Genomic DNA, 57,671 nt, shown 5'->3' with positions numbered 1-57,671 from the left:
TAAAAGAGATTGAAATGCAGGCTAAAATGGATGCAGATAAGAAAGCTAGAAACATTATTACCCTAGCTATCCAACGCTGTGCGGCAGACCATGTTGCTGAAACCACAGTATCCGTTGTGAACTTGCCGAATGATGAAATGAAAGGCAGAATCATCGGACGCGAGGGCAGAAACATACGGGCCTTAGAGACCTTAACTGGTATTGATTTAATAATCGATGATACACCGGAAGCAGTTGTGCTTTCTGGCTTTGATCCCGTGAGAAGGGAAACTGCTCGATTAACCTTGGAAAAATTGATTGCAGATGGAAGGATTCATCCCGGACGGATTGAAGAAATGTATGAGAAAGCCAAAAAAGAAGTGGAAGACGGCATCCGTGAAGAGGGTGAACAAGCAACCTTCGATACGGGCGTTACTGGAATTCATCCAGAATTGATTCGTTTGCTGGGCCGCCTCAAGTATCGTACAAGCTATGGCCAGAATGTTTTGAAACACTCGGTTGAGGTAGCACTCGTAGCGGCAAATATGGCTTTGGAGCTGGGGGTAGACCCCCAATTGGCCAAGCGAGCTGGCTTGCTACATGATATCGGTAAAGCTGTTGACCATGAGATCGAAGGTACTCATGTGGCGATTGGGGTGGACTTAGCTAGAAAATACAAGGAATCACCGGAAGTAATCCACTGCATTGCTGCTCACCATGGAGATACAGATCCTCAGACGGTTGAAGCGTTTCTTGTACAAGCTGCTGATTCGATTTCAGCTGCTAGGCCAGGCGCTCGTCGCGAGACCTTGGAGACATATATTAAACGTCTTAAAAAATTGGAAGAAATTGCAGAAGCCAATGAGGGCGTTGAAAAGTCCTTTGCCATTCAGGCAGGTAGAGAAGTTCGAATTATGGTCAAACCGGATAAGATAGATGATGATGAAGCAGTTCGGTTATCTAGAAATATTGTTAAACAAATTGAGTCAGAAATGGATTATCCAGGTCAAATAAAAGTAGTTGTGATTAGAGAAACTCGTGCAATAGATTATGCAAAATAGAAATAGGCGGGCAACCGCCTTTTTTCTTATATGGAGGGAATCATGGAAGTTTTATTTATCGGGGATATTGTAGGTCGTGTTGGACGTACCGCTGTAAGAGATTATTTAGCACGATACAAGGATAAATACGATTTCATCATTGCCAATGGCGAAAATGCAGCCGGTGGCAGAGGGATAACGAAAGATACAGCGGCAGAATTGTTTTATTCTGGTATAGATGCTATGACAATGGGAAACCATGTCTGGGATAAGATGGAAGCAAAAGCGCTGATTAAGGTAGAAGGAAGGATCGTAAGACCCGCCAATTATCCAGAAGGCCTTCCGGGTAAAGGCTTAGCATTCTTTCCAACTAGATTGGGTAAGGAAATTGCAGTGGTCAATCTATCTGGTCGAGCATTTCTAGATAGTTTAGATGATCCATTTCGTATTGGAAAACAGCTACTTAAAAAAGCACAAGAACGTACACCGTATGTATTTGTGGATTTTCATGCAGAAGCAACTTCAGAAAAGTTGGCTTTCAAGTTCTATGTTGACGGCATGGCGAGCCTTATTGCTGGAACCCATACCCATGTGCAGACCAACGATGATGAAATTACGGAAAGCGGCATGGGCTACATCAGCGATGTGGGAATGACTGGTCCGGTTGATTCTATACTAGGAATGAGGAAAGAAGAATGTATTGAGAGATTTCTCTATGGTATTCCAGTTAGGTTACAAACAGCAACTGGGCGCGCTTGGATAAGTGGAATCCATTTTTCCCTTGATTCTAAGGGCCGTTGCACTAAGATTGAAAAAATACGGGAAATAATTTAAAATAATGAATGCATAAATATGGCGTAAGTTAAGCATAATATTTTGTTTTTGTTTTTATGCATGGTATCATATGTTATATAAGAGATAACCATTTCCTGCTAGAGATGGTGCTGTGATATTTAAACCGACACTATTACCTTGGGAATTCGGAGTTTTGCTATGTATGTGCAGCCGGTTAAATCGGAATACAGAAATAGCAAACAGGATACCCACCTGCTGCGCAGGGTTTAAACAAGCAGTAACCACTAGTGGGATTTTTTTGTTTGTTTACACGTGGATATGAATAGGCTAGAATGAATTAGATATTATTTATGTATGGAGGAACGTATGCTGAGCGGAGATCAAATCAGAGAAAAGTTTTTAAAATATTTTGAGCAAAAGGGACATACTATTGTTGAATCCTCATCACTGGTACCACATGACGACCCGACCTTACTGTTTACCAATGCTGGTATGAATCAGTTTAAGGATGTCTTCTTAGGATTGGATGAACGACCATATACTCGGGCTACTAGCTCGCAAAAATGCGTAAGAGCCGGTGGTAAGCATAACGATTTGGATACTGTAGGAAAAACAGCACGTCATCATACTTTTTTTGAAATGTTGGGTAATTTTTCCTTTGGTGACTATTTTAAGAAGGAAGCCATCGAATATGCTTGGGAATTTTTGACTGTCGTGCTGGAAATTCCGAAGGACCGATTGTGGGTTACTGTATTCAGGGATGATGATGAGGCTGAAAGACTATGGCTGGAATATACTGATGTTGATCCTCAAAAAATTGTCAGACTAGGAGAAAAAGACAATTTTTGGTCCATGGGAGAAGTGGGACCTTGCGGACCGTGTAGTGAGATTATATACGACCGTGGTGAATCCTATGCCTGTACGGAGGAACCATGTGCCATTGGTGGATGTGACTGTGATCGCTGGTTGGAAATTTGGAATTTAGTATTCATGGAATTTGATCGTGATTCAGAAGGAAAAATGACTTCCCTACCCAAACCAAGCATTGATACTGGCATGGGCTTAGAGCGTATAACTAGTGTCCTACAACACAAGGATACCAACTACGAGGTGGATTTGATTTGGCCCTTAATAGCCAAAGTCGAAGAAATCGCAGCAAAGACATATATCCCAGGTGAAAAAGGCTTTCCAATGCGCGTTATAGCTGATCATGCTAGAAGCTGCACATTCCTTATTGGCGATGGAATTATGCCTAGCAACGAAGGTAGAGGCTATGTGTTGCGTCGAATTATTAGGCGGGCTGTTCGTTTTGGCAAAGTACTGAATATTGAAGGTCTATTTCTAAACGATATGGTAGATACCGTTATTTCATTGATGGGTGAAACGTATCCGCAAATCGTACAAGATCGGGACTTTATAAAAAAAATTATTCGCTTGGAGGAAGAAAGATTCCAAGAAACAATTGATAGTGGAATGAAGATGGCCTCTGATATGGTAGATCAAATTAAGGAAGAAGGGCGTACTGTTTTAGATGGTTCTTTGGCCTTCCAACTATATGATACCTATGGATTTCCATTTGACCTGGCTGAGGATATTGCTTTAGAAAATGGTCTTGAAGTAGATAAGGATGGATTTGAAGCAGCTATGGCCGCACAGAAAGAACGGGCAAGAAAGTCTAGTGGTACAGAGGATGCCTTTGCGACAGCAACGAAATTGGCAAATCTTTTCCAAAACCTACCTAAGACTGAATTTGTTGGATACGATAACGGAATTTTCGAGTCCAAAATACTCTTGCTTGCAGATGAAAAGGCTGTTAAAGTTGAAGCCCTGAAATCCGGGGAACAAGGATATGTAGTATTGGATAATTCTCCCTTTTACGGAGAAGCTGGTGGCCAAATTGGAGATACAGGATATCTGAAAATGCAAGATGAGATTCTAGCAGAAGTATTAGATACCAAAAAAGCTGTGGATGGTCGGATATATTGTCGTGTAGAAGTTAATAAAGATTTGAACACGAATCAGAAGGTTTCTGCTGAGGTGTCTACAACACGTAGAAATCGGATTGCGAGAAACCACTCAGCCACCCATCTTTTACATAGTGCACTCAAAAAGGTGCTTGGAACGCATGCTAATCAGAAGGGTTCCTTGGTGACAGAAGAAAAATTACGTTTTGATTTTAACCACTTTGCACCAATGACGCAAAAAGAGTTGGATATGGTGGAGACACTGGTAAATAGAGCTATTATGCAAAATGATGTTGTGGATACACGTGTTATGCCAATTGATGAAGCAAAAAATATTGGGGCAACAGCTCTTTTCGGAGAGAAATATGGTGATAAGGTACGCGTCGTTCGCATGGGCGAGGAAAGTATGGAGTTTTGCGGAGGCACACACGTAAGCCGTACTGGCAACATAGGGCCTTTGAAAATTCTATCTGAAACAGGTATTGGAGCAGGGCTCAGACGGATTGAAGCATTGACAGGTGAGGAAACACTGAAGGAATACAAAAACACCGAGAATCGGCTGATGAGTGTGGCTGGCATACTGAAAGCATCGCCACAAGATACGGAAATAAGAGCTAGAGCAATACTAGATGAATTAAGGACAAAAGAGAACGAATTGGCCAACCTTAGAGCAAAATTTAACGAGATTCAGTCTGGACAGCTACTTAAAGATGCTCAGAATATTGATGGAATCGTTTTATTGGCCTCAGAAGTAGAAACTACAGACATGGATGGCCTACGTAAAAAAGGCGATGCATTAAAACAAGAAATGAAAAATGGTGTACTGGTCTTAGGAACCAAGAATGGTGATAAAGTTAACTTTTTAGTCATGGTCTTTGGCGAGGCACTTAAGCGAGGTATACATGCTGGTAAACTAGTAAAAGAAATTGCTGGTTTAGCTGGTGGCGGTGGTGGCGGAAAGCCAAGTATGGCACAAGCGGGAGGTAAAAAACCGGATAAATTGTCTTATGCCATAGGAAAAAGTAGTGAGATACTGGAAAAACAAATCAAATCCAAATAAAATATGTTAAAATATAATGACAGATGGAGGTGTTTCTTATGCCTGAAGAATTTGAAAGCACGATGCAGTTTTCGAGTGAAGAGCTACAAGAAGAAAAGGTAAGAGAAGTCATCAAACAGGTGTTTGAAGCTTTGGAAGAAAAAGGGTATTCTCCAGCGAATCAATTGGTTGGATATCTTTTATCAGGTGATCCTGCTTATATTACCAGCTACAACAATGCTAGAACTATTATCTCCACGCTGGAAAGAGATGAAATTGTCAAGGTGTTGCTGAACAGCTATTTAAGAACCAAGACAGCCTCTGAGTAAGAGGCTGTTTTTTTGGAGGAATACATGAAAGCGATTGGATTAGACGTTGGCGACAGGCGTATTGGGGTTGCCAAAACAGATGCACTAAACATTACAGCGCAGGGAGTCTGTGTGGTATATGTAAAATCAAAGATAGAGAAAACCTATGAACAGATCTCCCAGATTATTAAGGAAGAAAATGCGGACACACTGGTTGTGGGCCTACCACGCAACATGAATGGTACATTTGGACCACAAGCTGAAAAGGTCCAGAATTTTGTGGGAAATCTGCAAGAATATACTACCGTAGAGGTCGAATATTTTGATGAACGCTTAACTACCGTATCAGCACAAAGGGCTTTGCTTGAAGGCGATGTATCTAGAAAAAAACGCAAAACAGTGGTGGATGAACTTGCTGCCGTCATTATTTTGCAGAGCTGGATGGATTGGAAGAAGAATTGCGGCCGCTAAAAAACTAGAATTATAGCTAGGGTTGTGGAATAATGGTACTAAGAACTGGAGGAAGAAAGATGGAAGAAAGATTGAATGGAGAAGCGGAAATTACAGATTTGGTGGTTCTGCTGGATGAAGAGGATAATGAACATCAGTTCATCATTGTGGAAGTGGTGGAAATAGAAGGTAATAAGTATGCTGTTTTAGAGCCCACAGAAGGCGAAGAAGATGAGGCTGTGATTCTGAAATTTGACAAAGATGACGAAGCGAATGATATACTTATTACCATTGATAATGAAGATGAATGGGATCTAGTCGTAAATTCTATTGGAGACATACTGGATTCTTAGAGTTCTTAAGTTGAGGTGCAGCCATTGAAGATATTGAAATTATTATTACTATTTATTTTAATTGGAGTCCTAGCAGTAGCGGGGCTGTTTTTCTATGTGAGTCAACAGCTGTCTGCACCTACTATGGAAGGTCTGGTAAGTTTGACTGTGGATGCAGGAGAAACACCAAGACAGGTAGCAGAAAATCTTGAAGAGCTTCAAGTTATTCGAAATGCCGATATATTCTACTACTGGATGCGTTACTTTGAGAATCCAGCTGACATTAAGGCTGGCGAATATCAGATTAATCGCCCTATGGAAAAGGAAGAAATATTTGACTTATTAAAAAGAGGAAAAGTGAAGGAAGATAGTATCAGGGTGACCATACCGGAAGGTCTGAAAGTGGATGAAATTATAGAAATCTTGGTTGAAAAAGGTCTTGGGTCTACAGAGGTTTATCGAGAATTATGCATGGAAAATTTCGGAGATTATGATTTTCTTCCGGAGAAAGTTTCACCAGGAGCAGTCTATTTATTAGAAGGATATCTTTTCCCTGACACCTATGATTTTTTCACGGATGCTACGGAAGAGGATGTTCTAAATAAGCTATTGATGCGCTTTAAAGAAATATATTCAGAGGATTTTCAGGCGCGGGCAATCGAACTAGGATATTCAGATTACCAAATTGTGACCATGGCCTCTATCGTAGAGAAAGAAGCCAAATTGGATTCTGAACGAGCAACCATAGCTGGAGTATTCTATAACCGCTTAGCAATGGGGATGGCTCTCCAATCTTGCGCGACGATTCAGTTCTTATTTGAAGAGCCCAAGGAGCGTTTATTTAACAGTGATTTAGAAATAGAGTCTCCATATAATACATATCAAATCGTAGGATTGCCACCAGGCCCTATAGCTAGTCCTGGTCGCAAATCTATAGAAGCAGCATTGTGGCCAGAGAAACACAATTATCTGTATTTCGTTGCGAATGATGATGGAAGTCATGATTTTAACAAAACTTTCTCTGAGCATGTGGAGGACAAGAATGACGAATAAGAGAGTAGAATTACTTTTGCCAGCAGGTAATATGGAGAAGATGAAAACAGCCTTCCTTTATGGAGCTGATGCAGTCTATCTCGGGGGTCCATTACTGGGACTTAGGGCAAAAGCTGGTAATTTCACTTTAGAGGAATTGTCAGAAGCAATTCGCTATGCCCACGACATAGGCAAAAAGGTATATATTACGACAAATATCTATGCGCAAAATAGGGACTTGGATGATGCGAGGAGCTATTTTCGCACTTTAGCAACGATGAATCCTGATGCCTTGCTAATATCCGATTTTGGGTTAATGCGTATCGCAAAACAAGAAGCACCTTTGATACCGATTCATGTTTCCACTCAAGCCAATGTGACCAACTATGAGAGTTGCCTAATGTATGAGGAATTGGGTGCAAGCTGTGTGGTCCTAGCCAGAGAATTGAATATTGAAGAAATTCAGGATACAGTTCGACAAAGCAATTTGGATATTGAAATATTTGCACATGGTGCCATGTGTATGTCGTATTCTGGCCGGTGTATGCTGTCCATGTTTATGACAAATCGTAGTGCCAATAGAGGAGAGTGTACGCATCCTTGCCGTTGGCAGTATCACGTTGTGGAAGAACAAAGACCAGGAGAATATTTACCCGTAGAGGAAGATGAGCGGGGCACCTATATATTTAATTCCAAGGATTTGTGTACAATCAATGATGTTGACCGATTGATTGAGGCTGGTGTTAGTAGTTTGAAGATTGAAGGTAGGATGAAGAGCGTACATTATGTGGCGACGGTGTGCAAAGCGTACCGTCAGGCTATTGATGCTTATTACCAAAACCCGGAATCCTACCAGGCGGACGAACAGTGGATTCGAGAATTGAAAATTGTGAGTGACCGTGATTATTGCACAGGATTCTTGTTTGGTAGCCCTACAGGAGAAGACCATAACTATGGGGATTACGATATTGATCGCAAAGTAAGATTTTGTGCCAAAGTGATTGGATATGATGAACAGATTAAGGCCTTGATTTTGGAACAAAGAAACAGATTTTTCGTTGGAGACAATTTGGAAATAGTACAGATTAGCGGGCCTAATAGTGTTTTGAAAGTGGATAAAATAATTGACGACCAAAACCAAGAAGTTACCTGTTGCCCGCACCCTAGACAGATTATTCGCGTGCCCTACGAAAAGCCATTGCCAGAAGGCACGTTGATACGAGTGTGCAAGGAGGATTGAATGCTGAAACGATTGACGCCGGATCTTTACGTGAAAAGAATATACAATATTCCATTTTCGTATTTGGAGAAGAACAAAATTAAAGGAGTCGTTATTGATCTTGACAATACCATCGCACCATGGAACTCCAATGTAATCGAGAAACCTTTTTCAGATTGGTTGAACATGGTACAGGCAAATGGTATTCAGATTGTATTGGTTTCGAATAATAAAGAAGAACGGGTCAAAGTTTTTTCTAAGCTGATAGATGTGCCGTTTATAGCTGGAGCTACTAAACCGCTGAGAACTGCCTTTATCCGGGCTATGGATATGATGGGAAGCAAGAAGAATGAGACGGTTGTGATTGGTGACCAAATATTTACCGATATACTGGGTGGAAATATGGTCGGCTTGCACACCATTCTGGTGGAGCCTATGGCTTCAAAAGAATTTATTGGGACCAAAGTGCTACGCGCTTTGGAACGACTTGTCCTATCACATCTAAGTATGACGGAGGAAAAATATGAGGAATAAATTGGGAGTGTTGGGATATCCTTTAGGACACACCTTATCACCAGCCATGCAAAATGCTGCGCTCAGAGCACTAGGACGAGATGACTTGGAATATGTGATCCTAGAAAAAGATTACCATGAACTTCAAAAGGCGATTGAAGACATAAAGCAGGATTATTTAGGAATCAATGTTACGATACCTTACAAAGAAAAAATTATGCCTTGGATTCAAGAAGTATCTCATGAGGCACGGCTTGCAGGTGCCATCAACACCATCCTCGTCAAAGATGATAAACTAGTCGGTACGAATACAGACGGTGTTGGATATTTAAGGAGCTTGCGCGAGCATGATATCGACCTCAAGGGGAAGGATATCCTGATTTTGGGAGCAGGTGGTGCATCACGAGGCGTTGCGACGGCACTGGCCGGTGCTGGAGTAAGTCGTATTGATATTTGTTGCCGGAAAAAAAATCGTGGTCGGGCATTGCTAGATATACTTACCTCAGTATGCAAGATTGAAGCATCCTGGATTGACTTTAAAACTTTGAATAAAGCAGATATATCGCGCTATGCACTTATTATCAACACGACGCCGGTAGGTATGTATCCAAATGAGTCAGAGACCATTCCCTTCCCATATGAAAAGCTTGAAAAACACCAGATTTTATCCGATCTAATATATCGTCCCAGCATGACAAAATTTTTGCTTGAAGGCAGTAAACGAGGCCTTACAGTTGTGGGTGGACTGGAAATGTTGCTCTATCAAGGGGCAGAAAGTCTGGCTTTTTGGTTGGATTGTGATCCACCCATTGAAGTGATGCGGGAAAGTTTGCTGGAGGCATTAAGTAAGGAATGAAGAAAAGCAATATTGTGCTGATTGGATTTATGGGAACGGGTAAAAGTGTAATCGGCCGAAAAATAGCCAAAGAGTTGAATATGGATTTTCTAGATACCGACCATGAGATTGAAGAATTGGTAGGGATGAAAATTAGGGATATCTTTCGATGCTATGGTGAAAAACGATTTCGTAGTGAAGAAACTCTAGTAATAAAAAGAGTATCCTTGTGTGAAAATACAGTAATCAGTTGCGGTGGTGGTGTTGTTCTTTCGGCAGAAAATGTGGCAGCTCTTCGACGGTGTGGGCTTATGGTTGAGCTTTACGCCGATGCGCAAGTTATTTTTGAACGAGTTAAGAACAACCGGAATCGTCCCTTACTTAAGGGCGCTTCGGTAGAAGACATTGAAGCAAGATATGAGTCGAGAAGAAAGTTTTATGAGGTAGCAGATATACGGATAGATACTGGATTGCAGAATATTGAAGAAACGGTGAAAACCCTAAAACAGGCAGTATCAGATCTGGAAGGAAGGTAAGAGATGACGTTTAACAAAAAGCAATTAGAAAGACTCCTAGAAATCACCTTGGAAAGAGGTGGTGACTTTGCAGAGATCTATGAGGAGAAAAAGTCTGTAAATCTCTGTTCTATGGAGGAAAAAAAGATTGAGGATGTATCGTCAGGAACTGTGGGTGGCGTAGGTGTTCGGCTAATAGCCAATGACCAAACATACTATGCATATACTAGTGAATTTTCCTATGAGGCTGTGGAAAACTGTGCAAAAGCAGTGGCCCAGACTCAGAAAGGGAAAGGTCCCGTCAACAAAATAAAATTAGACGAAATAAATGTTATACAGAAAAAGGATACTTTAATTGATCCTGAAGATGTAGAGATGGATGAAAAAATTGAGCTTATCAGGAAAGCAGATTCCTATTGTTGGAGTCGAGATGAGCGAATCATTCAAGTAAAAGTAGTCTATGGTGATGTGACTCAAAATGTAGTAATTGCCAACAGTGAAGGAGTATATGTACAGGATAAGCGTGTTCGCACGAAGTTGATTGTACAGATTGTTGCCCAAGACGAAGATGGGAATATCCAGTCAGGGTATGATGCCATTGGGGCCTCGACAGGATTCGAATTCATGCGTTCCAATAATCCGGAGAAAGTTGCGGAGCAAGCCTTGCGACGGGTTCAACTCCTACTAAGTGCTTCACCAGCGCCTGCAGGCAAGATGACGGTGGTGATGTCTTCGGAAGCAGGTGGAACGATGGTACATGAAGCTTGTGGTCATGGCTTAGAGGCAGACCTAGTGGAAAAAGGACTAAGCGTTTACGGGGGCAAAATTGGAGAATTGGTAGCGAGTCCCTTGGTAACGGTTATCGATGATGGAACGATGGAAAATCGGTACGGAAGCGCGACCTATGATGATGAAGGGGCTCCTTGCCAAAAAAATATATTGATAGAAAATGGTATCTTGAAAAAATATATGACGGACCGATTGAGTGCTAAAAAAATGGGAGCAGAACCAAGCGGAAATGGTCGGCGTGAATCCTATAAGCACAAACCAGTAACCCGGATGACCAATACATATATCGCTCCTGGTCCGCATGATCCAGAAGAAATAGTGAAAGAGGTAGAATATGGATTCTTTGCCCGAAAAATGGGTGGAGGACAGGTGAATACTGCTACCGGTGATTTCGTATTTGAAGTCTCTGAAGGATATATGATTGAAAATGGGAAAATTGGTAGACCGGTTAAAGGGGCAACACTGACCGGGAACGGTCCCGAAGTTCTAATGAAAATAGACCGGGTTGGCAATGACTTAGGTTATTCTATTGGCACCTGTGGCAAAGACGGACAAGGAGTATCTGTTGCTGATGCCCAGCCTACCATACGAATTCCAGAATTGATTGTTGGTGGTGTTGTGGAAGAGGAGGAATAATGCTAGAACAGGGCAAAAAAGCTTTGGAGCTGGCCATTAGCCAGTCTGATGAAGCAGAAATATATATTAGTAGTAGCAGGGAACTGAGTATTGAAGTTCATGATGCTAAGGTGGAAACTTTAAAGCAAGCCGAATCCAAGGGACTGGGAATTCGCGTATTTTTAAATTCAAATATGGGATTTGCATTTACCTCAGATTTAAGTGAAGACTCGATTCAGCGAACCGTGGAAAAAGCTGTTAAAAATGCACACTATACCCAGGGCGATGAATTTAGTGGACTACCGAGTAAGTCCCATAAAGACTATCCCGTCATCCATTATGATGAAACCATTGAAAACACCACGGTGGAAGATAAGATTGCCTTAGCCTTAGCGGGAGAAAAAGCGGCCAAAGAGAAGGATAAACGAATTGATAAAATCGAAGCCTGTGGCTATGAGGATGTGATTTCAACAGAAATCATACTGAGTAGCAAAGGCGTTGAAATTGTTAACAAAGCTTGTTATTGTGGTCTGTATGTATCGTTAATTGCACAGGAAAATGAAGATGTACAGACAGGGTTTGCTATGGATTTCAAACGCAACTATAATGAACTTGATGCTGTAGCATGTGGGCATAGAGCAGCCGAAAAGGCCCTCGAAATGTTGGGTGCCAAAACCATAACGACGGAGAAGATTCCACTTCTATTTGACCCCTATACAACGACCAATTTACTAGGTGTATTGGCTTCGTCCTTTTCTGGAGAAAATGTGATGAAGGGAAAATCGATGCTAAAGGGAAAACTGGGTGACATGGTCATGGCAGATTGCATCCAGATCGTCGATGATGCAACTTTAAAAAATGGGGTAATGAGTTCACCGTCAGATGGTGAGGGAATGCCTAGCCAAAGAACGGTCTTGGTTCATCAAGGCAAGTTAGAGACTTTTTTGCATAATACCTATACCGCGAGAAGAATGGATACGGTTTCTACTGGTAATGCTGCACGAGGCGGCTATTCTACTGGCATTGGCGTAGGAAGTACGAATCTCTATATTGAAGCGGGTAAAGCATCTCCAGAAGAACTCATCGCTTCTGTAAAACGAGGGCTGCTGGTAACTGGTTTACTGGGCGTACATACGGCCAATCCCATTAGTGGCGACTTCTCTATTGGGGCTGCGGGCATGTTGATTGAAGATGGTAAAAAAACCAATCCAGTCCGGGGTGTTGTGATTTCAGGAAATCTTCTTAGCTTGTTTAAAAACGTAGAGGCACTGGGCAACGACCTAACCTTTTTTGCAGGAAAAGGTGCTCCGAGCATGTTAACTGGTAAAATTACAGTAAGCGGAAATTGAGGTATCGTATGAAAATCTTAGTCGTGAACGGTCCTAATCTGAATTGGCTAGGCAAAAGAGAACCGAATATTTATGGTAGCAAGACGTTGGAGGATTTGGAAAAGTATCTATCGGGCATCTTAGAAAATAAAAAGATTGAGTTATGCTTTTTCCAATCTAATGGAGAAGGGGATATTATTGATTTCATCCAACATGAAAGTGATGCACAAGGCATGATCATTAATCCTGGTGCGTTAACACATTATTCTTTAGCCATTAGAGATTGTATATCATCCATGGAATTTCCTGCTATCGAGGTACATATTTCCAATGTGTATGCGAGAGAAGAATTTAGACACGAATCAGTGATTGCCCCTGTTTGCCGTGGTCAGATTAGCGGTTTGGGATTTATGGGTTATCGACTGGCTATGGAGGCGTTGATTGAAAATGAGATCTAATCGACTGGCACATTTTCGACGATTGTTGAAAGGCCATGGCCTGGATGCTGCGGTGGTCTCTACTAAGTCAAATAGATACTATTTAAGTGGGTTCACTGGAACGGCGGCCTTGTTATATATCGATCAAGAAAAAGCTGTTCTGTTGACAGATTTTCGCTATATTGAACAGGCTACTGAACAGGCAAAGGATTTTACGATTGTAAAGTATGATCGAGATATATACGGAGAGATAGTTTCTTTGCTTGGAAGGCAATCAAACGTAAGAATCGGTTTTGAGGAAGAAGACACCTATAAACGTTATCGACTTTTATCGCAGGTTTTCAAAGATCAGAAGGTAGAACTGGTTGCGATTGACCATATATTGGCTGATATTCGTCGGGTTAAGAACGATGAAGAAATTAAAGCAATTAAATCTGCGGCAGCCATTGGGGACAAGGGATTTCAGTTTGTTCTTGATTTTATCAAACCTGGCGTGACAGAACGCCAGATTGCTGTGGAATTGGAATGTTTTATGAAAAAAGAAGGAGCGCAGGACGTTTCTTTTGAAACTATTATTGCTTCAGGCGAACGTTCCTCTTTACCTCATGGCGTTGCATCTGATAGAATATTACATGTTGGTGACTTGGTGGTAATGGATTTTGGATGTATTTACGATTACTATTGCTCAGACATGACCAGAACCATCGGGATTGGACCTTTAAGTGAAAAGCAGCAGGAAATTTACGGAATTGTGAAAGATGCGCAGCAGAAAGCTCTGGAAGCTGTAAGAGCCGGCGTGATGGCGTCGACATTGGATGAGATAGCTAGAGAACAGATTCAAGAGGCAGGTTACGGAAAAGCGTTCGGTCATGCATTAGGTCATAGCGTGGGGCTGGAGATTCATGAAGCGCCCAGTATTTCCGGTACTGATAGGACCATACTAACCCCAAACATGATTATCACCATAGAGCCTGGAATATATTTAGACGGCCAGTTTGGTGTTCGAATCGAAGACTTGGTTTGTGTTAAGAACCAGGGTTATGAGCTGATGAATCATGCTACTAAGGAATTACAAATAATACATTTCTAGGAGGAACTATGATAACAACGAGCGATTTTAAGACAGGCCTGACCATAGAGTGGGATGGTGGATTATACCAAATTATTGAATTTCAACACGTTAAGCCGGGAAAAGGTGCTGCTTTTGTACGAACTAAACTGAGAAATAAGAGAACCGGGGCAGTCGTTGAAAGAACCTTCCGTACCACAGAAAAAGTGGAAAAGGCACATATCGAACGTTTAGAAATGCAATATCTATATATGGATGGTGAGTTTTATGTATTCATGAATACTGAAACTTACGACCAGGTTCATTTGACAGCGGCAAATCTGGGAGATGGTTTGAAGTTTATTAAGGACAATATGAACATTCATGTGCAGTTCTACAAGGATGAACCAATCGGTGTAGAATTGCCCACAACAGTAATACTGACAGTAGCTGAAACTGAGCCTGGTGTGAAGGGCGATACAGCGAACAATGTGACCAAAGCAGCAACATTGGAGACCGGTGCATTGGTTCAAGTGCCTTTGTTTGTCAACGAAGGTGATGAACTAGTAATTGATACCAGAACTGGGGAATATGTTTCTAGAGCTTAGTGCTTGTTTATCAGTAAAGGAGTGAAAGAAATGGCAGACAAAGTCAAAGAAATTAACAATGATGTGCACGATGTGGGTACTGTGAAAATTTCGGAAGAGGTTTTAGCAGCCATTGCAAGCTTGGCTACTAAAGAAGTTGACGGTGTGGCTGAAATTATCGGGGCAAAACAGAACTCCTTTTTAGGCGGAAAGAAATCACTAGGTAAAGGCATAAAGATTACGCTAGATAATGAAGAAGCTGTAATCGAAATGTCCATTTCTGTTCGCTATGGAGAAGTATTGGTTGATGTTGCTAAGAAGATTCAAGAAAGTGTAAAAAAATCCGTCGAGAATATGACAGATATCCCTGTTCGAGAAGTCAACGTCAACATTGCTGGAATAGACTTTCCAAGCAAGAAGGAATTGACTCAGATCGAAGAGGCAGAATAGCATGCACCGAGCGGAAAAATTGATGATCTTGGCCGGGGCCCTTATATCTGTTGCCGTTGCTACATTTATGATTTTTTTCACGCTTAATGAATCGCTTTTACGATTCATGACAGATGTATTCTTTGGTAGCATTGGCAATAAAATGGTAACAGTAGCCTTATCCTTGGTCGTAATTATCATTGCGATTAAGATTGTTTTGGACACAACACAAAAGGTTACTCCCTACATGGCCGTTGCTAGTGTAAATGATGGGCTAGGCCAGGTGAACATTAATATTTCAGCGTTAGAAAAGACCGCATTGATGCTGGCAGAAGAAGCTGAGGGTATTGATGATGCTCGGGTTTTTGTGGAACCGAGAAAAAAGGGCGTCAAAATTATTGTTGAGATTGAGACTCCCACAGGGGCAAACATTCAGATGGCCACTAGAAATCTGCAGACACGCATAAAGGAACGTTTTGAAAAAGGAATCGGCGTTTCGGTTATTGAGATTCAGATTTTGGTCAAATCATTGGGTATCGTGGATACTGCGAACCTTTATAGAGAGAGGATTAATAATTGAGAAAAGATGCAAGAGTGGGTGCTTTTCAAGTGCTTTTCGGTTTGGACCAAGGAAATAATGAGAATGATGAAACATTGTCCATGATCGTGGAAGAGAACGATTTGCACGACAAGGATGTAGAATATGTGGAACATATTCTCAAACTGTTCGCAGAACATAAGCTGGAGATAGACCAACAGATTTCGGATCATTTGAATAAGCAGTGGACGATAAGCCGCCTCGGTAGTGTTGAAAGAACTATTTTGCGCTTAGGGGTGTTGGAAATACTCTATCAAGAGGATGTTCCGAAAAATGTGGCGATAAACGAAGCTGTAGAACTTACGAAGTGTTTTGCAGACGAGCAATCAAAGCGTTTAATTAATGGCATATTGGATAAAATTGGATAACCAGCAATGTGAAAGGGACCGGGTGCCGGTCTCTTTCACATTGCTGGGTGAGTGTGTACTTGTGATATTGTTGGTTCAAAAAAAAGTCCTTTTCTGATATACTATGACGTGGTGGATTAAATTGGACTTTTATCACGAGTATTAAGAGGTCCTTGAAAAAGTGTTTGAATATAATTGAGGAGGTTGCAATGTATAAGATTGTCGAAAAAAAAGAATTAGCACCGACTGTAACGCTAATGAAAATTCTGGCTCCTGAAATAGCTAAAAAAGTTCTAGCGGGTCAGTTCATCATAATTCGCACAGACAATAAGGGAGAAAGAATTCCGTTGACTGTTGCAGATTATGACAGAGAAGAAGGAACCATTACTATCATATTCCAAGAGGTAGGCTACTCGACCAAAGTGTTGGCTTCGTATAATGTGGGGGATGAAGTATTGGACTTTGTTGGGCCACTAGGAAAACCAACTGAAATAGAAAACTATGGAACCGTTCTTTGTGTGGGTGGTGGAGTAGGCGTAGCGCCAGTTCTCCCCATTGCCAAAGCACTTAAAGAAGCTGGAAATAATGTAATATCAATTATTGGTGCAAGATGTCAAGATCTTCTCATTTTGGAAGAAGAAATGAGGGAAGCAAGCACTGAACTACATATTACTACAGATGATGGCTCCTGCAGCTATGGTGTTAAAGGATTTGTTACAGATAAGATTAAAGAGATCTTAGAAGATCCAAGTAATGATGTAAAACACGTATGGGCAATTGGACCAGTCATAATGATGAAATTCTGTGCTAGTCTGACCAAGAATTACGATGTCCCTACTACTGTATCTATGAATCCAATCATGGTTGATGGCACAGGTATGTGCGGTGCTTGTCGCGTAGCGGTAGGCGATAAAACCAAATTTGCTTGTGTAGATGGTCCAGAGTTTGATGGACACCTAATAGACTGGGATTTGGCTATGCGTAGAATGAAGATATTTGTAGAAAAAGAAAGAATAATAACGGAGAAATACGAGAAGGAGGGGAACCGATAATGGGATTGAATTTGAATCGTGTTCCGATGCCTGCTCAAGATGCGGACGTCAGAAACAAAAATTTTAAAGAGGTAGCCACTGGATATACAGCTGCTATGGCTAAAGAAGAAGCGGAACGTTGTCTTAATTGTAAAAAACCATTATGTGTTCCAGCGTGTCCAGTAAATATTAATATTCCAAAATTTATTGCTGAAATTGCAAGTGGAGATGTGGCGGAAGCTGGAGTAACATTGAAAGATACCAATGCTTTACCAGCTGTTTGTGGACGTGTTTGCCCTCAAGAAAGCCAATGTGAAGGTTCCTGCATATTAAATAAAAAAGGTGCACCAATTGCCATTGGACGCTTAGAAAGATACGCTGCTGATTGTCAGATTGAGCGAGGCGATTTCAAAATGGCTACTAAACCTAGTACAGGCAAGAAGGTTGCTGTTCTTGGTGGTGGCCCAGCAGGCCTGACCTGTGCTTCCGAGTTGGCAAAGGAAGGCCATGCAGTTACTGTGTTTGAAGCGCTACACTGTGCTGGTGGTGTCTTAATGTATGGTATTCCAGAATTTCGTCTTCCAAAATCAGTCGTTCAAACTGAAGTGGAAGCAATTAAAGATTTGGGTGTAGAAATCCGGGTCAATTCTATTGCTGGTAAGATTAATACTGTTGAGGAACTTATGAAGGAACAAGGATTCGATGCCGTATTTATTGGCACCGGTGCTGGACTTCCTTATTTCCTAAATATTCCAGGTGAGAACTTTAACGGTGTATATTCTGCCAATGAGTTCTTAACACGTACCAACCTAATGAAAGCATATGATTTTCCAAACAATGCGACACCAATTATGGTGGGTGAAAAGGTTGCTGTAGTAGGCGCTGGTAACGTTGCAATGGATGCTGCACGTACGGCATTACGTCTTGGAGCTAAAAAATCCTACATTGTGTATAGAAGAGCAATTGAACAGGTTCCAGCAAGAAAAGAAGAATTGGAGCATGCAATTGAAGAAGGCGTTGAGCTGAAACTCTTAACTTCACCAACCGAGATTATCGGTAATGAGGATGGCTGGGTAACTGGCATGACTTGTCTCAGCTACGAACTGGGAGAACCTGATGATTCAGGCAGAAGACGTCCAGTTGCAATTGAAGGCAGTGAACATTTAGTTGAAGTTGATACAGTAGTTATGGCTATTGGACAAGGACCAAATCCTGTACTACTTGATACCATAGACGGCTTAGAGCTTAATAAATGGGGTAACGTAGTTGCAGATGAAACCGGAAAAACTTCCATCGAGGGAGTATATGCTGGTGGTGACATCGTCACAGGTGCAGCGACTGTAATTTTGGCTATGGGTGCAGGGAAAGATGCAGCTAAGTCAATAAATGAATACTTGGCAAGTAAGTAACAATTTGGCCGGCAGTTTCTGCCGGCCATTTTTTAATGTGCATAATTTCACCAAGAGAACACTACTAGCCTATTGACGAACATGGAAATATTAAATAATATTTAAACGAATGGAAGTATATTTAATGTAAATAATCAATGGAGGTTCAAATGGCAAATATTATTGATGGTAAACTTATTGCAAAAGAGATTCGAGAAAAAGTTGCGCAAGATGTTAAGGCCTACAAGGAAAAAGGTATCGAAGCCAAATTGGCAGTAATATTGGTTGGTGATGATCCGGCTTCAGTTTGGTATGCTAAATCAAAGAAAAAAGCCGCTGAAAAAGTAGGCATTCTATATGATTTTTATGAGCTGCCAAAAGAAACCAAACAAGAAGAAGTTGAGACTCTGATTACTAAATTGAATCAAGATGAGACCGTTCACGGAATCATGGTTGAGCTTCCGCTGCCTGCACAAATCGATAAAGACAAGATTATGGGTATGGTAGATCCCAAAAAAGACGTAGACGGTGTGAACCCCATCAACCGTGGCTATATTCTGCAAGGTGCAGAAGGACTTTTTCCAGCAACACCAGAGTCATGCATTGAATGTGTATTAAGTACGGGTGTTGAATTGTCTGGTAAGAAAGCCGTAATTGTTGGCCGTGGAGAAACGGTAGGAAAACCTTTGGTGTTTATGCTTCTTAAATATAATCCTACAATCACCATATGCCACTCAAGAACGAAAAATTTAGCACAAGAAGTAAAATCTGCTGATGTAGTTATTGCTGCGGTAGGAAAAGCAGGATTGATTACAGGAGATATGCTTAAAGAAGGTGCCATTGTGGTCGATGCCGGTGTCAATGAAATTGAAGGCGGCGGTGGTTATGTCGGTGATGTAGACTATCAGAGTGCGGAGAAAGTTGCAAGTTATATCTCTCCTGTACCTGGTGGTGTTGGTTCATTAACCACGGTGCTATTGTTTAGAAACCTGATTAAAGGCATGGGCCTGCAGGGTAGATAGTCAAAGGAGGATATGATGTCTAGATATTTTGATAAATCATTTGCACAAATTTTAGAAGAATCAGCTTCCAACGCACCAACTCCAGGTGGTGGTAGTGTTGCGGCTATGGCAGGAACCTTTGGTGCAGCTATGGTGTCTATGGTAGCAAACTTGACTAAGGGCGAAAAATTCGCTGATGTACATGATGAAATTGATGCAATCCTTGCTGAAATTTCACAAGTCATGGTTGAACTCGAAAAACAAGTTGATGACGATATGTCTGTTTTTGGAGCCTTCATGGATGCATTGAAAATGCCTAAGAGTAATGATGAAGAAAAAGTGAAGCGCACCAAGGCATTGCAGGATGCTTACAAAAAAGCGACCCTGTCTCCTTTGGAAATCGCAGATACCTGCATTAAAGCGAATGAGTTGGCTCTTAGATTAGCGCCCATCGGTAACAAGTCTGCAATTTCAGATGTAGGCGTTGGAGCAATCATAGCGGACGCTTCATTAAAGGGCGTGCTATTGGCAGTAGACATAAACTTGCCAGGTATTAAGGACAGCGATTTTGTTGAAAAAGCGGCAGCACGACGTGATGCACAGATTGAAAAATCTGAAAAGCTAATGAACGAAGCTGTCAAAATTGTAAAAGGAAGATTATAGAAATGTTGCCCAAAAGTTATTTGGAAGTCAGCCAAGTTCTACGTTTGATAAAGAGTGACTTGGAAGAGGATCCCAAATTGGCCCGTGTATGGGTCAAGGGTGAGATATCGAACGCCAAAAAAGCTTATTCCGGGCATATCTATTTCACCATAAAAGACGATAAAGCAAGCCTTAAAAGTGTTATGTTTGCTAGCAATAGCAGCAAGCTGGCCTTTGAACTTGAGGATGGTATGGAAGTTTTGGTCCAGGGCCGAATCTCCGTCTTTGAAGCACAAGGAAGTGTCCAGCTTTATGTCAACTCAATTCTTCCACTGGGACAAGGTGTCTTGTTTATGGCCTACACCCAGCTTAAGGATCAGTTAGAACAAGAAGGTTTGTTTGCTAGAAAAAGACCAATACCGATGCTGCCTAGCAGGATCGGTATCGTCACGTCTGCGACCGGGTCCGTTTTGCATGATATCCAGCATGTGGTGACTCGCCGCAATCCATCTGTGAAACTAGTATTGGCTAAGGCCGCGGTTCAGGGTAAGGATGCCCCCGACCAAATTGTTGAAGCAATTGATTTGTTAAACAGATATGGGAAAGTAGATTTGATTATAGTAGGAAGAGGTGGCGGGTCATTAGAGGAGCTTTGGGCTTTTAATACTGAAAGCGTGGCAAGAGCGATATATAACTCGGCGCTACCAGTTATTTCTGCGGTCGGACATGAGACGGATTTCACGATTTCAGATTTCGTTGCAGACTTGAGAGCACCTACACCATCGGCTGCTGCAGAAGTAGCTGTGCCTGATGCACTACTTCAGATTGCGAACATTAAAGAACGACTTGAGAGTCAAGAAAAAAGCATTCGAAAAGGAATCGAGGAAGCAAAGCAACGCTTACGAAGAATAAGTAGGGATGGAATTCTCAACGAGCCGGAGACGTTGGTAGCGAAAGAGCATGAAAGGTTGGATGCAATTCAAGAAAGAATTGTAAGAAGCATGCAGGCACTAAGTAGTGCGCATATGCAAAAGCTGGCTATGCTACAAGGACGAATTGATGGACTTAATCCTCTTGCAACCTTAAAGAGAGGATATACCGTAATCGAACAGGATGGAAAGATGGTATATAAAGCTACTGAGCTTAAAAAGGATAGATGTTTTACAATCCGCTTCCAAGATGGTGTGGTAAGAGCAATGCTCAAGGAGGAAGAAGCGTGAAAAAAGAAAAAATAGCGTTTGAAGAAATGTTGGAAGAACTAGAAGATAAGACCAAAAGTTTGGAGCAGGGCGCACTTACTCTAGAGGCTGCTATTTCCACTTATGAAAAAGCAGTAGAATTGCTTGCAGCTTGCCGAGAACGCCTGGATGGTGCTGAAGAACAGTTGGTTTTGCTAAAGGAAAAGAATGGGACAATATCGACGGAGACTATCGGAGGAGAAGAAGTCTAAAATGGATATAAACGGGCTTATAACGGAAAGAAAAGAGTTATTTGATTCTTGGCTTAAGGCTGCTATACCGGAGGTGGACCCCAAAGTGGAGATCCTAGGCTCTGCTATGGAACATAGCCTTTTGGCTGGCGGGAAACGCCTGAGACCGATTTTACTCTTGGAAACGATGAAAATGCTGGGTGCTGATTTGCACCAAGGACGCAATGTTGCTTTGGCCATTGAGATGATTCATACTTTCACCCTCATCCATGACGATCTTCCTTGCATGGATGATGATGATTTTAGACGAGGCATCCCTACCTGTCACAAAGTTTTTGGTGAAGATATTGCAGTGCTGGCTGGCGATGCACTGGTATTTGCAGCATTTTCTTTAATTTGCAGAGACGATGATGGGATACCTGCAGCTACCAAAATTGCCGTGATGCAAGATATTGCCGAAGCTGTAGGGCCAAAAGGAGTTATAGGCGGTCAGGTATTGGATATTCTTTCTGAGGAAAAACAGCCCAGTGAAGATGTTTTATCGTATATTCACACCCATAAAACGGCTGATTTAATTCGGGTAGCTGTGCTGTGCGGAGCTAGATTAGCTGGTGCCAATATCCGAACAATGGAATATTTAGAGCGGTATGCGATACATTTGGGACTATCATTCCAAATCACGGATGATATATTGGACGTAGAAGGCGTAGAAGAAATACTGGGTAAACCTGTTGGTTCCGATCTAGCCTTAGGAAAGATGACTTACCCAGCCTTACTAGGCTTAGAAGCGGCCAAGGAACGAGCAAAGCACGAAATGGACATGGCAAGAGCGGAACTTGAAAATCTAGACGGTTGCGATACCAGCTTTTTTATTGGATTATGTGATTTCATACTACACAGACTCTATTAGTATTTGCTAACAATAAGGTCGGTGCTGTATAATGTGATTTGGTGGCGCAGTATTCTAGTCAGGCATATTGATTTTGAAGGCGGGCCTAAAAATCCGTCACGGGCACAGCGATGAAGTCTCTGGCACTTGCTTTCGATGCACCGCGAGGGCATATGGTGGAGGTTAAGAAGGCTGGGGCGATCCGCAAGGGCATGCGGGCGATGACCCTACCTTCGTGGAGGCCCATTTTTGTGACCTGGTTTAAGAGCCAGGATATGACTTGGGGGAGAAACCTGCAGTTGGTAGCATAAAGCTTGCTGCAGAGTAGCCTGCCTTGAGTGGCTGGAGAGGGGTCTAGTAAGGTTTGTAGCTGTCTACGGCCGTAGGCGTTGCAAATACGATGAAACTTCAGTTGCAAAAGAGGCTAGGAATTAGTATGACTGTCAAGGAAAACTTCTAGACTGACTGTTGACGTAGGATTAAAGTACGAGCTAAGTGGCGATCTAGTGATGATGCCGGCGACGCATCAGATTGTTCTTTAATGGGAAACCACAGCCACGGTGACGGGCTGTAGGACAAGGGGAAATCCAACTGGACCTAAGCCGTAAAGTTTACTGCGTCGACAGCCACCAATTTTATTATTGCTTTATCCTTGCTATGTAAGAAAGAGTGATGAGTAGAGTGCGTCGATTCTTCTTACGATGGCATAGACTGATATATATGTATTTATTTCAAGATAACATAAAGACATATTTTGATAGCGCATATCGTAATCTTTCGAAGAAAAGTATATTGACAACATAATCAGGAACAGAATTAACCATCCATATTGCTAGGGTAGCAGTCTGCTTGCCTAATTTGTTGTGACCATGCCTAAGGATAGGCTTCCGGCCTTTGTCGGTTTACGGGTATTTGAAATGACTCTGCCTTTCACCAACTGAAAATTCTTCGAAACGATACGAAGGAATGTCAATTAAAGGAAATAGTATGGCGAGAGAACCGAGAACAAAAATAATTAGAAGAGCAATCATAGTGGGCGTAGGAGCTTTTTTTCTTGCGCTTACAGTTAGTATAATCAGCAAGGGCGTCATGGATAAGCTGTCATCTGTTTTGGCAGCGACCGTGATTCTACTGCTGATTGTTATTTCTGGAATTATTTTCGACCTAGTAGGCACAGCCGTCACGGCTGCCGATGAAGATGTTTTCCATGCTATGGCTGCTAAACGGGTTCCTGGGGGGGCACAAGGTGCCTATTTGGTCCGTAATGCAGACAGGGTAGCCAATATATGTAATGATGTGGTTGGAGATGTGAGCTCAGCAATAAGTGGAGCTCTGGGTGCAGGGCTTGCTTTGCTAATTGCTAAGTCCAACACAGATGATATTTTTGTGGAGATTATTATCACCAGTTGCATAGCGGGACTTACTGTAGGTGGAAAAGCTTTGGGTAAGAACTATGCGATTAACCAAGCCAATAAAATTATACATATTGTGGCGCGTATCATGGCTAAATTTAAAGTTGATGTGACGATTAAGAGGAAACGATAAATGAGCATCCTAGAAACGATAGATGGACCTGAACAGTTACGAAAATTAAATATTACGCAACTGGAACAATTGGCGGAGGAAATCAGGCAAGAAATCATTTTTTCTGTTTCTAAGACGGGCGGACACTTAGCATCTAGTTTAGGGACAGTGGAGATAACCCTTGCGTGGCATTATGTTTTCTCCTCTCCGAAGGATCAAGTGATTTGGGACGTTGGTCATCAGAGCTATGCCCATAAGCTGATTACGGGTAGAAAAGATCAATTTTGCACTTTGCGACAGTTGGGAGGTCTTTCGGGATTTCCAAAGCGTTGCGAGTCTGAGCACGATATATTCGAGACTGGACATAGTGCGACCTCTATATCTGCAGCGATGGGGATTGCTGAAGCGAATCGAATTAAAGGGATAGACCAAAACGTAACAGCGGTAATCGGAGATGGTGCTCTGACGGGTGGTATGGCATTTGAGGCTATCAACCATGCAGGCCATAAGAATACTAACTTTTTGGTGATTTTGAATGACAATGAGATGTCGATTGACAATAATGTTGGTGCACTTTCCAATTATTTAGTCCGCGCTAGAACTGGCTCTATGTATTTATCTACAAAGCGAGGGGTTGCTAGTTGGATTGAAAAAATTCCTGTTATTGGAAAGCCTGTGAGACATGGAATCGAGCGCCTAAAGGATGGACTTAAGTATTTTTTCATATCTGGAATCTTGTTTGAGGAACTCGGTTTTACGTATCTAGGACCTATTGATGGACATGATATCAGAGCGTTAATAGATCATTTGGAACGCATTAAATCCCTCGAGGGACCGGTATTGCTACACGTAGTCACCCAAAAAGGGCGTGGCTATACTCCGGCCGTGAAAAATCCTGAGAAATTCCATGGGGTAGGGGCCTTTCATATCGAAGATGGTAAGATGGAACCCAAAAACCGGAAAACATTTACCCAAAGCTTTTCAGAGCAGTTGCTAAAACAGGCAGAACATAATCAGGAAATTGTTGCTATAACAGCAGCAATGGCAAAAGGCACAGGAATGAGTGCTTTTCAAAAAAAATATCCTGAACGTTTTTTTGATACTGCAATTGCAGAACAGCATGCTGTGACATTTGCAGCTGGACTTGCCACGGCAGGCTTGAAGCCGGTTGTTGCCATCTATGCTACATTTATGCAACGGGCAGTCGATCAGGTGATTCATGATGTATGCATGCAGAAACTTCCGGTTGTTTTCTGTGTCGATAGGTCAGGTTTGGTAGGACAAGATGGCGAAACGCATCAAGGCATCATGGATTTTGGTATATTCAAGTCAGTGCCAAATCTAGAGATTCTTATGCCATGTGATGAAGAAGATATGGAACTTATGATGGCAGAGGCATTAAATAATGGTGGCCCAGTTATGATTCGTTACCCAAGGGATGTTGTGCTGCCGAAGATTAGCGAGCATAAAATCATCGAGGATGAATTTACATGGATTGGAAAAGAAGGAGATATATTGATTGTCTCGGCTAGTAATTCGATGATGACATGCATTAAAGCTAAACAGGAGCTAAAAAATCAAGGAATAGAAGTAGCCTTGATGGGAGTCAGAAGGGCTAAGCCATTTCCGGAAATCGCCTTTGCTAGAATCTTAAAAAATTACAAAGCAATCTTAGTAGTTGAGGAAAATTGTAGGGAAAATGGTTTGGGTGCAAGCATATTGCAAATCGTGAATTGTGTCTTGCCGGTCCAAATTTTAGCCCTGCCAGATGAATTCATTGAACATGGTTTAACCGAAGATCTTAGAAAAAAATTTGGTATAGACGATGCAAATGTTGTCAAAACCTGTAGAAAGATGCAAAAAGGCCTCACAATGTGAGACCTTTTTTTGAAGTTATTTAGTCGTGAGTTGCGAGTCCTGAACCATGTATACTTATGGGTTCGCCGAGATATTGGGGTTCAGGTTGAAATATTTCTGCTTGCAGCCAATCCTTGACACGAGCGAGAATTTCTCTAGCCTTGTTCCTGCCCAAGAAAAAGTAATCATGCTGGTCACAGATTACCCCATTTGCTTTAAGTCCAAGACGGTTTGCCAGATATACAGCGCGTGGAAGATGAAATTCCTGTGTTGAGATGATGGCGGATTTCACTAAGAAAACATCTTTTGCCCTGTACATGCTGCTGTATGTATTAAAACCAGCGTGGTCCATAAAGATGTCCTCATCTGCTATCCCGGCATTTAGTAGATATTCACGCATACCCTGTACTTCATTGTAACTGGTTTTCCCGTGGTCACCACTGACGAGTATGCGCTCGGAGACTCCGGCCTCATAGAGTACGATGGCTGCATCGAGTCGGTCTCGTAGCATCAAGGAAGGACCGCTCTTATACATAGCAGCGCCTAGTACAATGATGGCGTCTACAGAGTTTTCTGCGCTATAGTATTGTGGGACATGATTTAAATTATTTGTTGATTTAAGTATATAGAGGTTTATTGTTAGTGAAAAAAATGCAATCAATAGGCTAAACAAGATCAGTAGCTTAAGAATTTTTTTCAAGGGTATGTTTGATGTTTTCATAGCACCATCATAGAGGATGTGTAGCTATGTTTCAAGACGATTTCTGATATTGGTCTAGTATGATGCATCTGCTATACTATATAGATAAGGATAGGAATGGGAGTGTCAAATGGAAAAAAGTAGAATAGATCAATTGTTAGTAGAACGAGGTTTATTTTCATCGAGACAGCGCGCCAAAGCAGAAATCATGGCTGGTAATGTGTTGGTGAATGACCAGGTTGTGGATAAAGCGGGAACGCTAGTTGCTGTGAATGCCGAGATTCGCATCAGTGGCAATTCCGTCCCCTTTGTAAGTCGTGGTGGATTGAAATTAGACAAAGCAAGGACAGAATTTAATTTGGATTTGCAAGATAAGGTTGTTGCCGATATTGGTGCTTCCACTGGGGGCTTTACAGATGTTTCATTAATCAATGGTGCTGCGAAGGTATATGCTGTTGATGTAGGCTATGGGCAATTGGCATGGAGCCTTAGAAAAGATAGCCGGGTAGTTGTTATGGAACGTACGAATGCCCGGTATTTAGAATTAAAGGATATCGGAGAACCGGTGGACCTAGTAGTAACAGATGTTTCCTTTATTTCGTTAGCCAAAATATTTCCAGCTGCTGCGAGGATTCTAAAGGATGATGGAGAAATGGTTGCACTTATAAAACCTCAGTTTGAAGCTGGTAAGGAAAATGTTGGCAAGAAGGGCGTTGTATCTGATTTTGATATTCACAAGCTAGTAATCGAACGAGTACTATATTTTTCCAAAGAAGAGGGCTTTCAATTTCAGAATTTGAGTTTTTCACCTATAACAGGACCTAAGGGAAATATTGAATATTTATTGTATTTGGTGAAGAACCATCAAAATAATGAAAAACTGGATCTGGATTCTAAAATTCAAAGCGTTATAAATGAGGCTAAGAAGTTAAGGAAGTGATACAATGAGAGCAACGGATGGCATAATTATACTTGTAATTATGACAGTTACTTTATTAGGCTATATAATTTCAAAAATGCTAGGAGTCAGACGTAGTGCCTTTATTAAGACTTCATCACGTAAAAGCCTTAAGGCCCTGGCAATTCTAGAAGAGGCAGGATATCACTACCTTGGTGGAGCAGGCCAAAAAAGTGTGATTCAGACAATCAATCAAAAACAGTATTCTAGAGATGTTTGTTTTGATTTCTTAGTTGGTAAAGGTCTTAAAAGATTTGTAGTATTAATTGCTAAATCCGAAAAGGAAAAATTGCATATTGTAGAAACTAGAGAAAAACTAATGCTCATAGCGGAGACTTTTCCAGCTGATGGAATATTATATGTATCCGTTAATAGCGCAAAGATTATCCCTATTGGACATAAGTGGACAAAACATAGGGATTATCGTTTGCTGGGGAAAGAAAAAGCGTACCGCTTATTGGTATTTGCAGCAGGATTCGGCATAGCAATTCTTTGGTGGAGGATTAGGGGGATATAATGGAAAAGCATGAATGTGTCTTACTGGAAACTTATGTGGAAGCAGAATTGATTGTAGTGAAGCCCTTGCTTGAGGAAGCAGGCATTGAATATCTTGAGAAGACTTGCCAGGAAGGTGAAATCTTAGAACTATATACCTCATCACCGGGTACAATGGGCGTGGAACTTTGGGTACGGGCCGAAGATGAAGAAAAAGCAAGAAAATTGGTTCAGGCAATAGAATAATCCTTTTAACCTCGGGCTTTCTCGATTATAATATTCGATGAGAGGGAGGCAGGAGTATGATAGTAGAAGATTTGATAGAATATAATCGCGTCGGTAAAGCACTGACGAAGGCTGTATTCTGGGGACTTGTTATCTCCACATTGTGCTAAATGAAGGTCCGGCTTGAGCCGGACCTTCTTCATATTGTAAAGTGTATAATTATTCAGACAACAGACAGGCTTTCTGATATAATTGAAATATAAATATGCGAGAGGTGCATCATGAAATTTGCGATTATTGCTAATGAAACGAAAGAAAATGCTACTCGGCTAACTAATGAGACTATGAGCTGGCTGCAAGCCAGAGGGATGGAAGCTCGTTTCCTCAAAAATGATTCAATGATTGAGGGTAATATAGATTCAGAACTAAATGCTTATCTGCAAGAAGTAGATATAATTATTGTGCTTGGTGGAGATGGAACACTACTTAATGCAGGATATCTTTTCCGAGATTACAATGCACCACTTTTAGGTATTAACATCGGTCATTTGGGCTTTTTGACCAGTTTTGAACATACGAATCTCCATGAAGGCCTTGAAAAGATTGCTAGCGGAGATTACCTAATTGAAGAACGAATGACCATCGATGTATTTCATGAGCGAAAAGGAAAGACGATTGGTGCTTATACGGCGATTAATGATGCTGTTGTTAGTAAAAATTCCCTAGCTCGTATGTTTACCATGGAAATTTCTGTGAACGATAGAGTGATCGACCGGTATGCAGCAGATGGACTAATTCTGTCTACTCCAACCGGTTCTACCGCATACTCACTTTCTGCTGGTGGTCCAATTGTCGAACCTAGTCTGAAGGCATTGCTGTTAACGCCTATCTGCGCTCATAACTTGTATTCAAGACCTATGGTAGTGAATACAGAGGAAGTTATTTCTGTTAGGGTACTGCAGTCAACTTCGGACGTAACACTGACGATTGATGGTCAAATTGGAGTGGAAATTCATGATGAAGATATTGTGAAGGTCGCCAAGGGAAAGAAGAATGTAAGATTTGCTAGGTTGGAGCAAAGAAATTTCTATCAGATTTTACGTGAGAAATTTAGTAAGGGAAAATAATGGAACGTTTGGTTAAAAATACATTGGAGTTGTTTCATAGTATGATTCAAGCTTACGTCTTGCCAGGTGATACGGTGCTAGATGCAACAGCCGGGAATGGACACGATACGTTACTTTTAGCAAAATGTATTGGTCAAAAAGGAAAGGTTCATGCAATTGACATTCAACCAGTCGCTCTCGAGAATACGAGCAAACGCCTCTTGGAAGCAGGGTTGATGGAACGTGTAGAATTATATTGTATGGATCATGCAAACATTGCTGACTTGGGATTAAGTAAGCTCTCACTAGCAATTTTTAATTTGGGATATTTACCTGGTTCTTCGAAAGAAATTGCGACAAGTGGTGAAAGTACAACAAAGGCACTGACAGCAGTTCTTGACCTGTTAAAGCCTATGGGGATTATTTTGATTACGGTATATCCTGGAAGTGAGCTGGGTTGGCAGGAACATTCTGAGTTGGATATGTACTGGAAAACATTGGATCAACGTATTTACGATGTCGTGGAACTGAAATTTCCTAATAGAAAGAACGTAAGTCCTTATGGAATTATGATACAAAAATTGAGGTGAAAGGGTCTTTATATGAAAAATAGAAGGCATAAAGAGATTTTGGAGATTATCACACAATATGATATCGGTACCCAGACGGAATTGGCAAATTTGTTGCGCAAGCGTGATTTCCAGATAACACAGGCAACGGTGAGCCGAGATATCAAGGAATTAGGACTGATCAAGTCAAACGATGCACACGGTAACCACAAGTATGTGTTACCTATGGAGAGCAGTAGCGTGCGCAAACTAAATCGGCTTGAACGTGTAATTCTTGAAACAGTGATGGAAGTCGATTCAACGGAAAATCTAGTCTTGATAAAGACCTTGCCTGGTTCAGCAAACCTATTGGCTTCCCTGTTAGATAATTCTGATTGGATAGAAATGATGGGGACGATAGCAGGAGATGATACGGTGCTCATCATTTTAAAGAATAAGGCAGATGCGCCACTAGTATGTGGACGCATTCAAAAGAAGATGGGGTAGAGACATGTTACAACAACTCATCATTACTAATTTTGCGTTAATCGAAAATATCAGCATTGAACCTGAGCCTGGCCTCAATGTATTAACAGGAGAGACAGGAGCAGGGAAGACAATTCTAGTCGGTGCATTGGGCGTTTTAAGAGGCAATAGGGCACAGGCAGAGTATATTCGAAAAGGTGAAGAATCTGCTAGTGTTGAAGGATTCTTTCTCGCTGAGGAAAAAAAGGAGACTTGTCTTGATCTAGGATTTGAAATTGATTATGGTGAAGGCATACTTTTAAGAAGAGAGATTTCAATAAAAGGGAAGAATAAATGCTATATAAATGGGAGAATGGTCCCTTTAAATCTATATGCAGAGATGGCCAAAGCCTTATTGGATATTCATGGTCAAAATCAGGAACAGTCTTTTTTGAAGTCAGAACGCCAACTTCAATTGGTGGACAGATATGGCAAACAGGACACCAAACCGCTATTGCTGAAAGTATCGGATGCTTTTAAAGAAAGAAAAGAGATACAAGAGCAAATGCAGAACTTAGAGTTTGAATCGGCTGAAGCTGCTAGAGAAATTGATTTTCTTACTTTCCAAATTGAGGAAATAAAACAGAAAAATTTGGTTTTAGGAGAAGAAGAAAGTTTACGAGCGGAGAGCCGCTATCTAACAAATCTTGATGAAATTAATAATCGGGCAAGGGAAGCGTATGATTTGCTGCAGAATCAAGAACAGGCCTTAGACAAGATTGATGGCGCGATACGCGCCACTCAGAAAATAAAAGAATATGATACCGTATTTTCGGGTGCAGTTGAAACCTTGCAAAATGCCTACTATAGCATAGAGGAGACGGCGAGGGATATCAATGGTTACCTGCATAATATGGAATATGAAGATACCCGATTGGATGAGGTAGAACAGAGATTAGGAGAAATAAATTTTCTTAAGAAAAAATACGGCACTACAATCGAAGAGATTCTTTGCTATATGGAAAAAGCGGAAGAACGTTTAGACCAATTTAGCAATAAGGATGAAACCTTGTTACGTCTTAAGAGTAGCTATAAGAATGTGAACGACGAGTATCAGAAGTTGTGTCAAGAATTACGTAAAGCTAGAATGAAAGCAGCCAAAGGGCTAGGCCTTAAGATTACGGACCTTCTTCATGAACTAAGCATGAAGAATGCCACGCTGATTGTTGAAACAAAACGAGCCCAGGAAACAGCTTTTGGGTCAGATAAAATTGAATTTTCATTTTCACCAAATATGGGAGAGGGCATAAGACCCTTAGCCAAGATTGCTTCTGGTGGTGAAATTGCTAGAATAATGTTGGCGATAAAGACTATTTTATCAGAAGAGGATGATATCGATATTTTGGTCTTCGATGAGGTGGATACTGGCGTTGGGGGAGAGTCACTGCTGGCGGTGGCCAAAAATTTAAGTGCATTGGGGAGAAACAAGCAGGTTTTTTGTGTAACCCATGCACCTCAACTGGCTGCTTTTGCAGATTGCCATTTCCGAATTTCTAAGGAAATTGAAAAAGGCCGCACCAAAACATTAGTGGAAAAATTAGATACCGAGCATAAACAATTGGAACTACTAAGGATGTTAGGTGGAACACAGATTGCGGGTACTGCTGAACAGGCACGTTTGTTGATGAATTCAGCAATGAAAATGAAAAAAACAGGTGATGCTTGAAATTTTCAATCACAAGGTTATAATAATGGTAAGTGAACATCGTTAGGTGAGGTTACTACATAAACAGAGGCTACTGCCCTGAAACATCGAGAGATGCCAAAGGGTCAGCAGGCAATATCGGATTAAGGTATTGCTTAATGTAGCTGGGCATTGCCCTACGTTATGTTGAGCCAAAACTGATCGAGGATAGTTTCGGTATAGAGCACGGGGACCGTTTCTATTTTGAAGCGGTTTTTTTTATGGGAGGTGAGATAATGGACGACCCGCGATTATGCATGGATTACAAAAAATATGACAAGAATACACGACGGTATTGCTATCGGCGGGGGTCGTTGAGGCCCTAGAAAGGAGGCCAAATATGATTACTGCCTATATTGCCAAAGAGGGACAAGATGTTCAAGAAGTAGAGATTAGCGAACCAAAAAGCTGGATTAAAATGGTGAGTCCCACGAAAGAGGAAATTTTGACTGTGCATAAGGAAACGGGAGCACTTACAGAATTTTTGGAATCACCGATGGATGATGAGGAACGCCCACGAATTGATATAGAGGACGACCAAACATTAATTTTGATTAATGTACCCGTGGTTGAGGAAGAAGAATCTCCGGAAAACGTTCGGTACGACACTATACCTCTTGGCATAATCTATCTAGAGGATCGAGTTATTACAATCTGTCTAGAAGATGTTGATATCATTACGGACTTTGTGAACAAGAGGATGAAATCTTTTTCTACAGGGAAAAAGACTAGATTTACACTACAAATCATGTATAAAACAGCGATATACTTTTTGAAGTATCTTAAAAAAATTGACCGCCGTTCCTTGGAATTGGAAAATTCCTTGCATGGTGCTCTAAAGAACGAACAATTAATTAAACTGCTCAGCATGGAAAAATCTTTGGTCTATTTTACAACTTCGCTTAGAAGCAATGAATTGGTTATGAAAAAAATACTTCGAACCAAGTGTATTCCCCTATACGAGGAAGATGAAGACTTGTTAGAAGATGTACTGACCGAGAACAAACAGGCCATTGATATGAGTGAAATCAATTCGAATATTTTAAGTGGTATGATGGACGCTTTTGCTTCTATCATATCTAACAATTTAAATATAGTAATGAAAGTTTTAACGAGTATTACCATCATACTGACAATCCCGACCATGATTGCAAGCTTCTATGGCATGAATGTGGCCTTGCCCATGCAGGGAAATCCCTACGGTTTCTTTTTTATCGTGGCATTATCCCTGTTGGTGACAACAGCTACCGTGTTTGGAATGATGAAAAAAGGTCTCTTTTAAGAGCTTTGGAATGAGTATTTACTTCTTAGGTCTGATGATTTATAATACACGTATATACAACTTAATAGGAGGCAAGTAATGTTAGATATTCTGATTAAAAACACGACAATCGTGACAGTCAACCAGAAACGGGAAATATTGTATAATGCTGCTTTGGCTATTTCAAACGATAAAATTGTCGATATTGGTGACAGCAAGGCACTAGAAGCAAAATATACAGACGTAACTCGGGTGATTGATGGGGAAGGAAAAGCAGTATTTCCTGGCTTGATTAATACTCATAACCATATGTTCCAAAGCCTATTAAAAGGTTTGGGAGACGATATGGTATTGTCTGATTGGTTGGTGAACTGCATGTTTCCAAGTGCGGCGACTATTAGCCAAGAAGCCGTCTACTATGGAGGGATGGTAGCTACTTTGGATAATATCCATAGTGGAACGACTACTATATTGGATTATATGCATGCGCAGTCTAGTCCAGAATTATCTGATGGTGCCATCAAAGCATTTAAAACGACTGGTGTTAGAGGTATTTTAGGACGGGGATATATGGATGTTGGAGAACAATTCGGCACACCCAAAGCCTTGATTCAAGAAAAAGAAGTTATTCAAAAGGATATTTTACGTCTCCTTGACACCTATCACAATACAGATAATGGAAAGATAAAAGTATGGTTAGCACCAGCTGCTGTTTGGTTGGCTTCTAAAGAAATGTTAGACTGGAGCAACAATATCGCCAAAGAATACAACACAGGTATCACGGTACATTGTTCAGAGACTCCGTTTGACCGTCAGGCATGTACTGAAATTCATGGTATGCCAGATACCGATACCCTTGCATCCTATGGTATCATGGGTCCTAATTGTCTTTTAGTTCATTGCGTACATTTGACTGATCGCGATATTCGTATGCTAAAATATCATGATGCCAAAGTATCCCATAACCCAGGAAGCAATATGTATCTTTCTTCTGGTGTAGCCCCGATTCCCAAATTGAATGAATCTGGTGTGACTGTTGGGCTTGCCACAGATGGTGCTGCTTCGAATAATTCTAATGATATGATTGAAATGTTGAAACTGGCTGCTTTGATGCAGAAAGTGACTCATCAGGATCCTACGATTATTACCTCCGACAAGGTATTGGAAATGGCAACCATTGATGGTGCTAGAGCAATCGGAATGGATGATGAAATCGGATCCCTCGAAATTGGTAAGAAAGCGGATTTGTTTATTTTTGATCCACTTGCCAGTGCAAAATCTACTCCAATGCATCACCCCGTATCTACGCTGGTTTATTCTGCTAGCGAGCAGAACGTGGAGACCGTCATTGTTGATGGGAAAATTATCCTAGACGATTTTAAACCCACTTTCATAGAAGATGAGAGAGCTGTCTTGGCTAAGGCACAGAAATTTGCTGATGAATTATCACAGAAAGCTGGAACCTACCCTAATAAAACTAGGGAATGGAAAAGTTTAGCCTATTAGACTAAGAATTATAGAGGCTACGTCAATTTGACGTAGCCTCTTTTTTGTTGTGGCTTTAGCTTGTTGAGCTACGAAGCAAGCGAAACATAAAACCACCCGCTATGCGGGTGCGGAAACAGTTGTTAAACAACAAAAATCACCTTTCCGTTATACTAGAGTTGTTCAGGCTACTAATATAACAAAAGGAAAGGTGATTTTATGGCTAATAAATCAAATAGCTTATCGCACACCAAGTGGATGTGCAAATATCATATCGTATTTACACCTAAGTATAGACGAAAGATAATCTTCAATCAATATAAAGAGAGTTTGCGTGAGATAATTCGAGACTTATGCAAATACAAGGGTGTAGAGATTATCGAGGGCGAGCTGATGCCAGATCATGTTCATTTGCTAGTGAGCATTCCGCCGAAGATGAGTGTGTCGAGCTTTATGGGATATTTAAAGGGGAAAAGTGCCCTGATGATATTCGATAGACATGCAAATCTGAAATACAAGTTCGGGAATAGACACTTCTGGTCACAAGGATATTACGTGACTACAGTAGGCCTAAATGAAGCGACAATTAAGAAGTATATACGGGAACAGGAAAATCAGGATATTCTGTTGGATAAACTGAGCGTGAAAGAGTACAAGGACCCGTTTAAGAATTAGTTACCTAATATTGCCCCTTGAGGGGCGGCAACAGTGACAAATGCAAAGTGGCTTGAACGAAGTGAAAGCCAGCGTCTTTAGGCGCTGGCCAGTAACATCCCCTTATAGGGGTTGTGCAAACCACCCGTTTTACGGGTGGTCATGATTCAATAGATTAAGTTGAAGATTGCTATATGTATGACCACATAATCTTTGTTTAGAAAATAACATAAGGAAGGGCTTTACTCCGCATTTCGGAAATGTGCGATGAGTAGAGCTATGCCATGGAAGATGCCCATTAGCAACACCATGGCTGCGCCAGAAGGCAGATTGAATGCGTAAGAGGCAGCAAAGCCTACCAACCCAGTTAGTGTGGCAAATAAAATGGAGAAAACCATCATTTGTCCAAACGAACGGGTGAAGAAGGTGGCCGTTAATGTAGGTATGGAAAATAGGGCTATGATTAGAATGATGCCAACCATACGAATCAGAACAATGATTGAAACTGCAAGAAATAAGTAGAGGGCTAATTGCATGCGATTTGAATCGAATCGTAAGGAACGGTAATACTCTTCATCAAAGAGAAAAAGTTCCCATTGACGCTTTCGTGTTAGAAAGACGATTAAAATAAGCAGGGTCATAACACTCATGATTGCAATTTCTGGACGTGTAACACTTAAGATATTTCCAAATAAAAAGGAGGAAATGGGTGGTGTGTACAAAGGTGTAGCTGAGATAAATATTACACCTAGAGCCATACCTAGAGCCCAGAACATTGCGATATACCCTTCCTGCAGACTCTCAAGCTTATTTGCATTATTTGCCAAGATAAGACTTACCAGTATGCTGAAACCGATACCGCTGAGAAGTGGATTCACACCGATAAAGTATCCTAACCCAATACCACCAAAAGCAATATGGGCCATTCCACCACTAATCATGGTCAGGCGTTTTTGCATGACAATGGGGCCTAAAACGCCACTTAGCAAGCCAGACAGGATGGTTGCCAATATTGCAGTAATTATGAAAGTGTAATGAAACATATATATCTCCTAATGTTTTTCTAGAACGCGATGTGGAAAACCGTGGGCAATAAGATCAACCGGACACCCGAATACTTTTTCCAAACTTTTATTGATATTTTTTGGTTCGCTATGACAGTATAGATGTTTATTAAGACAACCTATTTGTTTGACATAGGAGGAAACAGCTTCTAAATCATGGCTTACGAGAATAAGGGTAACAGATTTATTTAGCTCGTGTAATTTATCAAAAATGATATTGCGATACTCAGTATCTAGACTGGCAGTCGGCTCATCCAATACGATACAGTTTGCATTATTGATAAGTGCCCTGGCTACAAGTAACCTTTGTATCTCTCCACCGGATAAATCTTTTACAGGTTGTGAACGTAGACCATACAGACCAATATCTTGAAGCAGTTGGCCACATTTTTCATATACTTCTGAATCGTGGCTACGGTCTCGAAGATATTGCAAAGAACCTAGAAGAAGCATTTTCTCAACCGTAACTGGAAAATTATTGTTGAATGAAGAAAATTGTGGAACATATCCAAATTGTACATTGGCACCAATTTCGACGCTACCTCCGGTAGGCTGTAGCAGACCGAGAATTATTTTTAGCAAGGTAGATTTACCAGCCCCGTTGGGACCAACTACACCCCAAAAATCGCCCGACATCACTTCAAGGTTGATGTTTTCTAAGATATGATTTTTACCAGCTTGGTAGCTAACGTCTTTTAGTGTAATCAGTGGCTTATTCTCACTCATTGTTGTCTCCTTATAAGGAATCTTCAAATATATCCAATAGTTGATACATCATATTCAGGTAATCTTCATCAAGCAATGATAGCGGGACAATGTTGGCATCAATTTCAGAAGCAATCGTTTCTGCTTTTTCCTTAGGAAACTCCTGTTGATAAAATACGGTATGTATCCCATGGCTCTTTGCGTCCTGAATCGCTCGATCCAAGTCTGCTACATCCGGTTCCTTACCATGTTGTTCTACACTAATCATTTCAAGCCCATAGTCAAGGGCTAGGTAAGACAAGGCAGGATGGTAAATAACAAAAGCATGCCTCGGGAGTTCTTTCACTGTGCTTTCCCAAGCCTGGTCTAATTGGTTAAGCTGCACTGCCAATTTTGCCTGGTTGTCTCGATATAGTTGAGCATTATTGGCATCGAGGGTAACCATGGTATCTCTGATGCTCTCGGATAGCAATAGTGCTCGTTTTGGAGATAACCAAATATGAGGGTCTAATTGCGTTGCAGTGATGTATATAGGCTCTTTTTGTTGAGCACATAGGTCGGATAAGTTTACAAGCAATTTATCCGGTTTGTTGGACTGTAATTTACTTAGGGTTGCTTCCTCAGCAGGTAATGCAAGGTGCATTACGACTTGCGCATCTTCTAAATGCATCATATCGTCGATGGTAGGCTCGTAGTCTTCCGGATTCTGTCCAACAGGGACAAGAGAATAGACCTGCCATGAATCGCCAACGATGGCTTCTGTAAGCCCTTTAATTGGTGCGATGGAGACGACAATTGATTTGTCTTGATTAGAATCACATGCACTAGCAAATAAGCTGGTCAGAATTATAATAATCACTAATATTTTTTTGATTGGAATTTTCATCCGAGCTTCACCTCCATGCTTTTTCAATTATATGCTATTTCAAGCATGATTAGCAAAAAAAAAGCCTGCGTTAGCAGGCCTTTAGAAAGTACTATTTTTCAATAATGGCATCACTGGGGCAAGCTGCCTGACAGGAGCCACATTCGATACAACTATCTTGATCGATGACATATTTGTCATCTCCTTCACTTATGCATTCAACGGGGCACTCGTCAGCACAAACGCCACATGAAACACAAGCATCTGTAATAAAGTACATGTTCGACCCTCCTTTCGGTAACACTGTATTCTTACTGCTTTAGATTATATTCCGTTTGTATTGTGTATACAAGCTTTTTAATTTAGAAAATTCATTTTTGATAGTAGATTGTAATTCAGAAACATGCTCATATTCTTTATTATCAATCGCTTGGCGCATCTGGCTCACTAGAGAAAGTCCGTCGATGGTATCCTTAAACAAGCTATTTTTAAGGGCCTGAATTTCTGCCCAACGACTATCATCTAGCGCATTACCAGATTCTTGGTCATGCACTTTCACCATATATTTTGAAGTCTTGGCCATATTGGGAATGACGCGAGCTATGATTTCTGTTGTCCATTTATTGATGCAACCCAAACGGTAGGATTCCAAGATAGAGTCTGTAAACACACTACCATCTTTAAGTACGGATACTTTTTCAGGGTAGAGACCGAATCCTTGAACGTTTTCCCAGACTGTTGCAGGATGATGTCCGAATAAAGCAGTTCGCTGTTCTAGATCAAATTCTTCAAAAACATCTTCTTCACTACGGTATTCACGATTCTTTTCTAAGTAGAAAACTTCTTCACCGGCTTTTTTATTGAAAATATTTTCTAGTTCCTTGGTGCTGAGTCCAGAGCTGACAGCTGCCTTGATACCATCTAAAACCGATTGGTATAGTGCAGCAATGGTCAGATAGGTATTACTATGTGGGTTTGGAGAACGTACTTCAAAGCGGGTAGCAAGAGGATTCTCCATGTCTCTAATAAGTCCTACCAATACAGTTCGATTTCTGGAGGGCGTTTCCAAAGAGTGTCCAATAGAACCTACAATACATATGGGTGCTTCAAATCCTGGTTGTAAACGATTCAAGGCATCATTGGTTCCACTAATGAAGGGGTTGACCACTTCGTAGTTTTTAAGCATTCCCATTAGTGCGCCCCAACCAAATATATTCATGTAATCATCTTCCATCATAATGGGTGAGAACAGGTTGCGAATGCTACCATTGTTCAGCTTTAATGCTACTCCAACATGTGTATGTTCACCATTTCCGGCGACCGAGTCAATGGGTTTGGCATTGAAGGAACAATCGAGACCGTGATTTTGGAATAACTCCTTAATTTTCGTTCGAGCTATTAATTCATTATCTGCTGCCTGCAATGCAGTTGAGTACTTCCAGTCGATTTCTAGTTGTTCCATTACGTGGGAGAAATTACCAGTTGCGTCCACTTTGGCTTTAACACCACCGACTTCCTTATGACCCATCTCTGCTTCCAGACCATAGTTGTCTAATAAGGTAAGGGAACGCTCCATTGCGGTACGAACCAACCCTTTGGTCCGTTTCCAGTATTGTTCTTGCATGTGCTGTGAAGCAGATAAGGCCGTGATATTTGCTACATCTTCTGGAGTATGAACCCAAAATTCTAGTTCGGTCGCAGAAGTGAGAAGAATATCCTCAATATCTTCCGGGTTAAGCTGTAACGCTTCAGCTGCATGAGCATTGTTTTTTATCAAAGATAGTATTTCTTGCTTGAAATGAGAAACAGCAGCTTTTAGAATGCTTCTGGAGTCGATTAACTTTCCGTTATGTTTCAAGAATGAGGGTATTCTAAGAGTTCCGACGGGTTTATTTGTGGCGGGGTCAATATTGCCATAGTTATAGTCTACAAACCATCGAACAGCGGAGTCAGGTATTAGGTCGACTTTACCGTTATTCAAGGTAGCAATGCCTGGTAGAACTACACTAGAACCATCTGTTTGAACACCACCACCAGATAGGAATGCACTGATGTCTTCAAGGAATAAGGAAATGGGAATTTTTTCATCTGTGTCATTTCCACCTAAATCAACACCTACCAGAGAAACAAACTTAATTTCCTCGTGCTTTTGCAACAAATCTTTGAGCTCATCCGTTGTGTAACGGTCACTCTGTACATAGTACAGAAGATCGTATGACAGCATATTATTCATCTTATTGATCATTGCTTCACGCTCCCTATTACTTCATTAATATTAAACGCCTTAGTTCTGCGCTTTTGTGCTAAAAAAATCATTATACTTATGATTGTCGTTTTGTCAATCATTAACATCATATTTATGATAAAAACTTACCTCTAGAATACATCAAGTTTATTTTTTGTAAAGTGCACCAGGAAGGCTTTCGACGAATACTTTGTTTCCAGCAGCATTTGGGTGAAGCCCATCTATATACCACTCCTGAGTTGAATTGGCTGACACGACACTCAAAAAATTCTTTTGAAAATCAATAACAGGACAAGAGAATTGTTCGCAAAACTGCATAATCCATGAGCGGTAAAGTTGTAACTGTTGGTTAACAAAGTTGAAATCAATCTGTTTACCCCAGTAGGTGGATGCAATAGCCGGGTCAGAAAGAATTGGAATCCCTACGTATGGTGTCACGCCAAAATGCTTACAATGATGCACGGCACAGGCCAGATTAGATTGGATAAAAGGCAAGGTTACACCTTGGATGAGATCGTTGGTGCCGGACATTAGTATAGCTGCTTGAGGATTATATGAAAAGCAATCCCTCTCCAGTCTCGAAAGCATTCCCACACTCGTATCACCCAGAATGCCTTGGTTAATCCACTCATGTTCTGAGTTTGCATCAGCCAGTGCTACCCAGCTTTCATTTTTCTTAATTTTGTAACTTTTGGTTAAACTATCGCCCAAACAAACAATTTTCATCTACAATTCCTCCATAGTATGTCTCTCACCATAGATTATCAAAGAATAGGGGGCAAAGACAATAAATATTTGTTATAATGAATGGTAATATATTATAGAGGAGTAAAACATGAGGGTAATGAAACTTTCTCTGCTAGAAAGTTATGATTTTGATTTGGCGTCATTTAGTAATGGGGAGTATTTTGCTGAAGATATTGAGGATGAAAATCCTTACTATGATAGGCTTTTTGTGTTGGTGAATAAGAAGAATTCAATATTTGCACTAGCTTACGTGTATCCTTACGAAGATGGTTCATGTTTAAAAGTGGAGCTTTTAACTGCGAAAGATGAAGCGAATGAGCGGGACTACAAGGTAGAGTTTTTATTGTCACTGAGGGAAGCGTTTCCAGAAGTACAACGTATTCTTTTAAAGGAAGCATCTCATAAGACAGAAAATCTACAAAAAATTGGTTTTAGAAATGATGACCAAGGACATCTGATTTGGGATAAGGGGAATGATATTGACTAAACGTAAACAAGAGACAAAAAAAGAAAGCAATATAAAGAGGCGTTTGGTAGGGATTTCCATTCTTGCCATCAGTAGTTTTCTACTGGTGAGTTTTGTTTTGACACAAAATGGAAATGGAGATCCAGAACAAATTGGTCTGGCTGGCGGCTTTTTTTCTCGTACCTTGATGGGGATTTTTGGCAAGGCTGGAATAGTAGTGCCAAGCGTGGGACTGCTACTTGGCTTGCTATTTCTAATTGGATACAGGGAGAACAATCTTAAAACCAACCTGGCAGGATTTTTCTTGCTACTGCTCAGCGTATTAGGAATCTTTAGTGTAGATGCAGTCATGAAGATGCAATTTATGGAGAGTGTTAGACTAGGGCTCCAAGGTGAAGGCGGCGGTGTGCTTGGGATGGGTCTGTCTTGGGTGCTCTATCAAGTGCTGGGGCGTTTAGGGTCGTATATTTTTTTAGCAGCTACGTTGGTTGGCGGACTATTGATGCTTTTAGAAGGATTCCGTGGTGGGATGGTGAGCAATGCTTATCATCGATTTATGGAAAAGAGAAGAATATCTAAAGAATTGAAGAAGGAAGAAGCGAAGAAGAATCCGAAAAGAGTAAATGCTAAACCTGAAAAAGCAAATAAATTACCAGATCCCAAAGGACCGGTAATTAAGCACTCGGCCGAATTTGATGAGAATAGCTATGAAAGTGTCAAAGATATTCTTATGGACGAGAATATTGGCAAACAACATGCCAAAAAAGATAAGATAGAACAAGCAAAGAAAAAAACTGAGCCGAAGGACATTGGGGATGAGCGTTTAGAAGAGCAAATGGAAATATCGCTCAAGGCAGAAAAAAACAATGTGACGAATAATAAGGCGTGGAACTACCCATCGTTAGAACTATTGCGCAATGTCAAGGACAACAATCGGGCTCAAAGTGAAAAAGAAGTTCAAGATACTGCTAATTTATTGGAACAGACTTTAGAAAGTTTTGGTGTTAAATTAAAAATTGACCAGATTAGTATTGGCCCTGCCATTACTCGTTATGAAGCAAAATTGGCTCCAGGTATTAAAGTGAGCAAGATTTTACGACTTGCTGATGATATCGCATTGAGTCTTGCGGCACCTAACATCCGGATTGAAGCACCGATACCAGGAAAAGCGGCCATCGGAATTGAGGTTCCTAACAAGACTGTACGAGAAGTTACCATACGCGAAATATTGGGTGAGCATGCATTTATGAACCAAAAGGGGAATTTAACGGTTGCCTTAGGAAAAGACATTGCAGGACAAACCGTTTATGCTGATTTGGCCAAAATGCCCCACCTATTGATTGCCGGCGCTACGGGGTCTGGTAAATCTGTATGCATGAATACCTTGATTTGCAGTTTGCTTTACAAATATCGTCCGGATGAAATGAAGTTCTTGATGGTCGATCCCAAAAAAGTGGAGCTTACTACCTACAATGAAGTACCGCACCTAGTTGCGCCCGTTATTACTGAACCTAAGAAAGCAGCAACCGCTTTGAAATGGATGACTGCTGAAATGGAAAATCGCTACTCTTTGTTTGCCAAAGAGGGTGTAAAAGATATTTATGGCTACAATAAGAAAATGTTGGAAAAACAAGCCAGTGGTCAACCCAGTGAAGGTAAGCTTCCCTATATCGTGATTCTAATTGATGAGCTAGCTGACTTGATGATGGTTTCACCAGCAGACGTAGAAGATTCGATTTGCCGATTGGCTCAAATGGCTCGGGCTGCAGGCATGCACTTAGTAATAGCGACCCAACGTCCTTCTGTTAATGTTATTACGGGATTAATTAAAGCCAATGTACCTAGTAGGATTGCCTTTGCGGTAAGTTCACAGGTAGATTCAAGGACAATCTTAGATGGAGCAGGAGCGGAGAAGCTTTTAGGACGTGGAGATATGCTATTTTCCCCGGTAGGTCTGAATAAGCCTCGTAGGGTGCAAGGAGCCAATATCACTGAAACGGAAGTTTCCAAAGTGGTGGGATTTTTGAAAGAACAAGCCAAGCCAGAATATTTGCAAGGCATCGAGATGCTAGACCAGCAAGAATCTGAACCATCAGATAGCGATGAGGAGTATGACGAACTATTAATGGATGCCGGTGCCTTGGTTATTGAGTCCGGACAGGCTTCCATTTCTATGCTTCAACGCAGGCTTAAGATAGGCTATACTAGAGCTGCTAGGATTATTGACCAGTTAGAGGATAAAAATATTGTGGGTGCCTATCAAGGATCAAAGGCTAGACAGGTACTTGTTGGCTGGGATGAATTTAACCGAATATTTAATCAAGAAAATGAGGAATAAATGAATAGAGATATAACCTATGGCGATTCGATGAAAATCGAGGGCGCCATCTATGTAGATGTTCGTTCGCCGAAAGAATTTATGGAAGATCACATACCGGGAGCGGTAAATCTACCGATTCTTGATGATGACCAAAGGAAAATTGTCGGAACTTTGTACAAACAGCAAGGTAAGGAAGAAGCCAGCAAGAAGGGCGTAGAATTAGTACTTCCCGTGCTCGGTGGAAAATTGGAGCAATTGCGTCAACTAGAAAACCAAGGAACGTTGGTTCTATATTGTTGGCGAGGAGGGCTCAGAAGTAAAAGTATGAGCGACCTAGCAGCTGCGGCAGGTATTGAGGTTAAGCGTATTAAAGGTGGATATAAAGAATATAGAAAATATGTGATGCAGGAATTTGAACAGTTAAAATTGCCTCCTTTCTACAGCTTGTATGGACTGACAGGTACCGGGAAAACTGAAATCATTGAGATTCTTGAAAAACGTGGTGTCTATACATTAAACCTTGAAAAATATGCCAACCACAGAGGCTCCGTATTCGGCTCAGTTGGTTTAGGGGAACAGCCGAGTCAAAAACATTTTGATTCTGTACTTTTGAGAGAGCTCCAGCAAATACCTGTGGATGCTCCAACAATTATTGAGGGAGAGAGTAGCAGGATCGGGAAATTATTTATTGCTAAGAACGTATTTACCCATCTACTGAATTCAAATAAGATACTAGTATACGATTCAGTTGAAAATCGGGCTAAAAGAATCATAAAGGAATATACCAAAATTCAATCCAATGAGGAACTGATTCAAGCGGTGAGTTTTTTAGGAAGACGGATTGGAAAACAAAAAGTCAATCAGTTTGTAGAAGCCATCGAAAAGGAAGAATACCAACAAGTAGTAGAGGAATTACTCATTAAGTATTATGACCCATTGTATAACCATCCATCAAAGCCTTCAGATGAGTACTTTGCTTCAGTATGTTCGGCAGATGTGGAAAAAGCTGCAGATAGTATCCAACAATTGTTGCATAAAGGAGAGTAATATGAGCAAGTTAGGCGAACTTTTACGCAGTGCGAGAGAAAGCAATGGCCTTACCGTCAAAGATGTAGCTGAGAAAACTAAAATTCGCAATTTTTACATTGAACAGCTAGAGGAAGATTCACTAGAAGGTTTGCCTCAACCAATCTTCGTGAAGGGATTTATTAGAAATCTAGCTCGGCTCTATGAAATTGATACGGATGAGGTACTCGCACAATATTCTGAATTGGTAAATCCTCCAAAAGAAGAAAGTCTGAATATTCCAGACGAAAAGGAAGTTTCAAGGCCAGAACCATCAGTAAAAGAACGCCGTGAACCGGCAAAGAAGCCTGTCGTGCCAAAAAGAACCACGAAACATCGTTCTGTAAAAATGGTTCAGCAAAATAAGCCAAGACGTGCGTTGGCCGCGATTGTATTATTGTTGGTTTTGGCGGTCGCAGTATATGTTGGAGCGACTTTGATGGGCGATGGTGGAGAGACTGCGGGAGAATTAATACCCATCGAACCAATTAATGAAGTACCAATCCCAGAAGTACCTGAAGTGGTAGACGAAATTGAACCACAAGCTGTTGAAGAACCATCGACTAATGTATATCAAGAGTTTGAATATGAGTATATCAGCCCAGAATATATTGAAGATGGTCTAGATATCATGGTGAAGGTATCAGAAGTAACAGGCAGTAAGTGCTGGGTTAGTGCCAATATTGATGGTGAAAGTGAGTATGCAGGCACACTTGAGTCTGGAGAAGTAGTACGTTTTTTTGGAAACAATTCAATCCAACTAACATTGGGAGATGCTGGTGCTGTGTCTATATATAAAGATGGGATAGACACGGGATTTGAAGGTAAACAAGGACAGGTTGTCTATAAGGATTATTTAGAGGAGTAATATGCAGAAAAGAATATATATACGAACACTGGGATGCGATAAGAATACGGCCGATTCATCTGCTTTTGAAGGATTAGTTGAACAAAAAGGATGGAGCGTGACCGAAGAACTAAAGAATGCTGACTGGGCTGTGATTAACACATGTGGCTTTATTCTGCCAGCAAAAAAAGAATCAATTCAGACAATTTTAGAGGTAGTTGCGGCAAAACAGGATAATACAGGACTAAAGGTGATTGTGCATGGTTGCTTATCACAGAAATATGAAAAAGAATTAAGAGAATCCATCCCGGAGGTGGATGCTTTTTTTGGTGTATATAGCCTAACGGATATTCTTGATTATATTGAGTCGAAGGAAGAAAAATCGGAATTGAAGCATCATGATTATCTGGATTCCGATGAGCAATATCCTAGGTCTACAAAGGGGACGACAGCTTATCTGAAAATTGCAGATGGTTGTGATACTTGTTGTACCTATTGTGCTATCCCATCGATTAAAGGTCCTTTTATCAGCAGAAAACAAGATATCTTGCTTAAAGAAGCGCAGGAACTTGCAAAGCATGGTATCAAGGAACTCATCTTGGTTGCTCAGGATACAACAGCCTACGGCAAGGATTTAGAGGATACTACAAATCTGAGTTTACTCTTACATGAACTATGCCAAATTGAGGGACTGCGTTGGATACGGATACTGTATGCTTACCCGGATGCAATCGACGAGGAATTACTTAAAACTATACAGAATGAAGCAAAGATATGTAACTATTTAGATATTCCACTACAGCATGCTAGTGATTCTATTTTGAGAAAAATGGGACGTAAAATGACCCAGGAGAAGATTAGAAACCTGATTGGGATGATTCGTAAACAATGCCCAGACATAACGTTACGTTCCACACTAATTACCGGATTTCCTCAAGAAAGCGAGGAAGAGTTTGCAGAACTGATGTCATTTATGAAAGAAATAAAGCTTAATTGGGTCGGCGCATTTACTTATTCTCAAGAGGATGGCACACCTGCAGCTCGTATGACCGGGCAGATTGATGAAGAAATCAAGCAAGAAAGATATAATCAATTGATGGAGATGCAACAGAGAATAACCTCAGAGTGGTTAGCTAGCTGGCAGGGGAAAACCATCGAGGTTTTAATCGAGGAAAAAGTTCAAGATGAGCTTTACATGGGACGGACACGCTTTATGTCACCCGACGTAGATGGAGTCATAAGTGTAAAGAGTGATAAAAAATTATACGTTGGAGATTTTGTTCAAGTTTTTGTACAAGATTCGACAGAGTATGATCTGATAGGAGAAATTAGAAATGAATATATCTAATAGACTAACGTTAGCCAGAGTATTTATGATTCCACTTTTCATGCTCTTGATGCATCTCGAGCCAAATTTGGTGGCAGCTACGATATTTGCCTTAGCTTCTTTTACAGATTTTCTTGATGGATATCTGGCTAGAAAAAGAAACGAAGTGACTACGCTAGGTAAATTCTTGGATCCTCTTGCTGACAAGCTGCTCACTATGGCAGCTTTCCTTTATCTCGTTCAAGCGCATATCTTACCTGCTTGGGCAATTGTTATTATCTTGGGTAGAGAAACGGCTGTGACTGGACTTCGGGTTTTGGCAGCCAAGGATGGCTTGGTTATGGCTGCAAGCATTTGGGGTAAGTTGAAGACATTAACACAGATGGTTTCGCTGATTATGCTTCTTTTAGCATGGGGAACAGTATTACCAGTATGGTTCAGTGTGTTAGCTATGGTGCTTTTTTATGTTTCTTTGGTTGCCGCGGTATTCTCAGGGTATGATTACTTTAAGGGAACGATGCATCTATTTAAGTAGAAAATAATAATGTTTTGAATCCTTTTAAAAAGATGATATTATTTAAAGGATATTTTAGAAAGGCATGAAAAGATATTGCAACAGGATAATTATGTAGAAAAACTATTGAAACATCTGTTGCCTCTCCAGGAGGATATCCTTCGAGATGAACGGCAACGGGATGATGTGTGTCCATCTGTTGGCAAAGAACTAGGACGGATGCTACATCTTCTAATTCTAGCAACTAGGCCCCAGAAGGTACTGGAAATCGGTACTTCTATGGGCTATGCGGCAATATGGATGGGAACAGCTTTAAAACAGACTGGCGGAAAACTAATTACAATAGAATACCATGAAAGATTGGTGAATGAGGCTAGAATCAATCTAGAAAAGGCCGGTTTGAGTGATGTTGTAAGTGTACACCAAGGTATGGCAGAAGATCTTTTGGATGAATTAGAGGGACCTTTTGGGTTGATTCTACAGGATGGGGGAACGAGAACATATAAGGAAACCCTAGATAAACTTGTGGATAAGCTGCCTAGCGGTGGATTGCTAGTTGCAGATGATGTACTATTTGCAATCCATGCCCAAAGAGAACGTCCAAAACAAAACATGTCTGACTTTAATCGCAGATTATTTGAGCGGCAAGACCTTTTTAGCACCATTCTTTCTGTTGGTGATGGCTTGTCATTAAGTGTAAAAAAATAGGATGGAGAAGATAGGAGAGGGAATATGATTAAACTGAATGGGACTATGAAAATAAACCAAGAAGGACATTTAGAAATCGGTGGTATCGACACATTGGATTTACGCGAACAATTTGGTACGCCGCTTGTAGTTATAGATGAAGAAATGGTACGTAATACTTGCAAACGCTACTTTAGGGACTTTGTAGAGCGCTCAGGCGGTAATGCGATGGTGCTCTATGCTTCAAAAGCGTTTATCACACCGGCAATTTGCCAAATTGTGAAACAAGAAGGACTAGGCCTCGATGTTGTTTCTGGGGGAGAATTATTCATTGCGGCTCAGGCAGATTTTCCGATGGAAAAAGTTTATTTCCATGGAAACAATAAAACGGAGGAAGAACTGCTGATGGCCATGGAATATGGTGTGGGTAGAATCGTAGTAGATAATTTCTACGAAATGGATATGCTAGATAAACTTGCTAGGAAACAAAATAAGATTGTAGATATTTTGCTTCGTATTACGCCTGGCGTGGAAGCACATACTCATGAATATATTCGAACTGGACAAATTGATTCCAAGTTTGGATTTACGCTACCGAATGGTCAAGCCATTGATGCGGTAGGTAAGGCAATCGATTATGCTAACCTGAGATTAATTGGATTACATTGTCATATTGGGTCTCAAATCTTTGAGATGAGCAGTTATAAGCATGCAGTATCTGTTATGTGTAATTTCATTAAAGATATTTCCCAAAAATACGATTATGTGATTAACGAATTAGATTTGGGAGGCGGCTTTGGTATTTATTATACGGAAGAGGATGCTCCAGCTGATATACAAGAATATGCCAACAACGTTTTCGATACCCTAGGTGAGGTTTGTAAAGATATTGATATTGCTATGCCTAAGGTTCTGATTGAGCCAGGCCGGTCTGTCATCGGACCTGCTGGAACCAACCTGTATACAGTGGGCTCAATTAAGGCAATTCCAGGCCATAGAAAATATGTAGCAGTTGATGGAGGCATGCCTGATAATATTCGACCTGCCTTGTATGGTGCCAAGTATGATGCAATCATTGCTAACCGTGCTTTGGACTCTGAAAGAGAGACCGTGAATATTGCTGGAAAATGTTGTGAATCAGGTGATATGCTGATGGTTGATGGTAAGCTGGGTATTGCTAAACCAGGAGATTTGCTAGCCATGACAGCAACTGGTGCTTATGGATACTCAATGTCATCCAACTATAATTCATTGACTAGACCAGCTGTAGTTTTAGTAAAAGATGGACAAGCAGACCTAATCATTCGTCGGGAGAGCTTTGAAGATCTAGTTGCAAATGCCATTATTCCTGAGAGGATCCGATAATGTTTTTACGGGATCCGAGTGCCTTTATTGTAGCTTTTCCCGCTATACTAATCGCCATTACCTTTCATGAATATGCGCATGGGAAAATGGCAAGTATTTTGGGTGACCCTACACCGGCTCGTACGGGAAGGCTTAGTCTAAACCCTCTAAAGCATCTGGATATCTATGGTACCTTGATGCTTCTAATTGTAGGCTTTGGTTGGGCAAAACCTGTACAAGTAAATCCGATGTATTTCAAAAATAGACGCAAAGGCATGGTATTGACTGCCCTTGCAGGACCGGCCATGAATATGACGCTAGCCTATTTCGCGGCTCTACTCTGGGCTATGACAGGGGCTTACAATAGTATGCTAGGACAGTTTTTTTTCTACCTAGTTTGGTTTAATGTGGTACTTGGGATTTTCAACCTAATCCCCATACCACCCTTAGATGGTAGCAAGATCTTGTTTGGTGCACTACCCAATAAGTGGGTGGTTAAGCTTGCGCCACTGCAAAACTATGGTAATATCATACTGATTATTCTACTGATTAGCGGCATATTGGGAAAAATTTTAACACCAGCAATTATGTTTATTATGAATGTGCTTAACTTTTTGGTTGGGCTGACAATATAGGAGGAAAAATGGCAAAAGAGAGAATACTATCGGGCATGCGTCCGACTGGTAAATTACATATAGGACATTTAAGTGTTCTGGAAAATTGGATTAAATTGCAAGATGAATATAACTGCTATTTCATGGTTGCAGATTGGCACGCCTTGACCACATCCTTTGATGAAACGGAAGGCATCAGTCAAAGCATTTTTGATATGGTAGTAGATTGGCTTGCTGTAGGACTAGATCCAAGCAAATCAGCTATATTCATCCAATCCAAGGTCAAAGCGCACGCAGAACTATTCTTGCTTTTGTCTATGATGACCCCACTTAGTTGGTTGGAAAGAGTTCCCACTTATAAGGACCAGATTGAGTCCTTTAAAGAACGTGGCAAAGATATCAAAACGTATGGTTTTTTAGGGTATGCTTTGTTGATGTGTGCGGATATTCTCTTGTACCAAGCTACCGCTGTACCAGTTGGCGAAGACCAGTTGCCCCATATTGAAATGACTAGGGAAATTGCTAGAAGATTCAATTTTATGTATGATGAGCAAGTGTTCCCTGAACCGAAGGCCTTGCTGGGTAAAACCAAGTTGCTTCCTGGGATTGATGGAAGAAAGATGTCCAAGAGCTATAAAAATGAAATCAGCATTTCTGCTAGTAAAGAGGAAATTTGGGAAAAGGTTCGCATGATGACGACTGATCCTGCAAGAATACATAAAGATGATTTAGGACATCCAGAAGTGTGCACAGTATGTCAGTACCAGAAGATTTATAATGAAGATCAAGTAAGTGAAATTGAAGAGTCTTGTCGCAAAGGAGAAATTGGTTGTTTCAAGTGTAAGAAAATATTGGCAGGAAAGCTAGATGAGATGATTGCTCCTATCCGTGAAAGAAGAGAAGCCCTGCTTGAGGATCCTCAAAAGGTATATGCTATCCTAGAAGATGGTACGAAGAGGGCTGAGCTTAGAGCGCAGGAGACCATGGAACTTGTTCACAAACAAATGCACATCTAAAGAGGTGAGACTATTTGACGTACCAAATTTCCCTAGAGGTTTTTGAAGGTCCAATGGACCTGCTTCTTCATTTGATTCGCAAGAATAAATTGGATATCTATGACATACCAATCTCTTTGATTACAGATCAATATTTGGAATATATCGAAGCAATGAAGGAACTGGATATTGAGGTTGCTAGTGAATTTGTAGTGACTGCCTCGACTTTGCTAGCCATCAAGGCTAAGATGCTTTTGCCGAAGCATGATGATTTAGAGGAAGAAGAAGAGGAAGACCCTAGGCTTGAACTGGTGCAAAGACTTCTAGAGTATCAGCAGTATAAGTCGGTAGTCGATATATTTAAAGAATTAGAGACTCAGAGTGCTAGAGTTTATGCTAAACCTGTCGATGAGGAGTTGGTACAGGAGTTGGCACAAAAGGTTAATCCTTTGGAGAATATCAGCTTTGAACAGTTAACATCTTTATTTAAGGATGTGATGGAGCGTGTACCGGAGGAAGAAGAATTTCATGAGATAGCTCGTAGTGTACTCACTATTGGAGATGTTATGAAGTCAGTGACAAAAATTATTTCTCAAAAAAAGGAAATTTATTTTCAAGATATTTTACCGCAAAGACTCACACGGTATGAAATAGTGATATATTTTTTAGCTATTTTGGAGTTAATTCGCAAAGAAACTATGATTGTGCGTCAGGCGGAGAATTTTGGACCCATAAAACTAATCTACATAGAGGAAAGGTGATGTAATGCTCTTTAGCGAAACAAAAAAAGCAGCACTGGAATGTGTACTTTTCGTTTCAGTGGATTCATTATCCTTAGCTGAATTGGCAGAAGCAATTGAACTCGATGAACAGGATGTAATGAAACTACTGGATGAATTAATCAGTGAATATGAGAAAACCATTCATGGCATTCGCATCGTAAAGGTTGCAGAAGGATATCGTTTTGTGACCAAAGAAGAATACTCCTGTGAAGTGGAAAAAATTCTTAAACCTCATGTTTCAAAGCTCAGTCGTGCTGCCTTGGAAACATTATCTATTATTGCCTATCGACAGCCGATAATTCGAGCCGAGGTGGAACGGATACGGGGTGTTGGTGTAGACCGCATATTGGCTAGATTAATGGAGAAAAATTTGGTTTATGAGGTAGGGCGAAAGGACACGCCGGGACGTCCAATTCTCTACGGTACGACAAGTGAATTCTTAGAGTATTTTGGTCTGGAGAGTTTGGACAAGTTGCCGGAATTGCAGTCAGTCAGCGAAGAACAAATAGCGGACGACCTAAAAATAATGCAAGAAAAACAGGAGGAACGATTCAAGGAGGATCAAAATTAAAGAATCACGTGTTGATTCTTTTTGTTTATGCAGGAAAATGCGGTTTCATGTAGAAGGTAAATGCGTTGGAGTGTAATATATGATGAAAGATTTCTTTGAAGACTATATCCAGTATCTTAGCTTGGAAAAAGCATGTAGTAACAATACCATTGATGGCTACAGCCGAGATGTGAAGCAACTGAGAACACATTTGGAAAACCTAGGGTTAACACTGGATAAAGCGGATAGAGAGGCTATTCAACGATATGTACACCATCTTAAGAAAAGTGGGAATCGTCCACCGAGTATATCTAGAAAGATATCATCACTTAGGAGCTTCTACGATTTTATGATTCGGGAAAGGTATATGGACAAGAATCCAATGACAGGTATCCATTCACCTAAGTTGGGGCGCCATTTGCCAGATTTCCTGACGCAGGACGAGACAGAGCAGCTTTTAAAGATGCCTGCGAGGGATACCGTATTAGGACTTAGGGATTTATGTATTCTCGAGTTATTGTATTCGGCAGGGTTACGTGTAAGTGAGTTAACTTCTTTGGAAGCTAAAAATATTAGTTTTGAGCAGGGTTACCTGCGTGTAATCGGAAAAGGCAACAAAGAACGCATTGTACCCCTAGGAGAGATTGCGGTGACAATGCTTAGAACCTATTTGCTCCAATCGCGCACTGAATTGGCAAAAGGTTCAGATAGACATTTATTTTTAAATCGATCTGGTAAGTTAATTACGAGGCAGAGTGTTTGGAATCTTATTAAAAAGTATTGCAAGAAAGCAGGGATTAAGAAGAACGTTAGTCCACATACTTTGAGGCATTCTTTTGCAACTCATCTTCTAGAAAACGGTGCAGATTTGAGGAGTGTGCAAGAAATGCTAGGACATGCAGATATATCTACGACCCAGATTTACACACATGTATCTAGGAAACATATTCGAGATGTGTACGATCAGACTCATCCTAGAGCATCGGAAAGATTTGTTGAGATTGAAGAGTAAACACTAAGAAAAGGGAGGAACATATGAGAGCAGTAGATATAATCCGAAAAAAAAGAGACGGTCTTAGCCTGAATAAAGAAGAAATTGATTTTTTTATAAAAGGTGTTGCTAGCGGTGAAGTGCCAGACTATCAGATTTCAGCACTGACCATGGCAATATACTTCCAACATATGACTGAGGAAGAAATGTTTAATCTAACGATGGCTGTAGTAGAAGCAGGGGAACAATTGGATTTGTCTTCTATTAAAGGCATTCCAGTGGATAAACATAGTACTGGTGGTGTTGGTGACAAGGTAAGTCTAGTTCTCGGACCATTGGTAGCCAGTGCTGGTGTACCAGTGGCTAAAATGTCTGGTAGAGGTCTAGGCCACACTGGTGGGACCGTCGATAAATTAGAAAGTATTCCGGGATTTCAATGTGAACTGGAGAAAAATGTATTTATAAAGCAGATTAATGAAATTCAGGTTGGGATCATATCCCAAACTGGAAATTTGGCACCAGCCGATAAGAAAATGTATGCGATAAGAGATGTTACCGCTACAGTGGAAAATACGGCGCTAATTGCAGCCAGTGTAGTCAGTAAAAAATTGGCAGCAGGGAATAAAAATATAGTTTTTGATGTTAAGGTTGGTAAAGGTGCCTTCATGAAAACAGAACCGAGAGCTATTGATCTTGCGAAGACCATGGTGGACTTAGTTGCTAGGGCTGGAGGAAAAAGCGTAGCTGTTATTTCACAGATGAACCAACCGCTTGGTCAGGAAGTTGGCAATGCCAATGAAGTGATGGAAGCCATCGAAACTTTAAAAAATCGTGGCCCACTTGATCTAACCAATCTTTGCCTCACATTGGGCAGCCAAATGCTAACAATCGGGGGACGGACAGAAACTCCCGAAGAGGCTCGGAAAATTTTGATTGAGAATTTAGAAAATGGTTCGGCACTGAAAAAGTTTAAAGAAATGGTTGAACATCAAGGTGGAAATGCTGCTGTCGTAGACGATTATTCAGTTATGGAACAGCCTACGAACAGTTTGGATATTTTAGCAGAGAAGGCTGGCTGGGTAACCTCACTAGATGCCATGAAGGTGGGAGGAGCATCTAGCTTACTTGGTGCTGGAAGAAGAAAAAAAGGTGATGAAGTCGATCATAGCGCGGGAATTCACTTGGCTAAAAAAGAAGGGGATCCGGTTGAAATCGGTGAAGTTCTTTGTACTTTCATGTGGTCAAATGAGAATGCAGATATAGAAGCAGCTACAGAACGAATACGAGAAGCGTATTATGTTTCAATGGAACGACCCCAAGCAAGACCGATTGTCCTAAGAATAGTTGAATAGAAAGAACCCACCGAACGGTGGGTTTATTCTCGTTAATAGTTATTTTTCAGGGAACTTGTGGTAGAATAGACACGACAATTTTTGGAAGAGGTATAGGCATGAGAAAGCCAATTGTAGCAGTAGTGGGTAGACCCAATGTTGGGAAATCCACAGTTTTTAATAGAATAGTAGGTTCAAGGGTAGCAATTGTTGAGGATTATCCAGGTGTAACCAGGGACCGGATGTATCATGAAGTGGAGTGGCTAAATCAACATTTCATCTTGATTGATACTGGGGGTATCCAATGGGAGACGGATGATATTTACAGCCAGGTAAAAAAACAGGCTGAAATTGCGGTAGAGGAAGCAGATGTAATTCTATTTGTTGTGGATACGCAATCAGGTATCACAACAGCGGATAGTGAAGTGGCTGCAATTCTAAGAAGAACTGGAAAGCCGGTAGTTATCGCAGCCAACAAGACGGATAATTTTTGCATGGATGATGTTTATGAATTCTATAGTTTGGGACTAGGAACGCCGATACCCATTTCTGCAATTCATGGTACTAATATGGGAGACTTGCTAGATGAAATTACCGGCAGTTTTCCGAAGGACCTGAACACAGAAGAAGATGTAGATCACATTAAAATTGCAGTTATCGGGAAACCAAATGTAGGGAAATCTTCTCTAGTAAACCGGATAGTAGGAGAAGATCGGGTTATCGTTAGTGACATTGCAGGTACAACGCGTGATGCAATCGATACGCATGTCATCGTGGATGGACAAAAATACTTGCTTATTGATACAGCTGGGATTAGGCGTAGGGCACGTATAGACGATGTGCTGGAAAAATATAGCGTTATCCGTTCCTTTCGAGCTGTAGACCGTGCCGATGTTGTCTTGATGATGATTGATGCACCAGAAGGTGTGAGCGAACAGGATAAACGCATAGCGGGCTATGCTCATGAGCAAGGTAAAGCAGCTGTAATTTTAGTTAATAAATGGGATTTGGTTGCTAAAAAAACCAATACCATGAAGGAATACACTGAAACATTGCGTGAAGAATTGGGCTTTTTGCGGTATGCTCCAGTTCTCTATATATCAGCTTTAACGGGACAGAGAGTTCATAAAATCTTAGAAGAAGTACAGCATGTCTATGCGGAGACTACGAAGCGTATAGGAACCAGTGTTATCAATCAACTGTTAAGAGAAATCATGATGCTGAATCCACCGCCTAGTGATAAAGGGAAGTCTTTGAAAATTTCTTATGGAACACAGGCAAGAATTAAGCCACCGACATTTATTCTTTTTGTTAATGATATTGAACTTATGCATTTCTCATATCGTAGACATATTGAGAATAAGTTTCGAGAGGCGATAGGATTTGAGGGAACGCCAGTACGAATCATTGTACGTGGGAAAAAAAGTGATAAAAATGGATAAGATTGCTGTAGTAGGAGCAGGCAGTTGGGGAACAGCGTTGGCCGTTCTTTTGTCTGAAAAGAACATACCTATATGGCTCGTTGCGCGAAATGCAACGAAAGCTTCTTATATGCGTGAATTTAGAGAAAATATTACCTATCTGCCAGGAGTTAAAATTCCAGAAAATGTGAATCTTACTGCAGATTACGCAGAGATTGCTGATGCGGATATGTATGTGATTGCTGTACCTTCTCATGTTACCTTAGACACCATTCGGGCTATAAAGAAAAATGCCAGTACAAATAAAGGCTTGCTATTTGTCAATGTAGCCAAAGGCTTCGATGAAAAGACTGGGAACCGATTATCACAAGAAGCGGCGAAGATTTTGGGTGAAAAAGATTTGTTTTGTACCTTGTCTGGTCCAACGCATGCCGAGGAGGTTGGCAGAAAAATGCCGGCTGCAATCGTTGCTGCTAGCGAAAATGATGAAGCCGCAAAACGGGTTCAAGAATTATTTATGACGGATCGGTTTCGCGTTTACACAAACAGTGATTTGGCAGGAGTAGAAATTGCAGGTGCTACGAAAAATGTAATAGCGCTTGCTGCTGGTATAACAGCAGGGCTAGGATTTGGAGACAATTCCGTAGCAGCCCTGGTTACCAGGGGACTTCATGAAATAACTACACTAGGGATTGCCATGGGTGCCAACCAGGAAACCTTTTCAGGACTTGCTGGCATAGGAGACCTTATGGTGACCTGTAACAGTAGACATTCTAGAAATCGAAGTTGCGGCGTAGAACTTGGTCAAAGAAAAAAATTAAAAGATATATTAAATGAAAGTAGCATGGTTGTGGAAGGTGTAAAAGCAGCAAAGATCACGAAAGAACTTTGTGAACGATATGGAGTTGAAATGCCCATCGCAGATGAGGTGTTTCAGATTCTGTTTAAAGACAAGGATCCACAAGAGAGTGTGTTGGATCTGATGCTCAGACAAAAAAAGAAGGAATGGCATCTAGGTATAGAGGAGGAATAGTATGGATCATATTGGCATTGGTCTGTTGGGCTGCGGCACCGTAGGCACTGGTGTAATCCGGCTACTGCAGCAGAACCACGATAAACATGAGAATTATGTTGGACGTTCCCTAAGAGTTGAAAAAATTCTAGTTTCTAATATGGATAAGGAACGAGCT

Annotated in this window: 62 protein-coding genes and 1 other RNA gene (2 of these 63 running past the window's edge); 56 read left to right on the top strand and 7 right to left on the bottom strand. The window is 41.0% G+C overall.

Annotated elements, in window-relative coordinates:
- The 29 genes from rny to JR334_04750 form a co-directional block, all read left to right on the top strand.
- Positions 1–1,040 carry the 3' portion of a ribonuclease Y gene (gene rny / locus JR334_04890; protein QRN86559.1) on the top strand. 499 nt of this gene lie to the left of the window's left edge, so only the last 1,040 of its 1,539 coding nucleotides appear in the window; its start codon lies off the left edge, out of view; its stop codon occupies positions 1,038–1,040.
- 42 nt (positions 1,041–1,082) lie between these two features.
- Positions 1,083–1,853: a TIGR00282 family metallophosphoesterase gene (locus JR334_04885; GenBank protein ID QRN86558.1), complete on the top strand. Its 771-nt coding sequence runs from the start codon at positions 1,083–1,085 to the stop codon at positions 1,851–1,853.
- A gap of 89 nt (positions 1,854–1,942) precedes the next feature.
- Positions 1,943–2,112, top strand: a non-coding RNA gene (gene ssrS, locus JR334_04880) — 6S RNA.
- 68 nt (positions 2,113–2,180) lie between these two features.
- Positions 2,181–4,838: an alanine--tRNA ligase gene (gene alaS / locus JR334_04875; GenBank protein ID QRN86557.1), complete on the top strand. Its 2,658-nt coding sequence runs from the start codon at positions 2,181–2,183 to the stop codon at positions 4,836–4,838.
- Positions 4,839–4,876: 38 nt separating this feature from the next.
- Positions 4,877–5,146, top strand: a complete 270-nt coding sequence (locus JR334_04870; GenBank protein ID QRN86556.1) for an IreB family regulatory phosphoprotein — start codon at positions 4,877–4,879, stop codon at positions 5,144–5,146.
- A 24-nt stretch (positions 5,147–5,170) separates the two neighbouring features.
- The gene (gene ruvX, locus JR334_04865) at positions 5,171–5,596 is read left to right on the top strand and encodes a Holliday junction resolvase RuvX (GenBank protein QRN86555.1); all 426 of its coding nucleotides are present in this window, start codon (positions 5,171–5,173) and stop codon (positions 5,594–5,596) included.
- A gap of 59 nt (positions 5,597–5,655) precedes the next feature.
- Positions 5,656–5,928, top strand: a complete 273-nt coding sequence (locus tag JR334_04860) for a DUF1292 domain-containing protein (protein QRN86554.1) — start codon at positions 5,656–5,658, stop codon at positions 5,926–5,928.
- A gap of 24 nt (positions 5,929–5,952) precedes the next feature.
- On the top strand, positions 5,953–6,960 hold the full coding sequence (gene mltG, locus JR334_04855; GenBank protein ID QRN86553.1) for an endolytic transglycosylase MltG: 1,008 nt from the start codon (positions 5,953–5,955) through the stop codon (positions 6,958–6,960).
- Positions 6,950–8,179: a U32 family peptidase gene (locus JR334_04850; protein QRN86552.1), complete on the top strand. Its 1,230-nt coding sequence runs from the start codon at positions 6,950–6,952 to the stop codon at positions 8,177–8,179. The genes mltG and JR334_04850 overlap by 11 nt, the downstream gene beginning before the upstream one ends.
- The gene (locus JR334_04845) at positions 8,180–8,692 is read left to right on the top strand and encodes a YqeG family HAD IIIA-type phosphatase (GenBank protein QRN86551.1); all 513 of its coding nucleotides are present in this window, start codon (positions 8,180–8,182) and stop codon (positions 8,690–8,692) included.
- A complete protein-coding gene (aroE, locus tag JR334_04840) occupies positions 8,682–9,527 on the top strand; it encodes a shikimate dehydrogenase (protein ID QRN86550.1) in 846 nt (281 codons plus the stop codon). Before JR334_04845 ends, aroE begins: the two co-directional genes overlap by 11 nt.
- Positions 9,524–10,042, top strand: coding sequence for a shikimate kinase (locus JR334_04835; GenBank protein ID QRN86549.1), 519 nt, complete (start codon positions 9,524–9,526; stop codon positions 10,040–10,042). Before aroE ends, JR334_04835 begins: the two co-directional genes overlap by 4 nt.
- Before the next feature lie 3 nt (positions 10,043–10,045).
- Entirely contained in the window at positions 10,046–11,446 is a 1,401-nt protein-coding gene (locus JR334_04830) for a TldD/PmbA family protein (GenBank protein ID QRN86548.1), read from the top strand.
- Entirely contained in the window at positions 11,446–12,774 is a 1,329-nt protein-coding gene (locus JR334_04825) for a TldD/PmbA family protein (protein QRN86547.1), read from the top strand. Before JR334_04830 ends, JR334_04825 begins: the two co-directional genes overlap by 1 nt.
- 8 nt (positions 12,775–12,782) lie before the next feature.
- Entirely contained in the window at positions 12,783–13,211 is a 429-nt protein-coding gene (gene aroQ, locus JR334_04820) for a type II 3-dehydroquinate dehydratase (GenBank protein QRN86546.1), read from the top strand.
- Positions 13,195–14,280 (top strand): aminopeptidase P family protein, encoded by a 1,086-nt coding sequence (locus JR334_04815; protein ID QRN86545.1) that lies wholly within the window; start codon positions 13,195–13,197, stop codon positions 14,278–14,280. The genes aroQ and JR334_04815 overlap by 17 nt, the downstream gene beginning before the upstream one ends.
- 8 nt (positions 14,281–14,288) lie before the next feature.
- Positions 14,289–14,846 (top strand): elongation factor P, encoded by a 558-nt coding sequence (efp, locus tag JR334_04810; protein QRN86544.1) that lies wholly within the window; start codon positions 14,289–14,291, stop codon positions 14,844–14,846.
- A 30-nt stretch (positions 14,847–14,876) separates the two neighbouring features.
- Positions 14,877–15,275 (top strand): Asp23/Gls24 family envelope stress response protein, encoded by a 399-nt coding sequence (locus JR334_04805; GenBank protein ID QRN86543.1) that lies wholly within the window; start codon positions 14,877–14,879, stop codon positions 15,273–15,275.
- Between the two features lies 1 nt (position 15,276).
- Positions 15,277–15,834, top strand: coding sequence for a hypothetical protein (locus JR334_04800; GenBank protein ID QRN86542.1), 558 nt, complete (start codon positions 15,277–15,279; stop codon positions 15,832–15,834).
- On the top strand, positions 15,831–16,220 hold the full coding sequence (gene nusB, locus JR334_04795; GenBank protein ID QRN86541.1) for a transcription antitermination factor NusB: 390 nt from the start codon (positions 15,831–15,833) through the stop codon (positions 16,218–16,220). The genes JR334_04800 and nusB overlap by 4 nt, the downstream gene beginning before the upstream one ends.
- A 188-nt stretch (positions 16,221–16,408) precedes the next feature.
- Positions 16,409–17,251: a sulfide/dihydroorotate dehydrogenase-like FAD/NAD-binding protein gene (locus JR334_04790; protein ID QRN86540.1), complete on the top strand. Its 843-nt coding sequence runs from the start codon at positions 16,409–16,411 to the stop codon at positions 17,249–17,251.
- The gene (gltA, locus tag JR334_04785; GenBank protein QRN86539.1) at positions 17,251–18,639 is read left to right on the top strand and encodes an NADPH-dependent glutamate synthase; all 1,389 of its coding nucleotides are present in this window, start codon (positions 17,251–17,253) and stop codon (positions 18,637–18,639) included. Before JR334_04790 ends, gltA begins: the two co-directional genes overlap by 1 nt.
- A 149-nt stretch (positions 18,640–18,788) precedes the next feature.
- The gene (locus JR334_04780; GenBank protein QRN86538.1) at positions 18,789–19,640 is read left to right on the top strand and encodes a bifunctional 5,10-methylenetetrahydrofolate dehydrogenase/5,10-methenyltetrahydrofolate cyclohydrolase; all 852 of its coding nucleotides are present in this window, start codon (positions 18,789–18,791) and stop codon (positions 19,638–19,640) included.
- Between the two features lie 15 nt (positions 19,641–19,655).
- Positions 19,656–20,282 (top strand): cyclodeaminase/cyclohydrolase family protein, encoded by a 627-nt coding sequence (locus JR334_04775; GenBank protein QRN86537.1) that lies wholly within the window; start codon positions 19,656–19,658, stop codon positions 20,280–20,282.
- Positions 20,283–20,284: 2 nt separating this feature from the next.
- Complete coding sequence (locus JR334_04770) at positions 20,285–21,481, top strand: exodeoxyribonuclease VII large subunit (GenBank protein QRN86536.1); 1,197 nt, start codon at positions 20,285–20,287, stop codon at positions 21,479–21,481.
- Positions 21,478–21,711, top strand: coding sequence for an exodeoxyribonuclease VII small subunit (gene xseB, locus JR334_04765; protein QRN86535.1), 234 nt, complete (start codon positions 21,478–21,480; stop codon positions 21,709–21,711). Before JR334_04770 ends, xseB begins: the two co-directional genes overlap by 4 nt.
- A 1-nt stretch (position 21,712) precedes the next feature.
- Positions 21,713–22,600: a polyprenyl synthetase family protein gene (locus tag JR334_04760; GenBank protein QRN86859.1), complete on the top strand. Its 888-nt coding sequence runs from the start codon at positions 21,713–21,715 to the stop codon at positions 22,598–22,600.
- 966 nt (positions 22,601–23,566) lie between these two features.
- On the top strand, positions 23,567–24,124 hold the full coding sequence (locus JR334_04755; protein ID QRN86534.1) for a hypothetical protein: 558 nt from the start codon (positions 23,567–23,569) through the stop codon (positions 24,122–24,124).
- Positions 24,125–25,981, top strand: a complete 1,857-nt coding sequence (locus JR334_04750) for a 1-deoxy-D-xylulose-5-phosphate synthase (protein QRN86533.1) — start codon at positions 24,125–24,127, stop codon at positions 25,979–25,981.
- 19 nt (positions 25,982–26,000) lie between these two features.
- Here the strand turns inward: JR334_04750 and JR334_04745 are convergent, their stop codons facing one another.
- Positions 26,001–26,681, bottom strand: a complete 681-nt coding sequence (locus tag JR334_04745) for a YdcF family protein (GenBank protein QRN86532.1) — start codon at positions 26,679–26,681, stop codon at positions 26,001–26,003.
- A 109-nt stretch (positions 26,682–26,790) separates the two neighbouring features.
- Between JR334_04745 and JR334_04740 the strand changes: the two genes are divergently transcribed.
- The 10 genes from JR334_04740 to tnpA all read left to right on the top strand — a co-directional run bounded on the left by JR334_04740 (position 26,791) and on the right by tnpA (position 35,622).
- Positions 26,791–27,600, top strand: a complete 810-nt coding sequence (locus JR334_04740) for a TlyA family RNA methyltransferase (protein ID QRN86531.1) — start codon at positions 26,791–26,793, stop codon at positions 27,598–27,600.
- Positions 27,601–27,604: 4 nt separating this feature from the next.
- Positions 27,605–28,135 carry a hypothetical protein gene (locus tag JR334_04735; protein ID QRN86530.1) on the top strand — a complete coding sequence of 177 codons (531 nt, stop codon included), beginning with the start codon at positions 27,605–27,607 and terminating at the stop codon, positions 28,133–28,135.
- The gene (locus JR334_04730) at positions 28,135–28,359 is read left to right on the top strand and encodes a DUF2007 domain-containing protein (GenBank protein QRN86529.1); all 225 of its coding nucleotides are present in this window, start codon (positions 28,135–28,137) and stop codon (positions 28,357–28,359) included. The genes JR334_04735 and JR334_04730 overlap by 1 nt, the downstream gene beginning before the upstream one ends.
- A 260-nt stretch (positions 28,360–28,619) precedes the next feature.
- Positions 28,620–29,465, top strand: coding sequence for an NAD(+)/NADH kinase (locus JR334_04725; GenBank protein QRN86528.1), 846 nt, complete (start codon positions 28,620–28,622; stop codon positions 29,463–29,465).
- Entirely contained in the window at positions 29,465–30,034 is a 570-nt protein-coding gene (locus tag JR334_04720) for a class I SAM-dependent methyltransferase (protein ID QRN86527.1), read from the top strand. The genes JR334_04725 and JR334_04720 overlap by 1 nt, the downstream gene beginning before the upstream one ends.
- Positions 30,035–30,046: 12 nt before the next feature.
- Positions 30,047–30,499: an arginine repressor gene (argR, locus tag JR334_04715; protein QRN86526.1), complete on the top strand. Its 453-nt coding sequence runs from the start codon at positions 30,047–30,049 to the stop codon at positions 30,497–30,499.
- Positions 30,471–32,183, top strand: a complete 1,713-nt coding sequence (gene recN, locus JR334_04710) for a DNA repair protein RecN (GenBank protein ID QRN86525.1) — start codon at positions 30,471–30,473, stop codon at positions 32,181–32,183. Before argR ends, recN begins: the two co-directional genes overlap by 29 nt.
- 358 nt (positions 32,184–32,541) lie before the next feature.
- Complete coding sequence (locus tag JR334_04705; GenBank protein ID QRN86524.1) at positions 32,542–33,483, top strand: magnesium transporter CorA family protein; 942 nt, start codon at positions 32,542–32,544, stop codon at positions 33,481–33,483.
- A 78-nt stretch (positions 33,484–33,561) separates the two neighbouring features.
- On the top strand, positions 33,562–34,968 hold the full coding sequence (locus JR334_04700; GenBank protein ID QRN86523.1) for an amidohydrolase: 1,407 nt from the start codon (positions 33,562–33,564) through the stop codon (positions 34,966–34,968).
- 198 nt (positions 34,969–35,166) lie between these two features.
- The gene (gene tnpA / locus JR334_04695) at positions 35,167–35,622 is read left to right on the top strand and encodes an IS200/IS605 family transposase (protein ID QRN86522.1); all 456 of its coding nucleotides are present in this window, start codon (positions 35,167–35,169) and stop codon (positions 35,620–35,622) included.
- A gap of 221 nt (positions 35,623–35,843) precedes the next feature.
- Here tnpA and JR334_04690 read toward each other — a convergent pair whose 3' ends face one another.
- From JR334_04690 to JR334_04665, 6 genes are all read right to left on the bottom strand, one after another.
- Positions 35,844–36,644 (bottom strand): metal ABC transporter permease, encoded by an 801-nt coding sequence (locus JR334_04690; protein ID QRN86521.1) that lies wholly within the window; start codon positions 36,642–36,644, stop codon positions 35,844–35,846.
- Between the two features lie 9 nt (positions 36,645–36,653).
- Positions 36,654–37,391: a metal ABC transporter ATP-binding protein gene (locus tag JR334_04685; protein ID QRN86520.1), complete on the bottom strand. Its 738-nt coding sequence runs from the start codon at positions 37,389–37,391 to the stop codon at positions 36,654–36,656.
- Positions 37,392–37,401: 10 nt separating this feature from the next.
- On the bottom strand, positions 37,402–38,256 hold the full coding sequence (locus tag JR334_04680; GenBank protein ID QRN86519.1) for a zinc ABC transporter substrate-binding protein: 855 nt from the start codon (positions 38,254–38,256) through the stop codon (positions 37,402–37,404).
- Between the two features lie 91 nt (positions 38,257–38,347).
- Positions 38,348–38,515: a 4Fe-4S binding protein gene (locus JR334_04675; GenBank protein ID QRN86518.1), complete on the bottom strand. Its 168-nt coding sequence runs from the start codon at positions 38,513–38,515 to the stop codon at positions 38,348–38,350.
- Between the two features lie 39 nt (positions 38,516–38,554).
- On the bottom strand, positions 38,555–40,459 hold the full coding sequence (locus JR334_04670) for a glutamine synthetase (protein QRN86858.1): 1,905 nt from the start codon (positions 40,457–40,459) through the stop codon (positions 38,555–38,557).
- 168 nt (positions 40,460–40,627) lie between these two features.
- Positions 40,628–41,206 (bottom strand): hypothetical protein, encoded by a 579-nt coding sequence (locus JR334_04665; GenBank protein QRN86517.1) that lies wholly within the window; start codon positions 41,204–41,206, stop codon positions 40,628–40,630.
- Positions 41,207–41,315: 109 nt separating this feature from the next.
- Between JR334_04665 and JR334_04660 the strand changes: the two genes are divergently transcribed.
- From JR334_04660 to JR334_04580, 17 genes are all read left to right on the top strand, one after another.
- The gene (locus JR334_04660; GenBank protein QRN86516.1) at positions 41,316–41,714 is read left to right on the top strand and encodes a hypothetical protein; all 399 of its coding nucleotides are present in this window, start codon (positions 41,316–41,318) and stop codon (positions 41,712–41,714) included.
- Complete coding sequence (locus JR334_04655) at positions 41,701–44,031, top strand: DNA translocase FtsK 4TM domain-containing protein (protein QRN86515.1); 2,331 nt, start codon at positions 41,701–41,703, stop codon at positions 44,029–44,031. The genes JR334_04660 and JR334_04655 overlap by 14 nt, the downstream gene beginning before the upstream one ends.
- On the top strand, positions 44,032–45,060 hold the full coding sequence (mnmH, locus tag JR334_04650; GenBank protein QRN86514.1) for a tRNA 2-selenouridine(34) synthase MnmH: 1,029 nt from the start codon (positions 44,032–44,034) through the stop codon (positions 45,058–45,060).
- 1 nt (position 45,061) lies between these two features.
- Entirely contained in the window at positions 45,062–45,946 is an 885-nt protein-coding gene (locus JR334_04645; GenBank protein QRN86513.1) for a helix-turn-helix domain-containing protein, read from the top strand.
- Position 45,947: 1 nt separating this feature from the next.
- A complete protein-coding gene (rimO, locus tag JR334_04640) occupies positions 45,948–47,273 on the top strand; it encodes a 30S ribosomal protein S12 methylthiotransferase RimO (GenBank protein QRN86512.1) in 1,326 nt (441 codons plus the stop codon).
- Entirely contained in the window at positions 47,260–47,787 is a 528-nt protein-coding gene (pgsA, locus tag JR334_04635) for a CDP-diacylglycerol--glycerol-3-phosphate 3-phosphatidyltransferase (protein ID QRN86511.1), read from the top strand. The genes rimO and pgsA overlap by 14 nt, the downstream gene beginning before the upstream one ends.
- Before the next feature lie 75 nt (positions 47,788–47,862).
- A complete protein-coding gene (locus JR334_04630; protein ID QRN86510.1) occupies positions 47,863–48,474 on the top strand; it encodes a class I SAM-dependent methyltransferase in 612 nt (203 codons plus the stop codon).
- Positions 48,475–48,519: 45 nt separating this feature from the next.
- Complete coding sequence (gene lysA / locus JR334_04625; GenBank protein QRN86857.1) at positions 48,520–49,818, top strand: diaminopimelate decarboxylase; 1,299 nt, start codon at positions 48,520–48,522, stop codon at positions 49,816–49,818.
- Entirely contained in the window at positions 49,818–50,432 is a 615-nt protein-coding gene (locus tag JR334_04620; protein ID QRN86509.1) for a site-2 protease family protein, read from the top strand. Before lysA ends, JR334_04620 begins: the two co-directional genes overlap by 1 nt.
- A gap of 8 nt (positions 50,433–50,440) precedes the next feature.
- Positions 50,441–51,427: a tryptophan--tRNA ligase gene (trpS, locus tag JR334_04615; protein QRN86508.1), complete on the top strand. Its 987-nt coding sequence runs from the start codon at positions 50,441–50,443 to the stop codon at positions 51,425–51,427.
- Positions 51,428–51,441: 14 nt separating this feature from the next.
- Positions 51,442–52,167 carry a segregation/condensation protein A gene (locus JR334_04610; protein QRN86507.1) on the top strand — a complete coding sequence of 242 codons (726 nt, stop codon included), beginning with the start codon at positions 51,442–51,444 and terminating at the stop codon, positions 52,165–52,167.
- Positions 52,168–52,171: 4 nt separating this feature from the next.
- Positions 52,172–52,759 (top strand): SMC-Scp complex subunit ScpB, encoded by a 588-nt coding sequence (scpB, locus tag JR334_04605; GenBank protein ID QRN86506.1) that lies wholly within the window; start codon positions 52,172–52,174, stop codon positions 52,757–52,759.
- Positions 52,760–52,838: 79 nt separating this feature from the next.
- Positions 52,839–53,750, top strand: a complete 912-nt coding sequence (gene xerD / locus JR334_04600; protein ID QRN86505.1) for a site-specific tyrosine recombinase XerD — start codon at positions 52,839–52,841, stop codon at positions 53,748–53,750.
- Between the two features lie 23 nt (positions 53,751–53,773).
- Complete coding sequence (locus tag JR334_04595; protein ID QRN86504.1) at positions 53,774–55,081, top strand: pyrimidine-nucleoside phosphorylase; 1,308 nt, start codon at positions 53,774–53,776, stop codon at positions 55,079–55,081.
- A gap of 98 nt (positions 55,082–55,179) precedes the next feature.
- Positions 55,180–56,502, top strand: a complete 1,323-nt coding sequence (der, locus tag JR334_04590) for a ribosome biogenesis GTPase Der (protein QRN86503.1) — start codon at positions 55,180–55,182, stop codon at positions 56,500–56,502.
- Positions 56,495–57,514, top strand: coding sequence for an NAD(P)-dependent glycerol-3-phosphate dehydrogenase (locus tag JR334_04585; protein QRN86502.1), 1,020 nt, complete (start codon positions 56,495–56,497; stop codon positions 57,512–57,514). Before der ends, JR334_04585 begins: the two co-directional genes overlap by 8 nt.
- 1 nt (position 57,515) lies before the next feature.
- Positions 57,516–57,671: the beginning of a homoserine dehydrogenase gene (locus tag JR334_04580; GenBank protein QRN86501.1), read on the top strand. Its footprint extends 1,134 nt past the window's final position; only the first 156 of its 1,290 coding nucleotides appear in the window; it begins with the start codon at positions 57,516–57,518; its stop codon lies off the right edge, out of view.

Source organism: Clostridia bacterium (assembly GCA_016887505.1).
Classification (GTDB): domain Bacteria; phylum Bacillota; class TC1; order TC1; family UBA5767; genus UBA5767.
The sequence above is the reverse complement of the archived record's forward strand: the minus strand, read 5'-3'. Positions and strand labels throughout refer to the sequence as shown.

Bases quoted from the DNA above. Each gene is read 5' to 3' on its own strand.
- JR334_04885 (QRN86558.1), top strand. From the start codon at position 1,083: ATGGAAGTTTTATTTATCGGGGATATTGTAGGTCGTGTTGGACGTACC.
- alaS (QRN86557.1), top strand. From the start codon at position 2,181: ATGCTGAGCGGAGATCAAATCAGAGAAAAGTTTTTAAAATATTTTGAG.
- JR334_04870 (QRN86556.1), top strand. From the start codon at position 4,877: ATGCCTGAAGAATTTGAAAGCACGATGCAGTTTTCGAGTGAAGAGCTA.
- ruvX (QRN86555.1), top strand. From the start codon at position 5,171: ATGAAAGCGATTGGATTAGACGTTGGCGACAGGCGTATTGGGGTTGCC.
- JR334_04860 (QRN86554.1), top strand. From the start codon at position 5,656: ATGGAAGAAAGATTGAATGGAGAAGCGGAAATTACAGATTTGGTGGTT.
- JR334_04850 (QRN86552.1), top strand. From the start codon at position 6,950: ATGACGAATAAGAGAGTAGAATTACTTTTGCCAGCAGGTAATATGGAG.
- JR334_04845 (QRN86551.1), top strand. From the start codon at position 8,180: ATGCTGAAACGATTGACGCCGGATCTTTACGTGAAAAGAATATACAAT.
- aroE (QRN86550.1), top strand. From the start codon at position 8,682: ATGAGGAATAAATTGGGAGTGTTGGGATATCCTTTAGGACACACCTTA.
- JR334_04835 (QRN86549.1), top strand. From the start codon at position 9,524: ATGAAGAAAAGCAATATTGTGCTGATTGGATTTATGGGAACGGGTAAA.
- JR334_04830 (QRN86548.1), top strand. From the start codon at position 10,046: ATGACGTTTAACAAAAAGCAATTAGAAAGACTCCTAGAAATCACCTTG.
- JR334_04825 (QRN86547.1), top strand. From the start codon at position 11,446: ATGCTAGAACAGGGCAAAAAAGCTTTGGAGCTGGCCATTAGCCAGTCT.
- aroQ (QRN86546.1), top strand. From the start codon at position 12,783: ATGAAAATCTTAGTCGTGAACGGTCCTAATCTGAATTGGCTAGGCAAA.
- efp (QRN86544.1), top strand. From the start codon at position 14,289: ATGATAACAACGAGCGATTTTAAGACAGGCCTGACCATAGAGTGGGAT.
- JR334_04805 (QRN86543.1), top strand. From the start codon at position 14,877: ATGGCAGACAAAGTCAAAGAAATTAACAATGATGTGCACGATGTGGGT.
- JR334_04800 (QRN86542.1), top strand. From the start codon at position 15,277: ATGCACCGAGCGGAAAAATTGATGATCTTGGCCGGGGCCCTTATATCT.
- JR334_04790 (QRN86540.1), top strand. From the start codon at position 16,409: ATGTATAAGATTGTCGAAAAAAAAGAATTAGCACCGACTGTAACGCTA.
- gltA (QRN86539.1), top strand. From the start codon at position 17,251: ATGGGATTGAATTTGAATCGTGTTCCGATGCCTGCTCAAGATGCGGAC.
- JR334_04780 (QRN86538.1), top strand. From the start codon at position 18,789: ATGGCAAATATTATTGATGGTAAACTTATTGCAAAAGAGATTCGAGAA.
- JR334_04775 (QRN86537.1), top strand. From the start codon at position 19,656: ATGTCTAGATATTTTGATAAATCATTTGCACAAATTTTAGAAGAATCA.
- JR334_04770 (QRN86536.1), top strand. From the start codon at position 20,285: ATGTTGCCCAAAAGTTATTTGGAAGTCAGCCAAGTTCTACGTTTGATA.
- JR334_04760 (QRN86859.1), top strand. From the start codon at position 21,713: ATGGATATAAACGGGCTTATAACGGAAAGAAAAGAGTTATTTGATTCT.
- JR334_04755 (QRN86534.1), top strand. From the start codon at position 23,567: ATGGCGAGAGAACCGAGAACAAAAATAATTAGAAGAGCAATCATAGTG.
- JR334_04750 (QRN86533.1), top strand. From the start codon at position 24,125: ATGAGCATCCTAGAAACGATAGATGGACCTGAACAGTTACGAAAATTA.
- JR334_04745 (QRN86532.1), bottom strand. From the start codon at position 26,681: ATGAAAACATCAAACATACCCTTGAAAAAAATTCTTAAGCTACTGATC.
- JR334_04740 (QRN86531.1), top strand. From the start codon at position 26,791: ATGGAAAAAAGTAGAATAGATCAATTGTTAGTAGAACGAGGTTTATTT.
- JR334_04735 (QRN86530.1), top strand. From the start codon at position 27,605: ATGAGAGCAACGGATGGCATAATTATACTTGTAATTATGACAGTTACT.
- JR334_04730 (QRN86529.1), top strand. From the start codon at position 28,135: ATGGAAAAGCATGAATGTGTCTTACTGGAAACTTATGTGGAAGCAGAA.
- JR334_04725 (QRN86528.1), top strand. From the start codon at position 28,620: ATGAAATTTGCGATTATTGCTAATGAAACGAAAGAAAATGCTACTCGG.
- JR334_04720 (QRN86527.1), top strand. From the start codon at position 29,465: ATGGAACGTTTGGTTAAAAATACATTGGAGTTGTTTCATAGTATGATT.
- argR (QRN86526.1), top strand. From the start codon at position 30,047: ATGAAAAATAGAAGGCATAAAGAGATTTTGGAGATTATCACACAATAT.
- JR334_04705 (QRN86524.1), top strand. From the start codon at position 32,542: ATGATTACTGCCTATATTGCCAAAGAGGGACAAGATGTTCAAGAAGTA.
- JR334_04700 (QRN86523.1), top strand. From the start codon at position 33,562: ATGTTAGATATTCTGATTAAAAACACGACAATCGTGACAGTCAACCAG.
- tnpA (QRN86522.1), top strand. From the start codon at position 35,167: ATGGCTAATAAATCAAATAGCTTATCGCACACCAAGTGGATGTGCAAA.
- JR334_04690 (QRN86521.1), bottom strand. From the start codon at position 36,644: ATGTTTCATTACACTTTCATAATTACTGCAATATTGGCAACCATCCTG.
- JR334_04685 (QRN86520.1), bottom strand. From the start codon at position 37,391: ATGAGTGAGAATAAGCCACTGATTACACTAAAAGACGTTAGCTACCAA.
- JR334_04680 (QRN86519.1), bottom strand. From the start codon at position 38,256: ATGAAAATTCCAATCAAAAAAATATTAGTGATTATTATAATTCTGACC.
- JR334_04675 (QRN86518.1), bottom strand. From the start codon at position 38,515: ATGTACTTTATTACAGATGCTTGTGTTTCATGTGGCGTTTGTGCTGAC.
- JR334_04670 (QRN86858.1), bottom strand. From the start codon at position 40,459: ATGCTGTCATACGATCTTCTGTACTATGTACAGAGTGACCGTTACACA.
- JR334_04665 (QRN86517.1), bottom strand. From the start codon at position 41,206: ATGAAAATTGTTTGTTTGGGCGATAGTTTAACCAAAAGTTACAAAATT.
- JR334_04660 (QRN86516.1), top strand. From the start codon at position 41,316: ATGAGGGTAATGAAACTTTCTCTGCTAGAAAGTTATGATTTTGATTTG.
- JR334_04655 (QRN86515.1), top strand. From the start codon at position 41,701: ATGATATTGACTAAACGTAAACAAGAGACAAAAAAAGAAAGCAATATA.
- mnmH (QRN86514.1), top strand. From the start codon at position 44,032: ATGAATAGAGATATAACCTATGGCGATTCGATGAAAATCGAGGGCGCC.
- JR334_04645 (QRN86513.1), top strand. From the start codon at position 45,062: ATGAGCAAGTTAGGCGAACTTTTACGCAGTGCGAGAGAAAGCAATGGC.
- rimO (QRN86512.1), top strand. From the start codon at position 45,948: ATGCAGAAAAGAATATATATACGAACACTGGGATGCGATAAGAATACG.
- pgsA (QRN86511.1), top strand. From the start codon at position 47,260: ATGAATATATCTAATAGACTAACGTTAGCCAGAGTATTTATGATTCCA.
- lysA (QRN86857.1), top strand. From the start codon at position 48,520: ATGAAAATAAACCAAGAAGGACATTTAGAAATCGGTGGTATCGACACA.
- JR334_04620 (QRN86509.1), top strand. From the start codon at position 49,818: ATGTTTTTACGGGATCCGAGTGCCTTTATTGTAGCTTTTCCCGCTATA.
- trpS (QRN86508.1), top strand. From the start codon at position 50,441: ATGGCAAAAGAGAGAATACTATCGGGCATGCGTCCGACTGGTAAATTA.
- scpB (QRN86506.1), top strand. From the start codon at position 52,172: ATGCTCTTTAGCGAAACAAAAAAAGCAGCACTGGAATGTGTACTTTTC.
- xerD (QRN86505.1), top strand. From the start codon at position 52,839: ATGATGAAAGATTTCTTTGAAGACTATATCCAGTATCTTAGCTTGGAA.
- JR334_04595 (QRN86504.1), top strand. From the start codon at position 53,774: ATGAGAGCAGTAGATATAATCCGAAAAAAAAGAGACGGTCTTAGCCTG.
- der (QRN86503.1), top strand. From the start codon at position 55,180: ATGAGAAAGCCAATTGTAGCAGTAGTGGGTAGACCCAATGTTGGGAAA.
- JR334_04585 (QRN86502.1), top strand. From the start codon at position 56,495: ATGGATAAGATTGCTGTAGTAGGAGCAGGCAGTTGGGGAACAGCGTTG.